Genomic DNA, 57671 nt, shown 5'->3' on the forward strand with positions numbered 1-57671 from the left:
CGTTTACACAATTAACATCATAAAAATATTTATTAACGTTAAAATAACGTTATGATAATTAAATATTATCAACCGATAAAATCAAAAGTCAATAATTTTCTCAAAAATTGAATCATTACAAAAAAAGCCCCTCATCATGGAGGCGCTTTTATATTTTCTATATAAAAATTATTGTTCTAAAAACATTTCGCGAAGCTCATTCCATTGTTGTTTCGCTTCACTCATCATTTGGTCAAACAGCTCCTGTACAGTCGGTATATCTTGAATAAATCCAGAAATTTGACCAGCGTTCACAAAGCCTTCGACAAAATCACCAGAAAGAGCTCCACGGCGGTGATAGTCCTCTGATGTGTAACGGTTAAATTCTTCAAGAGTAACTCCTGACTTTTCATAGTCAAGCAACTTTTCCGCATAGGCTGTGCGCATAATTCTCCGCACTCTGCCGACTGTACGACCAACGATAACAGTTTCATTTTCTCCAGCCTTTATTACAAGCTGCTTATAATCTTCATGGAAAGGAGCATCTTTGGTCGCTATCAATCTGGTCCCCAGTTGCACCCCTTTTGCTCCGAGAGCCAAAGCAGCGAGCAACCCCTTCCCATCGCCAATGCCTCCTGCTGCAATCACCGGCACACGAACCGCTCGGGCAATTTGCGGGATTAAAGTCATGGTCGTCAATTCGAGATGCGAATTAATTCCCGCTGCTTCATATCCTTCCGCAACCAGCACGTCTGCACCAGCAGCCTCAGCCTTTTGCGCTTGTCTTACCGATGCTGTCACCACGATCACCTTCACTCCACGTTCCTTCAGCATCGGAATAATAGGGGCTGGATTTCCCGCTGATAATGAAACCACCGGAATCTTGTGCTTAAACACTAACGAGAGCATTTCCTCTATATACGGAGTTACTTGAATGGGAATATTAACAGAAAAAGGACGATTGGTTCTCTGGCGTGTTTCCACAAGAATATTCTCCACCTCATCAGGTGTCATCGTTCCCACACCAATCGTTCCAAGGCCCCCCGCCTCGGAAACCGCGCTTGTCAGCTGAGCATTGCTAATATTCCCCATCCCCCCTTGAATAATGGGATAACGAATATGAAAAAAACGACAAATATCATTCATGAAATTCTCTCCCCGTTAAAAATATGTTATACTTATCATAACCTTATCACATTTGAGGAGAGATTGAAAATGCTTTATTCATATAACGGAAAAACCCCAGATGTTGACCAAACCGTCTTTATTGCTCCCGGAGCCCATATTATTGGCGATGTGAAAATCGGCAAAGAATCGACTATTTGGTTCAATGCGGTGCTTCGCGGGGATGAAGCGCCGATTACAATTGGAGAGCGGTGCAGCATTCAAGATAATTCCACATGCCACTTATATGCCGAATTTCCGCTTGTCATTGAAGATGAAGTAACCGTTGGTCATAATGTCATTTTACATGGATGCACGATTCGAAGACGCTCCATCATCGGCATGGGCTCAACCATTTTAGATGGAGCAGAAATTGGCGAAGAATGCATTATTGGCGCCAATACGCTTATTCCACCGGGCAAAAAAATTCCGCCACGGTCACTTGTGGTCGGCTCGCCTGGTAAGATCGTCCGCGAAATTAATGAAAAAGATTTAGAGCTTATTCAGTTGTCCATTGACACATATGTACAAAAAGGAAAAGAATATCGCGAACTGCTAAATCAATCCCGTTAATAGGTGCAGCTATAATAAAAAAAGCACAAGATCATCCTTGTGCCTCATATGGTAGACAAAGTCCATTTTGACTTTGTCTATTATTATTTTCCCCATTCCTTTCCATCGTTTCCGTCGCGGGCTGTCCTGAAAGCGCTTGGCAGACCAAGGGACGCAGCCAAACGGAGACGCGAGTGTGAACAAGCAAAGCAAATGGCATCGTACACGCCTGAGACACAAGGTCATTGTTGTGCTTTTTCTATGGACAATTCTCATAAGACCGGACCCCAAATCATCTTCTGAACATCGACGCTCCAAGACAAACCTGTGGCTTGGGCCCAATAGATTATTCCATCATCAGCTCATGAGTATAGACATCGTATTGTGTATCTTTTTTTATTAATTCATTTCCATTTGTGAACACTTCTTCAAAAAAGCGGCTTGCCGGTTTGGCCAGCTCTTTATAGTATTCACTAAACAGCGAAGCCGCATGACTGCCCATCCATTCTTTCGGCAATAGCTCTTCTGGCAGCCCCGGATCAATGAATAAAAACTTCCGATACTCGTGAACGAGCTTCGTCCGCTCTACGAAGCATTCCGCATCTGTCATTTCGCCCCGTTGGATTTTATTTTTATCAATGATGTATTTTTGACTGTACACCGAAATAAATTCTTCGTATTTCTGGTTGATCGCTTCTAAATCCCAACATTTTTCAACAAGCCGTGCATTCGTGTGCGGACCGTCATATTCGGAAATAAAAAAGTCGACATACGGCTCAATTTGATATTTATCAATGAGATCATATACTTGTTTCTCTAAATGGTTCGGAGAGATCCAGCAGCTGTTGGAAATCGTTCCAAATCCGCTCCATACCAACTCTTTTCGCAGTTCATCCCGCAGGGAGCGCTTTTCCTCAGGAATCGTGTAAACAAAAATGCGCCACTTTCCATCCCATTTTTCTGGACGGATTTTGTAAATCCGCTTCGCTGCCTCCTCCATCCGTTTTATGCCGCGCGGTGTCAGCGAATAATAGCTCTTGTTCCCTTTTTTTTCTGCTTGCACCCATCCTTGTTTACTCATGCGAGAAATCGCCGCACGCACTGCCTGGTCGTTATGGCCGAACTCTTTTAGCAGCCGAATCAGGCTACCAATCCAAATTTGGTTGCCATAATGGCGAATATAGTCTCCATAAATCGTAAAAATCATTGATCGTGTATTTATGCTCATATTTGACACCCTTTGTCCCTACCGTTTTCGCTTATTTCCTATTTAGCAAGGGGTTCCCTTCCGACACTTTCATGGTTCAGTATTTTAGCAAATTTTTATAACATTTACAATACGAATAGCATAAAAAGCATCTGATGATAAAACGGGAGCCTCATGCGATGGAGCTCCCGTTTGTTTTTTTCTTATTCACCAGTAAAATGGGGCTTGCGTTTTTCACTGAATGCTGCTAATGCCTCAAGACGATCCTTAGTCGGAATCGTCTGCTCATACGCCTTCGCCTCAATTGACAGCCCTGTTTGCAAGTCGACGTTCATCCCTTGCTGGATGGCAAATTTCGCTTGCCGCAATGCAATAGGACCGTTTTGCAGCATTTCATGCGCTAGCGCCTCGCAGCTTGGCAGCAGCTCTCCTTTTTCCACTACTTTTGTTAAAAGACCATATGCATACGCTTCGTCAGCTGTTATTTTGCGAGCAGTGAGAATCAACTCTTTTGCTTTTGCCTCGCCAATCAACCGCGGTAAACGCTGGGTTCCGCCGGCTCCCGGAATAATCGCCCAGCTTACCTCGGTAAGCCCCATCACCGCTTCCTTCACTGCAATTCGAAAATCGCATGAAAGCATTAGTTCAAATCCACCGCCAAAAGCATAGCCGTTTACCGCTGCAATCGTCGGCTGGGGCAAATGGGCCACCGCATCAAACACATCGCGGATTTTCTTGACATTGCGGCGCACCTCTGTCTCTGACAGCGTTTTGCGCTCTTTTAAATCCGCTCCTGCACTAAAAGCTTTATCGCCTGCTCCCGTAAAAATCACCACCCGGATGTCACGATCAAAATAAATTTGATCGACTACCTCGCCCAGTTGCACCAGTGTCGCATAGTCAAAACAGTTCATGACTTCCGGGCGATGAATCGTGACAAATCCGATATAATCACGTTTTTCTAATAAAATATTCGCCACGGCTCTTCCTCCTTTTACTAGACATCCAGGTTTTCAACAATGGTAGCGATTCCTTGTCCCACGCCAATACACATGGTTGCCAGACCGTATCGGACCTTTCTTTTTTTCATCTCATAAATTAAGGTTGTTAAAATGCGGGCACCACTAGCTCCAAGCGGATGACCAAACGCAATCGCTCCACCATTGACATTAACAATGTCTTTATTCAGTTCAAGCTGTTTGATGCACTCTAATGACTGGGAAGCAAACGCTTCGTTAAGTTCAACTAAACCAATATCGTTCACCGTTAAACCGGCGCGCTGCAACGCTTTTCTCGTCGCATAAATCGGACCGAGCCCCATCACGGCCGGTTCTAAGCCGGCGACCGCAGAAACCGTATATTTCACAAGCGGCTTCATGCCTAGCTTTTGGGCTTTTTCTGCACTCATGAGCAATAAGGCGGCTGCTCCGTCATTAACACCAGAAGCATTCCCTGCGGTGACTGTCCCATTTTCAAAAAGCGGACGCAATTTTGCTAGCTTTTCCATTGTTGTATCGGGACGCGGATGCTCATCTTTATCTACGACGATCTCTGCTCCCTTTCGATCGCGATACACAACGGGAACAAGCTCGTCGGCAAAACGGTGTGCTTCCATCGCTTTTTTGGCCTTCATTTGGCTTTCATAGGCAAACTCATCTTGCGCTTCACGAGAAATCCCATACCGCTTTGCGACATTTTCTGCCGTTTGCGGCATGCTGTCTGTACCGTACATTTCATGCAGTTTCGGATTAATAAAGCGCCAGCCGATCGTGGTATCGAACATTTCTAAATTGCCGCGCGGAAAATCTTGATCGGGCTTTGCCATAACAAACGGCGCGCGCGTCATACTTTCTGTTCCTCCGGCGATCACTATGTCAGCTTCACCAACCATAATCGCCCGGGCAGCATAATTGACAGCATCCAAACCAGAGCCGCACAAGCGATTGACCGTTGTGCCTGCTACTTCAATTGGCAATCCAGCTAATAGCGCCGACATGCGCGCAACATTCCGATTGTCCTCCCCTGCCTGATTGGCATTTCCAAGCACGACTTCTTCGATTTCCTCGACTGGAAGCCCCGGATTGCGTTCGACTAATGCTCGAATCACAATAGCCCCTAAATCGTCCGGACGAACTTCCTTTAACGCTCCTTTATATCTTCCAATCGGCGTCCGGACCGCATCAACAATGACGACTTCTCGCATCGCTTCTTCTCCTTCCTACTCCTTGTTCGTATAGTCGTAAACTCCTTTTCCTGTTTTTCTCCCAAGTCGTCCTGCCTTAACGTATTGCTCCAGTAACGGCGCCGGACGGTATTTTTCTCCTAGCTTTTCATGCAAGTATTTTAAATTGTTTAACCGAGTATCTAAGCCTACTAGATCAGCCAATTCAAATGGTCCCATTGGATAGTTAAGACCAAGCTTAATCGCTTTATCAATCTGGTCCGGTGTGCCGACACCTTCTTGCAGCATGTAAAATGCTTCATTGCCCACCAATGCGCTAATTCGGCTTGTCACAAAGCCCGGAAACTCATTCACAACCACCGTTTCTTTTCCCATTTGTTCAGCCACTTGCTGAATGACTTCGGCCGTTTCATCGCTTGTCTCCAATCCGCGAATAATCTCAACAAGCTTCATTTTATGGACCGGATTGAAAAAGTGCATGGCGATTACCTTTTCCGGACGTTTTGTAAACGAAGCAATCTCTGTCGGGCTCATCGTCGATGTATTTGTGGCAAAATAACATGCTTGTGGCGCATGCGCATCGATGGTTTCGAAAATTTGTTTTTTAATCTCTAATTTTTCCGGTACCGCTTCAATCACTAGATCGGCCGTTTGAACAGCCTCCGCTAAATTTGTTGAATACGACAAACGAGCTTGCGCTTCAAGTTTAGCGGCTTCCGATATCTTATTTAACGATACCGCTTTGTCAAAAATCGCATCGATTTCTTTTTTCGCACTTTGCAGCTGCTCTTCTTTTATATCAACCAACATGGTGACAAAGCCGCCAGCTGCGCTGACATAAGCAATGCCTCTTCCCATCACTCCTGAGCCGACGACGACAATACGGCGAACCATAGCAATCCTCTCCTTATTATTCATGTATTTATATATAGAAGTGAAAACGAGCACCCATCCGCAGATGGAAGTGCTCGAATTTGCGCATTACAAACCGAAAGGATTGAGCGGACGGCTTCCGTAGTATGACAAGATGCTTTTTGTCTCTGTATATAAGTCAAGCGTTTCAATGCAAAGCTCGCGTCCGAAGCCAGATTGTTTATAACCGCCAAACGGCGTTCCTGGGAATGCGGAGAACGGGCTATTGATCATGACGATGCCGGCTTGAATTTGCTTCGCCACCCGGATCGCTCGGCCATGGTCTTTTGTCCAAATCGCTGAGCCTAATCCGTATTCGCTATCGTTTGCCAGCTTGACAACCTCTTTTTCATCACTAAACTTCATCACAACAACCACTGGCCCGAAAATTTCTTCTTTGACTACTTTCATGCTGTGATTGACATTTGTAATAATAGTCGGCTCATACCAGTAACCGTTTTCAAATCCTTCAACCTTTGCTTCTTTCCCCCCTGTCACAACCGTTGCCCCTTCTTCAAGTGCCGAACGAACATATCCGTCAATGACTTCTAATTGTTCACGGCTAATGATCGCTCCGACATGTGTCCCTTGGTCAAATGGGTTGCCAAGCTTTAATTTCTTTGTTTTCTCCACAAATTTTTCCATAAATTGTTCATAAATGCTTTCATGTACATATAAACGAGAGCGCGCTTCGCATGATTGTCCCGTATTGTAGAAGATACCGAATAAAGCCCCGTCCACAGCCGCATCAAGGTCCGCATCCTCAAAAATGATGTTCGGCGATTTTCCACCAAGCTCCAATGTAACGCGTTTTAGCGTCTTCGATGCTTTTTCCATAATATCTTTGCCAACTGGGGTGGAACCGGTAAAGGCTACTTTATCGACAAGCGGATGCTCCACTAAATAATTGCCCACTTCGGAGCCCGAACCTGTTACAACGTTGACAACACCTTCCGGCACCCCTGCCTCATGGCAAATCTCCGCAAGCACAATGCATGTTAATGGTGTTAATGAAGCTGGCTTGACAACGACAGAGCAGCCGACAGCAATAGCCGGAGCAATTTTCCACGCTGCCATCATCAACGGATAATTCCACGGAATAATTTGTGCACATACACCGACTGGTTCTTTTTCTGTAAAGTTATGAAATGCTCCTGGCATGTTGTTGACCGTTCCGCGATGACCGACAATTGCACTTGCATAAAACTCAAAATCTTCGATCGCCTGCATGACTTGCCCTTGGGCAGCAGAAAGTGATTTCCCCGTATCTAAAATCTCCAACTCCACTAGCTCATTAAAGCGAGAGCGCATGATAGAAGCGATCTTGTTAAGGATACGCGCCCGTTTATTCACTGTAAAATGACGCCATTTCCCATAGTCGAATGCTTGACGCGCTGCTTGAATCGCCCGTTCTGCATCTTCCTTTGTTCCTTTGGCTACTTGCGCCACCGGTTCTCCTGTCGCTGGATTATAGGTTGTAAACGTTTCCCCTGAAGAACCTTCCACACGCTCACCATTAATAATGAGATGATATTTCTCACGCTTCATTTCAAGATTTTCCATTTTTTGTTCTTTTACTGTTGACATATCATACACGCTCCCTTTTCCTTATTTTCCTTTAAATACTGCCGGACGCTTTTCGAAAAATGCGCGTACGCCTTCGCGATGATCTTCTGTCAATCCAGCAATTCTCTGACCATACGCTTCTTTTTCCAAATATTCCACAAATGAACAACTCCCGCTTTCGCGCAAAAGACGTTTGATCAATCCAATCGCTTTTGTCGGCATTTGCGCGAGCTTTGCCGCAAATCGTTGCACTTCGGTTTCCCATTCTGATTCAGGAATCACAGCTGTCACGAGCCCAAGCTCATAGGCTGTTTGTGCGCTTACTTTTTCTCCTAAAACAGCAAGCTCAAGTGCTTTGGCATGGCCAATTAACCGCGGTAAATAGTAAAGGTTTCCGGCATCAGGAACCAAGCCAACATGAATAAATGCTTCAATAAAGCTTGCTTTTTCGGAAGCGAGCCGGAAATCGCAAGCCAATGCTAAGCTCATTCCCGCCCCCGCTGCCACGCCATTAACAGCGGCAATAACGGGTTTTTCAAAATGATGAAGCGCTTTCATCATTGGCGCATAGCGCGTCCGCAAAACCTCTCCGTGATCCAATTCCTCCGTGACGCCAGCGAGGTCTTCGCCTGAGCAGAAGGCTCTTCCTTCACCAGTGATGACAACACTGCGAACCATTTCGTCACCAGCGGCCTGCTTAAGCGCTGAGACAATCTCTTTATTCATTTGCTCCGTAAATGCATTTAGCTTATCCGGCCGCTGAAGGATCAGCCACGCCACATGCTCGCGGACTTCATAACGAATCGTTTCGTACAACGAACAGCCCTCCTTACTTTCCTTTAAAATTCGGCTTGCGTTTTTCCATAAATGCTTGCATGCCTTCTTTTTGATCTTCTGATGAGAAAAGAAGATAAAAGTTTTTCCGCTCAAACTGCATTCCTTCATATAAGGAATAATCGACCGCTTTATGAACGGCTTCTTTAATGAAACGAACCGACAAAGGAGGCTGTTGAGCAATTTTTTTGGCTAGCTTGATCGTTTCTTCCAAAAGCAGCTCTGGCGCCACAACGCGATTGACAATTCCAAGCTCGTAGGCTGTTTTTGCTGACATCCTTTCCCCTGTCCAAAGCCATTCGAGCGCTTTTGTTTTACCGATTAATTTTGTCAGACGCTGCGTGCCGCCAGCTCCGGGCATCACGCCAATATTGACTTCAGGAAACCCGAATTCAGCCGTCTCTGAAGCCAGCAGGAGATCGCAGCTCAGCGCTAATTCAAACCCTCCTCCTAATGCAAGGCCATGTACAGCGGCAATCATCGGTTTTTTTATCCATGCTAAACGATCCCACTCTGCGAATTGATTCAGCATTTCTAAGGTAATCGAATCGTCGTCCGCCATTTCATCAATATCAGCTCCAGCAGCAAATGCGCGCCCTTTTCCCGTTAAGACCATGACCCGCACATCATCATGACGGTCATACTCTTCCATTGCCTTTACAATTTCCGTCACCATTTGACGGTTTAGCGCATTCAGTACATGAGGACGATTCAATTCAATCACAGCAATCGAGCCCTCGATATACGTTTGAATATGCGCGTATTTACTCATTTCCGACTTCCTCGCCAATCATCATTGTCACAAGCTCGCCGGCAAATGACATCAAATCCTTTGCGGACGCTTTTGCTTCACTTGTTCTCATCGCTTCTTTTAACGCTTCATGACTGTCGTAATACATTTCGCATAGTAAATAATATTCGCTTTCTCCCCCCATTGGCGTGCCGACAATTTTGGTTACCTCCATTTTGCGCAGCCCCGGGATTTTCGCTGTAATCGGTGCGTGTGTTCCAAAATAATGCTCATCAAACGCATTTTTATCCTTTGGTTGCTTATAAAGCGCGATCATTTTTACCATTTGTCTCTTCTCCTTTTTTCGTTTTTTACATCCATATCGAAATTGGTTTTAGTGCTTCAAATGGGTTCTTGCATTGTTTACAATAAAAAATGCTGCGGCAGGCGGTCGGACCAAAGACATTTTCCATCATTGTATAAGTGGAGGTGCAATATGGACACTCAATTTGCCATTCGCCGTTGGGACCCATTTGTTTCGGCGGCGGAGCAATTCCAAACTCCTTCAATTTTTCACGACCCTCTTCTGTAATCCGTTCCGATGTCCATGGCGGATGGTTAATAAATTCAACGGTTACGCGCTTGATTCCTTCTAAACTGGAAAGAACTTGTTCGACACGCTGTCGAATAATATCAAGCGCCGGACAGCCAATAAAGGTCGGCAGCAATTGAACAACCACTTCCCCATTTGTAAACTGGACCTTTTCTACCATCCCTAAATCCAAAACGCTGACGGAATCAATTTCAGGATCTTTAACCGCATCCAACGCCGTTTTGATTTTCTCAATCATCCTATTAGCACCTCCCTTGTTTTTGGTAGTAGTGATCGATGAATTACCAAGCGGCAAGAGGATCCATTCGGTATACTTCAGATAAAGTGGCGATTGCCGATTCCAAATCTGGTGTATGTTCGCCGTTGCGGCCATTTCCGTGCTTCATCTGAAACGCGTTTGGCATTGTCAGATTGGCTTGTTCAAATACGGGGTTCATCGCTTGAATCCACCGCTCTGTTAGCACTTCCTCGCTGTCAATCAAACCGAATTCGACCATCTTGCTTCCTTTGTTCCCCAGGGACAAGACACCACCAAAATCGTCCATCACTTTCTCAATCGCTTGAATCATCCGTTCGCGTGCTTCGCCCTGTGCATTGACAAGCTGAACAAACCATGTTTTCCAGTGCATCAAATGATAGTAAAGCTCCATATTGATCTTGATCGCCACCTGCGCTAGCGGCTCATAGGAACAGTTTTTCAATGAATCAATGCGGACCTTCTTCGCTTGTGCGTAGAAGTAATTTCTTACAACGGTAAACGCCCAGTCATAACGAGGCTCCTGTAAATAATGCCCCGGTCCGTTCACTTCCTCTAGTAAAATCGCATTGCGTCTTTCCGATGCTTCACGCCCATGCGCTAGATCATCAGCGCGGCCCATGCCGATCTCTTCAAGCAACTGATAATACATCGCTGCATGCCCCATCGTATCTTGGCTGATCGACGAAAACGCGACATCTTCTTCAATATGAGGGGCAAGCCCCAGCCATTCAGAACCACGATACGCCAAAATAAAATCATCATCAGCCAGCTGAAATAATAGCTCCACAAGCGCTTCTTGATATTCAGGGTATTGCTTCAATTGTTCCGGTTTCGTGATTTTCATCGCTGAATCTCGCCCTTCCATGACAGAATTTCTTTCTCATCCAACATTTGCTGTTCATATTGCCGCCATTTCTTTTTCAAATATCCATATCCTTTTGTCGTACGGTAATCCTTATTATCCAGACGTTTTAGCGCTTCTTTTTCTTCCTCTGTCATCTGACGAATGTCAGAACGTTTTACAACCCAAATATCAGAGACAGGTTCACGACGCATGAAATTTTCTTGAGCCATTACTAGCGCGATTTCATGATTTGGCGCCAGCAGGCTAAATTGATGCTGCAGCGGCGCTGTATCGTTTTTTCTGCTGAAAACCTCAAATACTTGATAAAAGCCTTTTCCGTTATGATTCATAACGATCCCCCCATTACACGGCTGATGAACAGCTTAACGCTTCGCGAACCCAAGCGTTGTTCCGATATGACAATTCTCGGAGGCGAAGACGCTCTTTGGATTTCGGTCCATTATTGCGAATGATTTCTTTAAATTGGCTCCAATCCGGCTGACGATACACCCATTTTCCTTGCGCCTCATCATAGTGCATCGTTTCATCTGGAAGCTTAAGTCCAAGCGATAAAATGCGCGGTACATATTTCGTAAAGAAGTCTTGGCGCAGCTGCTCATTCGTTTTTGTGCGGATGCAATATTTAATGGTGATATCTTGCTTCGATGTCCCTGTTGTCGATGCATTGTCAGGCCCAAAGAACATAAGCAGGGCATCCCACCAGCGATTTAGCGCGCCTTGAATCATTTCCTTTTGCTCTTCCGTCCCTTCTGCAAGCGCTAAAATAATCGATTCTCCATGCTGGGCATGGAATACCTCTTCGGCACAAATCCGTTTTAAAGCGCGTGCATATGGACCGTAAGATGCATCAAGCATATTCGTTTGTGTAATAATCGCAGCTCCATCGACAAGCCAGCCAATTAAGCCAGCGTCTCCCCATGTTGGCGCAGGCATATGAAACACATTATGAAACTTTAAATCTCCTTTAAATAAATCTTGCATAATTTCTTCACGTGTTTTTCCAAGAGGTGCCATTAAATCCTCCGCAACACGAAGCAAAAGCTGACCGTGCCCCATTTCGTCTTGCACTTTCGCCATAATACCAAGCTTTCTTCGCAAAGACGGTGCCTTGGGTACCCATTCTTTTTCAGGGAGCGCGCCCATGATTTCGCTAATTCCATGCATAGAGATTAATTTAATTAATGTTAGACGGTATTCTTCCGGCATCCAATCATCTGCTTCAATCTTTTCACCAGCTTCAATTCGCTCCATAAATCGCTGATGCTTCTCTTCTTCTGACAAGCGTTCAAACGATGTAATGACAGTCATTGATATGGCCCTCCTAATTATATAACGTTATTTTAACGTAATTATAAAATAACGTTATAAATATTTCAATAATGAAAATTGTTATAATTGAGTATTTTTCATATTTTCGCCTTTTCTTTGCGGCGATCAATGATCCGAATCGCCTTTCCTTCCGAACGAGGAAGTGTCTTTGGCGTATGGATCTCTACGTTCATCGACACAAGACAGTAGTTTTTCAACAAATGCTGAATGTGTTTTTTCAGCAGCATCACGCGTTCATGCTTAATGTCCCCGCTGATTTCTCCAATAAACTCCTCATTGACCTCCACATGCAATTCAACAACATCGAGTGTTCCTTTGCGATCAAGATGAATTTGATAATACGGGGCTAATTCAGGAACGGTAAGCAAATAATGTTCAATTTCGGATGGGAATACATTCACTCCGCGAATAATTAGCATATCATCGACACGCCCTTTGACGCGCGACATTCTTGTCGTTGTTCTACCGCATTTACACCGTTCTCTTGTAATGGAAGCGATGTCACCGGTACGGTAGCGAAGCACAGGGAACGCTTCTTTTGTAAGACTTGTAAATACAAGCTCTCCTTCTTCTCCATCCGCGACTGGCTCAAGCGTTTTTGGATTTATGACTTCCACGTAGAAATGATCATCCGCAATATGCAGTCCATCCTGTGCTTCATGACATTCCATTGCTACGCCAGGTCCAATCACTTCACTTAATCCATAAATATCACAAGCTTTAATCGCAAAAGCTTCTTCAAGCGTTCTTCGCATTTCCTCGGACCAAGGCTCCGCCCCGAAAACGCCATATTTTAATGATGTTTGCCGCGGATCTTTCCCAAGCTCGCGCATGCGTTCCGCAATGTTTAATACATAAGAAGGAGTACCGCAAATGACTTCAGGACGAAAATCTTCAATTAATGTCACTTGTCTGTCTGTGTTTCCTCCTGATACAGGCACTGTCACCATCCCCAGCCGCTCGCTTCCGTAATGCAAGCCAAGCCCTCCGGTGAACAAACCGTAACCATATGCGTTATGCAGCACTTTACCCGGTTCTCCGCCAGCAGTAGCGATGGCGCGCGCGACAATGTCAGACCAATTTTCAATATCATGTTTTGTATAGGCCACCACCGTCGGTTTTCCGCTTGTACCGCTTGAAGCATGGATACGTACTGCTTCACGTAGATCGACAGCCAGCAATCCAAACGGATAATGGTCGCGCAAATCCTTTTTCGTTGTGAACGGAAGCTTGCGGATATCTTCAAGCGAGCGAATATGCTCTGGCTTGACATTCCGTTCATTCAGCTTGCCGCGATAAAACGGAACCTTCTCATACACCCTTTCAACCGTTTGCTGCAGTCTCTGTAGCTGCAGCTTTTCCATTTCATACTTCGAAAACGTCTCAACATCATGCAAAATCATTTTCCCATCCCCTTTAAAACGCTTTCATTTTTTATAAAAATTAAACACTTATTACGTTTAAATAACGTTATAAGTGTTTAACATCATATTTAAGTTAAAAATAGCGCTAACATTGCAAATTGTCAATTATTTTTTACTATTCCCGTTCATCTTAGGACCTTTCACCTACCGCATCGTTCTTAAAGATAAAGAATTTGAAAACTTCTTCTGATAGCTGCGATGCTAGTTTCAATATAACTCAACTATATGGATGTAACGGGACATCATAACATTTTCAGCAATGTGGAGTTTGGGACGTTTTTCAACCATCGGATAACCAACATTCAGCTATAAGTTCATTCCTTTCTTCTATATCGTATAGCGGTTATCCCGTCTCTCTATTTTGTCCGAGTTCTCTTCCTTATTTTCTCGTTGCTTGAACAATATCTTTCAAGAATTGTATCGCTTCTATCATTTCTTGTTCTGTCATGCTACCAAATCCTAACAAAATATAAGGCGGAGGAGATGTTTGGGAATCAAACCAATACTTTGCCACAGAATAAATGTGAATGCCTCTTCCTTTTGCTTCCTCGACTAGCCGATCGGCATCCATGACATGATGGAAGTGAACAAGCAAGTGCAATCCAGCCTTTTCGCCAATAATGGTGGCATGCTCACCAAAATGGTCATAAATCGCATGGATCAGCGTTTGACGTTTTTTTGCATATACAGTGCGCATTTTTCGAATATGACGCTCCAAATAGCCTTTTTCCATAAATAACGCCAGCGCTTTTTGCACCACCGTCGCCACGGGCTGATGATAGCTAGAAAACATCTGGTAAAACGAGGAAAGCAATTGTTTTGGCAATACCATATAACAAACACGAATGGCAGGCGTTAGCACTTTTGAAAACGTTCCAATATAGATCACGCGATCTTGCGTATCGAGCGCTTTTAGAGCAGGAATCGGTTTTCCTTCATATCGAAATTCGCTGTCGTAATCGTCTTCAATCAAAAACGCATTTCTCGTTTCTGCCCATTTTAATAGCTTTTGCCGTTTGCCAATCGGCAGTACCATTCCAAGTGGCAGCTGATGTGATGGGGTCACATAAGCAACGGTGGCATCACTCTGTTCCAATTCCGCAATATGTAAACCATCCTGTTCAAGTGAAATGGGGAGCACCTGATAACGATGGTTTATAAAGACGGCACGGATACCGTCATACGATGGATTTTCCATAGCGATTTTATTTTTTTCAGGTGAGAAAAGCTGACAAAGAAGTCCTGTTATTTGATGAATGCCAGCACCGATAATCACCTGTTCATCTGAACAATGAATGCCGCGCGCCTGAAACAAATACCGGGCAATTTGCTGACGCAGCTTCCTTTCTCCTTGACGTTCACCATACCAAAGCAATTCCTCCCGCGATGCGTCCATTGCCTCGTTCAGGCAAGCGCGCCACGCTCGCAGCGGAAAATGGGCCGTATCAATATGGCCATAGCGAAAATCGTACCGATACCTCGATACAGGTGACACGGATAACGGAATCACAAACGGCGGTTCTAACTTCATCCATACATCCTTATCAAATTCTTTGATGATAAATCCCTTCCGCGGCCGACTTTCAACATACCCTTCCGCTACAAGCTGTGCATAAGCGGCTTCCACCGTATTGCGGCTAATGCGCAAATGCTTGGCAAGAACGCGTATGGAAGGAAGCGCCTCACCTGTTTGGAGATGCCCTTTCACCATTTCGCCTTTGATATATTCGTAAAGCTGTTCATAAAGCGGAAGTCGCCGCTCGCTGTCTAAATGCGGGGTTAATTCAATCATGTTTCCTCCTCCTCTGTCCCCTAAAAAATATCCAAAACTGCCACTATGCATCCATACAGCAGCTTTTTACAATGATTATAACAAAGGAACAGGAGGAAAAAATATGGATGAAATGAGAAGACCGCTATTAGCCTGTAACGATCAAGACAAAATTTCTGCCTTTCTCTCGTCAGCAACCACCGGATATTTAGGATTAACTGACAACAGTGAACCATACGTTGTTCCTCTTAATTTCGTTTGGTGGAAAGGCGCCGTATACATTCACGGAGCTGAATCAGGAAGAAAAATGGAAATAATAAATCGAAACAAACGGATCTGTTTTACTGTCAGTGAAAATTTTGGAACAATGGTCAATCCGGTACCAGCCAAAACGGATACAAGTTATATGAGTGTTATGATTTTTGGGGAGATCGAAATCGTCGCCGATTTGTCTGAAGCAACCGCCGCGATGCAAAAGCTGCTTGATAAATATGTTCCTGGTTACTTTTCCACTCCTCTTTCCAAACATCACGTCGATTCGTACCGTTCTTCAATGGGAAGCCGTACAATCGTCATGAAAATCATTCCAAAGGTGATAACAGCTAAGGAAAAGCCTTTAAACGAACAGCGTTTATTTTACAAAGGAAGACACGTAGCCGATGATGCAGGGATGGTTTAAAGTGGTTAAAATCGAAAACTCGACTGCCCACTTCCTCTTTCTATGAAATAAAAGCAGGCACATCAAGTGTCTGCTTTATTCTTCTTTCACAGCTGATTAAGCGCCTGTTCCAAGTCACTCCAAATATCTTCCCACGCTTCAAGTCCCACCGATAAGCGAAGGAGAGAGTCGCTAATTCCCATTTCCATTCTTGCTTTCTCTGGAACGACAGCATGTGTCATAGTGGCTGGATGCTGAATCAACGTCTCCGTATCTCCTAAGCTGACCGCGATATGAATCAGCCGCAAGCCATTGAGCAAGCGTTGAGCCTCTTCTTTCGTCCCTTTCACTTCAAACGAAATTAAGCCGCCGCCGCGCTTCATTTGTTTTTTATAAATCGAATAGCTACAATGGTCCGGGGCGTTTGGGTAATATACATTCGCAACAGCTGGGTGCTGTTTAAGGCGTTCCACAATTTTTTCAGCATTGTCGCAATGGCGATCCATGCGCACTGCCAGCGTTTTCACTCCACGCAACAAAAGCCAGGCATCAAATGGTGAAAGAACCCCGCCAATATCTTTTTGCGTCGTTTTAGCGATTTCCGCCATCAATTCTTTCGTTCCTACCGCGATACCAGCAATGACATCACCGTGGCCGCCAATGTATTTCGTTGCGCTGTGGATGACAACGTCACAACCGAACAAAAGCGGCCGCTGCAAATACGGGGAACAAAATGTGTTATCTACAACAACCGTTATTCCGTGCTCTTTCGCGACTTTTACCACCATTTCCAAATCAATGAGCTTCATTGTTGGATTAATCGGCGTTTCTACGTAAATACACACGGTTTCAGGACGAATGAGCTGACGAATTTGCTCTTCTGTTTCCATCGGGCAAAAATCATGATCAATTTCGTATTTCTGCTTCATTAGCTGCAGCAAACCGAATGTACAGCCATATACTCCTTGCGAACATATCATGTGGTCATTCGCTTTTGTCAAAGCAACAAGCACAGCGGACACTGCCGCCATGCCTGAGCTAAACGCCAAGGCAGCCTCTCCCTCTTCTAAATAAGCCATTTTCTCTTCAAGTGCCCGGACTGTCGGATTAGCCAGCCGCGAATAAATGAATCCTTCCTCTTGCCCAGCAAAGCGTGCTTCTCCTTGCTCCGCCGTATCGAAAGTAAAGGTAGAGGTTTGAAAAATCGGAACGGCTAGACTTCCAAGATGCTCCTTCGTGCAATAGCCGTGATGAATCGCTGCTGTTTCAAATCGCTTCTCTGTATATTTCATGACCAATCCCCCTATGTGGTAATAACTCTTCATCTTTAGTATACGATATGCCAAAATCTTTTGTAAGCGCTTTCTAAAACTTGTTATCTATCTTATTACTACATTGGCTGAGGATGTCATTCATAGAGTCGAGTTGGCGAACCTTTGTCACACAATGTATGACGAAAAAGCAAATTACGAAACTCCTTCCACCGTTATTTTTTCACAGGCATGATTCGTTTCGTCTATTTCCTTTTCTTGCTGCTATACTAAGGATTTATTCTAACAAAATATGAAAATTTTCCCCACAAACGGCAGATAGTATCTTGACAAATCCGCCGTTCCGTAAGATAATTCTGAAAAACAGCGATACTGATAACGGTACGGGACTAGTAAATCAATGGAACGTGCAAGAGAGTGGAGCTCGTAGGCTGGAAGGTTCCTCACGGAAAGTTGATTGAACCTGCCCTAATATGGCCGCTTATGCAAACATAAGCCGTTATTCCCGCGTTACTGGGACGAAAGTGGGCGCTTACTTGCGCCAAAAAAGGTGGTACCGCGGAACGCTTTTCCGTCCTTTTCATAAGGAGGGGAAAAGCGTTTTTTTATGTGAAATTAAAGTGAGGAGGAAAAAAATGAAAAAACAACGAGTGATCGTAAAAATCGGCAGCAGCTCCCTTACCGATTCAAACGGAAAGCTTTCTGAACAAAAGCTGCTCGATCACGTGGAAGCCATCGCTTACTTGAAACAGCTCGGCCATGATGTGATTTTAATTTCCTCTGGCGCTGTTGCAGCGGGATTTTCTCAGCTCGGCTACCGCTTTCGGCCACAAACAGTAGCAGGCAAGCAAGCGGCGGCGGCGGTCGGCCAAGGACTGCTTATGCAAAGCTATATTTCTGCTTTTCGCTCGTTTGGTATTGTCATTGGGCAGCTGCTCTTAACACGCGAGGATTTTTACAGTCGGGAACGATTCCACAATTTATTTTCTGCCATCTCTGAATTGCTTGATCGTGGAGTTCTGCCGATTATTAATGAAAACGATTCGGTTTCTGTCGAAGAATTAACATTTGGCGACAACGATTTGTTGTCCGCTCTTGTCAGCGGTTTTTTACATGCCGATGCGTTAATTATTTTAACAGATATTAATGGACTATACGATGGAAATCCAAAAACAGACCGAACCGCAAAAAAGTATCATTTTTTACCGGAAATAACAGATGATTTAATCGAGCAGGCTGGCGGTATCGGCACCTCTCTGGGAACAGGAGGAATGAAATCAAAGCTGCTAGCGGCACAAAAAGCTCTTTCGTTTGGCGTCAGCGTTTTTGTCGGAACAGGAAGCGGAAAAAGAAAATTGTGTGATGTTTTAGAAGGAAAAGGAGACGGGACATATATTGGCACTCGGCAAGGGCATATGCAAATGCGCAAACAGTGGATTGCCTATCACTCCCAACCAGCGGGGAGGATCGAAATTGACGAAGGAGCAGAAATCGCCCTTTTACATAAAGGGAAAAGTTTATTGCCGGTTGGTGTAACCAATGTATGGGGAGCATTCAAAGCTCTCGATGTCGTGGAAGTGATTAATCAAAAGGGCGAAGTGATCGGAAGAGGACAGGTATACTACTCAGCTGAGGACTTAGTAAAAGTCAAGGGCTGGGCTAGCGAGGCCGCCAGACGCTATTCTATCCACCAGCGTCCAGAGGTCATTCATCGCAATCACTGGGTATGTTTAAAAAACCCGTCTGTTTCATTGCGTTAAATTAAGAAACGACATGCTTATGACAAAGGAGGCCACCGTAATGAATGAATTGTTGCTAAAAGCTATGCAGTTAAAGCAAGCGGCTAAGTCATTAGCTGTGTTATCGGCATCGGAAAAAAATGAAGCGCTCTCCATCATCGCTGAAGCATTAGTAGCAAAAAACCAATGGATTCTTGCAGAAAATAAAAAAGATATGTCCATTGGCCAAGCAAACGGAATGTCGCCCGCTTTGCTTGACCGTTTACAGTTAACAGAGGAACGAATCAAACAAATGGTCACTGGTATCCAACAAGTGATCGCTTTGCCTGATCCAGTTGGTGAAACGATTGAGGAGCAAACACGGCCCAATGGACTGCAAATCAAACATATCCGGGTTCCGCTTGGCGTGATTGGCATGGTATACGAAGCGCGGCCGAACGTCACCGTCGATGCCGCAACACTCTGCTTAAAAACAGGAAACGCCGTGCTGTTGCGGGGAAGTTCATCGGCCATCCATTCCAATCAGGCCCTCGTTTCCATCATGCAAGAGGCACTAAAACATTCTCCTATTCCCCCAGAAGCGGTTCAGCTGCTAGAAGATACGAGCCGCGAAACCGCTCGGAGCATGTTTCGCTTAAAAGAATATTTAGATGTTCTCATCCCGCGCGGCGGAGCCGGATTGATTCAATCGGTTGTCGAAAATGCTACCGTTCCTGTCTTAGAAACAGGTGTCGGCAATTGTCATATTTTTATCGATCAATCAGCCAAAAAACAAATGACAATGGATATTGTACTCAACGCAAAGCTGCAGCGTCCATCCGTATGCAATGCTGTCGAAACCGTCTTGATCCATAAAGATTGGCCGTACGTCGGCGAACTCATCGAAACATTGCACCATCAAGCCGTTGAATTGCGCGGCGATGCCGCCCTCGCTTCTGCTTATCCTTTTATTCAGCCGGCAACAGAGGAAGATTGGCGAACAGAATTTTTAGCACCGATTTTAGCCGTCAAGCTTGTTGAAGACGTAGAAGAAGCGATCCGCCATATTAGCCAATATGGGACAAAACATTCCGAAGCGATTATTTCTGAATGCGCCGCACACGTTCAACGCTTTTTTGAATCTGTTGATGCGGCAGTGCTCTATCATAATGCCTCGACGCGATTCACGGATGGCGAACAGTTTGGGTACGGAGCAGAAATCGGCATTAGCACCCAAAAGCTGCACGCCCGGGGTCCAATGGGTCTGCGCGCCATCACAACGACGAAAACGCTCGTCTATGGCGCAGGACAAGTGCGCGAATGATCGCTCCAATTAATCAGGGGCTGTCCCAAAAGCCAAGGTCACTACCTTTTGGAGCCCCTCTTTTTTCCTCTTTTGAAACGAATAAAGAACAGAGCAGCAGCAACTATCCGCGAATAAATCCACCTTCGGAATGAATCACTTGTCCAGTGATCCACGCGGCTTCATCACTCGCCAAAAAACGAATAAGGCGCGCGGCATCATGGAGTGTACCAATCCGTCCGAACGGAAAGTTAAGCAGAAGATGCTGTTTCAACTCCTCGTTCATTCCTCCAAAATCAGTCGAACCCTGCGTAATCCCTTTTTCCATTACTTCAACAACAAATGTTTTCACAAAGGCATCAAGCGCCTCTTTTGTCGCAGCATAAGCTGTCTCTCCGGACATGGGTCCTAAAGATTGTCCGGATGTCAACAAAATAATGCGCCCCTCCTTGTTGTTTAGAAAATATTTTGGCAAATTCAACGCTAAGCAATATCGGCGCCTTTACGCTTAAATTCTATTGAAAGTAAAGAAAAATACACCGCCGCCGATATCTCCAAACCTTCATGACCATTCATCACTCACGAATATAGTTTGCTTTAGCAAATGGGCAGCTGCTTGATGAAAAATTGAATCATCCATCAGAGATGGTTAGAACATTCAACAAAGCGCGGGATGTTCGTTCATTGACAATAAAATTTTTCCATCATGCAATCTATATGGTCAAAGAGGGCTATTTTTTCTCCATTTGAAAAATCGCAATACTTTCTAATAATTCGTTGGCCAGCGATGATAAAGACTGGGCTGCAGATGAAATTTCCTCCATTGCGGCGAGTTGTTGTTCGGTTGCTCCGGCAATCTCGCTGCTTGATAAAACATTTTTTTCAGAAATATCCTTAATATACTCCATGCTTTTTGCCATTTCTTCACCGACTTCAGACATGGAACGCACCGCTGCAGATACAAGATTCACTTTATTCACAGCAAGCTGCGCCGCTTCTTCTATATGAACAAAAACATTCTTTAATCTTTCTGTTGAATCCAGACCTAATTTCACTTTATCTGTACACATAGCTGCGGAACGGACCGCCTCTATTGTTTCTGTTTGAATCGAATCAATCAAGCTTGTAATCTGGTAAGCGGATTTTTTGGATTCCTCCGCTAGTTTTCTTACTTCAGCAGCGACAACAGAAAAGCCTTTCCCATGTTCTCCTGCTCTGGCGGCCTCAATAGCAGCATTTAAAGCCAACAGATTCGTTTGCTCAGCAATATCGGTAATGAAGGCGACAATCCGGCCGATTTGCTTCGATTTTTCGCCAAGCAGTTGCATGATGTTTGAAGTGTAGTCTACAGAAAGGCTGATTTCATTCATTTGTTGCATCACCAAATGAATAGAGCCCACTCCTTGAACAGCCGCTTCCATCGCATTTTGTGCGCTTCGCAGCATCTCTTCACTATTTTGTGCTACTTGTTGAAGTGCAGCTGACAGCGTATCAGCTGAATGAGCTGTTTTCCTTATATTTTTTAACTGTTCTTCTGTTCCAGCAGACATTTCTTGTGTAATACGAGCAATTTGTTCAGAAGCGATCGTCGATTGCTCAGCACTTGCTGTCAGCTGCTCAGCAGCGCTCGATACCTGCAGAGAATGAAGATTAACCTTTTTCATAATATGCCGCAAATTATGGACCATAAAGTTAAAATTAGCCGCCAGCATGCCTATCTCATCCTTTGAACGCACCGCTAGCTCTTCGATATTTAAATTTCCATTGGCAATGCTTGAGGATAAATCGGAAACCTTTAGCACCGGCTGAACGATTCTTCGAACAACAAAATAGGTTAAAACAATAGCTGTGAATAGAAAACCAATGATTAAATAGACGAAATTCAACGTCTCTTGCCATGCCTTTTTTTCAACCTTGGATACATCGAAATCTACTCCATACAACGCTAAAACATTTCCTCTATCATCTAATATGGGCGTAACTCCGCTTTTCCACTTTCCAAATTGATCGGTATATATGTCGGTCGTTTGCGCCGTTTTGGTTGTATAGGCTTTAACAACTGCGGTACGAAAGGTCGTTTCATCCGTTGGATATTCAGAGCCAAATGTAAAGCGATCAGAACGTAAGCTGCTGCTAAATACTGGCAGGTCAATACGGCCATTTTCATAAGTAACGAAATACAGATTAGCAACATAGGAATGGGTACTACGAATGGTTTCGTCCATTAATTCGCTGACTTTTAAAGTATCATGGTTTTTTTCGCTCGGTTGATGAATAACAGATTTCACTACCTTCTCATCTACATTTTTCGCCAAAATGGTGCCAAATCCGTTTAGCTCTTTTTCCATGTTGGCTAAATTGCTCTCTACAATAATTTTGTCAGCCAACCAGGCACTTGCGATTCCCATTAGAAAAATAATAGAACAAACAACGGAAAGCAGCTTCGTTGACAGCGATCGCCTTTTTCTTTTAAACAACGCCAGCACCTCTCTTTACAATGTAATAACACGTTATGGCGTGCATGAAAAAAGGTTCTAGTAAAAACGGCTATCTCTGTCATTTTTTATTTTTTTCTGATGCCAGAATGGGGACATCACTTAATATCGGCGAAGTTGCTTATGATTTGTTGCTTGCTCATAAATCGATCATTGACATTTCTATCTTTTATGATATTATAAATATTGTCCGTAGCTTTAATAACGGGGCATTAGTTCAGGGGGAGAACGCTTCGCTGGCAGCGAAGAGGTCATCGGTTCGAATCCGATATGCTCCATATTTAATGATCAAAAAAGCGGTTTATAGGCCGCTTTTTTATTTTTGTGAAACAGCTTTTCATGGTATCGCGAATTTGATCCGTCAGCCACTCCCGATCAAAAGAGAGAGCGAACGCCGACAACCATCCCGCTTACAGACAAATGGGATGGTTCGATCACTCAACCGTCAAAATTAAGTTCTCGATCTACCCATTGCCAACATCCCGACATACAAAAACACGAATCTACTTCATATCGCCAGATGATTGGGCCTTCGCTACATATTAACATTTCTGACGCAGAAAAGAAAATGGTCGTTTCATCATTAAACCTGCTACTTATGCTAACATTTGCTTCACTTTCTCCAAGCCAACAAAATCCCCTGTCCATTTCGCTTCTTCAAGACGCAAAGACAACGGAATCTCGCAATAGATGGTGGCCAGCTTGCGCGATAAATAAAGCATTTCTAAATTCTCGCTAATCTTTTTCTGCTGAGCTTTCGTCAACTGCTCAAGATTTTCGACTAATCCTTCAATAGAACCATATTGTTGGATTAATTTAAATGCCGTTTTTTCTCCGATGCCGCGCACTCCCGGATAATTGTCGCTTGAATCCCCCATAAGCGCTTTGACATCCACAAGCTGCTGCGGTAAAAGGCCTTTCTCTTCATAAAACCGGTCATCCGTATATACTTCATAATGACCGATGCCTTTAGCCAGCAAATAAACGGACACATTCGGAGAAAGAAGCTGAAATAAATCACGATCTCCAGTCAAAATCGAAATGTTCAGCAAACTCCCGTATTGTTTGACAATCGTGCCAATACAATCATCCGCTTCGGCTCCTAATACTCCGATGTTGGGAATTTCGAGCGCAGCGACGGCTTCTTTCGCCAAATCAAATTGCGGCACAAGCTCCGGCGGCGGGTCGCCACGATTCGCTTTATAATCGGGAAACCATTCAGTGCGAAAGGTGGTGCTCCCCATATCCCAGCAGCACACGACATGCGTTGGACGAATGGTTTGAAGCGCAGCTGATAAGTGCCTGATCAGCCCATGAACCGCATTTGTCGGCACACCGCGGCTGTTTCGCATCCACTGTCCACTCGGAGCGGTCGCATAAAAAGAGCGAAACAATAGAGCCATACCGTCGACTAATAATAGATGTGAATGAGTATTCGTCATGCTTTGCTTATTCCTCTCTATGCATCATTTACTTTTAATGAGCCCATCCATCACTTCATCTACCGGAGGAATCCTTCCTACTTCCTTTATCATGATTTTGCCATTATTCTTTCATACACGGCTTCACCATCATCAAACTGCTCTTTCCTTTTCTTCTCATCAAACAAGCCGTTGGCGCGGTACGTTTCCCTTTTGTACAAGTTCCTCTAAGATCAAAGCGACACCATCTTCATCGTTCGTAGCTGTGATCGAATCGCTTTGCTGCTTCACTGCCTCAGCAGCATTCCCCATCGCGACACGGTATCCCGCAACCGCAAACATCGGCAGATCATTAAGGCTATCACCGACGACCACCGTATCAGACAACTCCATTCCATAATAAGAAGCGAGCTTCTTGATCGCTTCTCCTTTTGTCGCCTGTTGATGATTGATTTCAATATTATTAGGATGCGAAGAAGTAACCGCCACATTCGGCAGCTTCGCAAATTGGAAAGAAGCCTCTTTTAATAAATGGATATTTAAGGAAAAAATAAGAATCTTATAGACTATTAATGAATCATCATGCCATACTTGGCTAATATCTTCTACATATGTCACACGCGCCTGTTGAAACTGCTTTTGAACAATGCGCTGCAAATCAGGATGCTCTTCCCTTACTTTATAAGCAAGTGCTTCTAGATGTTCGCGATTATGTAAGCCAACGTAGACAGCCGTATTAGTATAAAGTTCGCAATATAAATCCGGCTGTGTTCGCACCCATTCTAATGTGGGGATGAATGCGTGCCGATGCAACGGAACCTCGCTCATCACCGCACCGCTTTCCAACGTAATCATCGCACCATTTAAGCCAATGATCGGACAATGAAGACCAGCCCGTTCCAGCGGGAGGTACGCGTCTTTATACGCTCGTCCTGTGGCAATGGCCACAATATGTCCGGCATCTTGGGCTTTTTTGATCGCATCTTTATTTCTCGGACTAATGTATCCCTCTGAATGAAGCAGTGTTCCATCCATATCTAAAGCAATGAACATCGAGCCATTCCTCCATTTCTTTTTAGCTTCACCGCTTTAAAACTCTTTCTCAATTATAATACAAAATCCAAGAAAATGAGAGGAATTTACTCTTGATGAAGAATGAGTCTCGCCTTCCCGCACTGGTTTTCCATAAATCAAAAAAGAAACGGCTGGTTGTTCGGTTCTCAGCCACAATGGGGCATGACGAGACAAGTCACAAGCTCGTCTCCGACCGTCGAGACCATCAAATATAGAGCGCTTTCACCAATAGACAATCTCTTCAGCTGCTTAACAAAATTGGGGATACATCTAAAAATTTTGAAAGAGGATTTCTGTGCGTCCAATGATGGAGAGCAAAAAACAGTTGATTCAGCTTATGCGAAAAAAGCAAGCTACACCTCGAATTGAATCTCGCCCGCCTCTTCATTCCATCTTGCACAAACCGCTTTTTTCTCTTCCATAAATGTATAAGTTTTTTTGCCGATTCGAATGACGGTCCCTTCCCACACATGATCCATTTGAATCGTTTCTCCTTTAGGAACTGATAGGACGGTCTTAATTCCAGATGAAGAACCGACCTCTCTCACATAAACCCCCTTTTGTGCATAAACCTCGCCGCCTCTCAACACCCCATGAATGACCAGTTTTCCTCCTGCATAAATATTGCAGTTATAACATCCTTTTCCCGTTATTACCACATCGCCGCTTCCATGAATGACACTATTCAACGCATATGATAATTCAATCGAATCGGCAGAAAGCTGTTCATTTTGGCTAATCATCTCTTCTATGTCGCGAAGCAACTTAGCAAAGCTTTCGTATGCTTTTTTCACTAAAATGCATGTATGTAAACGCTCTCCTAGTTGTATCCAAGCTTCGCTTAATTGTTCTCTTTTCGTTTGGCAAACCTCTCGGTACTTTTTCACAGCCGCTTGCAGAGACTGAAATTTTGTTTCGATTAATTTTCCTATCACCCAATTCATGTTTTTACCTTCCACATTGGAGATCACGGTGATCTGCTGAACGGTGACAATCATTCTTTCAAGCTGTTGGCGAATCGTATTCAGTGACTCCATTAATTCTGTAACCGCCATTTTTTGCTCTCCTGAAATGACGGTTCCGCTTATAAGATTTTGATAGATAAAAATGGATTGCTGAGCCTGAATTTTTGCACGGTTGGCATTTTGAAAAATCACAACACTTCCTTCCGCCTCAACCTCCATACCATCTTGAACATTTCCAATAATTTCGATATCTCCCTTAAAGCGAACATTACCTGTTGAGAGATCGACATCCCCTTGATGGACAAGTTTTGGAATCATGGATACAATAGCCGTACGCCCCTTTTGCACTACTTGAGGCCTTCCAGACTCCACAGCCATTATCTTCACTCCATCTTCTGACATGGCGACCCCCTTTCCAAGTTGAACATGAACTGGAAAGGTATCGCGTACAGGAATCACTTCACCGGTTACTCTTTTTCCCGGAATGCCTGGTTGTGCTGGGTGAATGACTGCAATCACGTCACCCGCTTGAACGCTCGGAACTCCTTCGATTTCACGATAATCTACTGTACCATCCTGGCGCATCTTCGGTTTTTTCGGCTGGTTCGAGCCCGCTTTTACTTCAACCCAGCCGTCCTTTCCTTCCTGAGACGGCGTTCCTTGAGCAATCGCCACATGGATTTTCTCCGTTGCTTGGAGCGCTTCGTTGATGTTTTCTTCAAGAATTCCATGCACAATATGCAACTGCTCTAACCGTTGCTTGATTTCTTCATACGTAACAACCGGTTTTACTTCGGTAAGTATTTGGGCATTTAGTTGCGCATGCTTAGCCGGAGGAAAATCTAAAAGCACGTAGCGTTTGTGTAGTGTCGGCTCGATGAGTAAAGCGGCCTGCATTTTTTGGGAATCCACTGTAATATCCCATGTCCCCTCTATCACTTTTTCTTCCTCTGCATGAACTTCCAATACATCTCCTTGTTTAATGCTAACCACACGGTCTACCTCTTCCCCGTTGCGAAACAGCTTTACTCCTTCCCCAATCGTAATGCTTGGCCCTTCTGAAGAGGAGCGCTGATAAAACAACCTGCCATCTTCCATCCATACTTTAGCGTCTTGATCGTTTAATTCATCAACAGAAATTTTTGTTATTTTTACGATCGCTTGTTTTGTTGATAATCCAAATAAACGCTTTTTCTCGTGCTGAATGATTTCGATAGAAACCTGTTCGCGTGTGGCTTGCAGCTGTTCAAGCCCTAGACGGATCGCTTCATCCAATGTATTTCCTTTTGAAATAATACTTTCCACACCTGCTTCTCCTCCTTAGATGGATACATATTCCTTTATTCTTATAATATATGACATTTATCCTTACGTAGCAGTGCCAAAAGTCGGACAATTGATGATTCTCTCTATATTTTTGTTGTCATCTTTAAGCAAAACAGAAGGTGAGATTCCTCTGCTGAGAATTCCCACCTTTGCTTTAGTGATCTATTATTCCGTTTGTTAGATTTTCATAATTCCACCTGTACTTGCTGAGGTGACAAGCTTTGAATAGCGGGCGAGGTATCCCGTTTTCACCTTTGGCTCAAATCCTTTCCAGTTCGCTTTTCGCTTCTCCCATTCTTCTTCAGAAAGCTGAACATCAATCGTTCGCGCAACAATGTCGATCACAATATAATCACCATCTTCTACAAAAGCAAGCGGTCCCCCTTCTGCTGCTTCCGGCGATACGTGTCCAATGGATAACCCGCGAGAAGCTCCGGAAAAACGCCCGTCCGTCACAAGCGCCACTTTCGGTCCAAGCCCCATCCCAACAATTTGTGATGTCGGCGCAAGCATTTCCGGCATTCCAGGACCTCCCTTCGGTCCTTCATAGCGAATAATGACAACATGGCCTGGCTTCACTCGTCCTCCCGCAATCCCTTCAAGTGCTTCCTCTTGGGAGTTAAAAACGATGGCCGGGCCTTCATGACGCGTGATTCCTCCCTGAATGCCCCCTGTTTTTATAATCGCGCCATCTGGAGCAAGATTGCCAAATAAAACAGCCAGTCCACCCGTTTCTGAATGCGGCTGATGAATCGGGCGAATGACCTCATGGTTTGTTACTTCACAACCGGAAATATTTTCTCCTAATGTTCTTCCCGATACGGTCAGCGCATCAAGATGAAGCGTTCCTTCTTTTTTCGCTAGCTCGTGAAGCACTGCTGACACTCCGCCTGCTTCATGCAAATCCTCGATATGTATATCAGATGCTGGCGCTAATTTCGCTAAATGCGGCACACGAGCAGCCACTTCGTTGATGCGCTCCAACGGATAATCGATCCCTGCCTCGTTCGCAATCGCGAGTGTGTGTAATACGGTGTTGGTCGAGCCGCCAAGCGCCATATCGAGCGCAAATGCATTGTCAATCGCTTTTTCCGTCACAATATCTCGCGGCTTAATGTCATGCTCAATTAAATACATAAGTTGTTGAGCCGAGCGTTTTACGAACTCTTTGCGAGCCGGGTCAACAGCTAGAATCGTTCCGTTTCCTGGAAGCGCCAAACCGAGCGCTTCAGCCAAGCAATTCATGGAATTGGCTGTAAACATTCCTGAGCACGATCCACAGGTCGGACAGCCATATTGCTCTAGCTCTTGCAAGCCTTGTTCATCAATTTTTCCTGCTTGATACGCTCCAACCCCTTCAAATACTGAAGAAAGCGAAATTTTCCGGCCGTCACTCGTCACCCCCGCCTTCATTGGTCCACCGCTCACAAAGATGGTCGGAATATTTAAGCGCATCGCTGCCATCATCATTCCAGGAGTAATTTTGTCGCAGTTCGGAATGCACACCATCCCGTCAAACCAATGCGCCGATACCACCGTTTCAACGGAATCGGCAATGATTTCACGGCTTGGCAGTGAGTAACGCATGCCGATATGTCCCATTGCAATACCGTCATCAACACCGATCGTATTCATTTCAAACGGCACCCCGCCTGCTTCACGAATCGCTTCTTTTACAATTTTTCCAAACTCCTGTAAATGAACATGTCCTGGAATAATATCAATATAGGAGTTCACAACAGCGATAAATGGTTTGTCAAAATCCTCTTCTTTTACTCCGGCTGCCCTTAACAAACTTCGATGTGGAGCACGGTCAAATCCCTTTTTAATCATATTGCTTCTCAATTGCTTCAACTTCAATCCCTCCATATACACCCTTTATATTTTAAGTATTGTATCACTTTTTAGAATAGATTGACAATTATTTGTTTTTCTCATTCAACAACATCATGCTACTGTCAGGCGTTTGGATGAGCCAATAAAAGCCCATACATAGTACTAGATTCCTCGCTTTTCTGCTGGGGTTTAGGATGCCATTCTGTTTTTAAGTAAAACAGTGCGCTACGATATAGAAATCAGAGTCTGTTGAAAAAATAAAGCGGCTTCTTTTCCATTGAGTAATAAGATAAGCAACATAATTTGCACTCACCTCGCCCATAATGAAAATAGCAAGAATGGACAAGGCGAGGAGGCGCGAACATCATGAAGATTACAGAATTGACATTGGAATTGATCGTCGGATTTATCTTGTTATTTCTTGTCGTAAAAGTGGCTGGAAAAAAGCTGATTCATCAAATTACACCGTTTACCTTTATTTCCGTCATTGTATTAGGAGAATTGCTTGGAAATGCGCTCTATGCTGACCATGTGCATATTTGGTACATTATTTATTCAATCACCTTATGGGGAGCCCTCCTTCTGTTCGTAGAATATATCAACCAAAAATGGCTGGCGTTTCGCCTCATCGCTGAGGGAAAGCCAACCGCATTAATTCGCAATGGAATCATCGACTATGAGGCATTGAAAAAAGCGCGCTTGACCCTTAATCAATTACAAAGCCTGCTGCGCCAAAATGAAACATTTTCGATCAGGGAAGTTGCTTTTTGTTACTTAGAAGCTGATGGATCGCTCAGTATATTAAAAAAATCGTCTTACCAAAAGCCGAAAAAAGAGGATTTTCACTTCCCGCCACAGCCTGTCCACATTCCAACTACAATTATCCGAGACGGACAGCTATTAATGGACGAGCTACGCGAACTAGAAAAAAGCGAAGAATGGCTATTAGAGGAGCTTCGTTCCCGTGAAATAACAGATTACAAACATGTACTGATCGCTGAGTGGCTAGAAGGAGACGGATTATTTGTGCAGACATACCAATGATGCAGCATTGCTTGATCTGTTCATAAACGAACCCCTGATTTTTCTCGCAAAGAGCCAATATCGTTGCCACATATAGTGAACCAGCTGCTTGGCGACCCTTTCTGATGCTTGGTACAATAAATATGTGACGGGTGGGGTAGAAACATCTCCTTCGCCAAACTTTTATAGAGGAGTAAGTGTCCCTATGATTGATGCCCATATCCATCTTGATCAGTACGATCAAATTGACGAGCGAATAAAAACATGGCAAGAAGCTGGCATCTCAGGAGTTGTTGCAGTCTCGACAGATTTGCCGTCGAGCTACCGGACATTGGAGCTGAAGCAGCGATTTCCAGCGTTCGTATACGCCGCGATTGGCTTTCATCCAGAACAGCCACTTCCTCATCCACAGGACTGGGAAGAATGGGTTCATCTAGTACAAAAAGAACGCCCACAGCTGGGAGCGATCGGGGAAGTCGGGCTCCCTCATTACTCGGCAGACGCGACCACACGTTATCAAAACCATTGCGAGCGTTTCGAGCAAATCGTGCAAATCGCTTCCTCCCTTTCTTTGCCATTGGCTCTTCATGCGGTATATGAAGGCGCCCAAACCGCTCTTTCTATTTTGCAAAAATATGCCGTAAAATACGCTCATTTTCATTGGCTAAAAGCAGAAGTTTCTATTATCAAGCAAATCGTCCGATGCGGCTACTATATTTCCGTCACTCCAGAAGTTTGCTATCGTGAACGCGACCGAAAACTGTTATCCTTTGTACCGATCGAACAGCTGCTTTTAGAAACGGATGGACCTTGGCCATTTGCCGGCCCGTTCAGCGGTATGGAAACATCTCCTTTATTGTTAAAGCATTCGCTGCAAACAGTAGCCGCGTTATACAAGCAAGATGTCGAGACTGTAAAAACCACCATCGTTTCCAACACCAAACGCATTTATCGTTAAATTTCACCGCACAGACCAAGCGGGGTGCTCCCTGCTTATAACAACTCCAGCCATTTATTTGCGGTATACAAAATACAAACGAAAAATAGACCATTCCGCAACATGCGAAATGGTCCGCGATTTTATGATGATAGTTTCCTTTTTTCTCCATCAAGAGAACTCTTTGTTATATTTTCACGCTTTTCAATAGAACTTATGAAACAACGGTCTCATCGCTGATCGTGGAATGTGTCCATTTATTGCTTCGCTAACATAGCCGCTTCTGTCTTAACAGCCGCTATCAACGGATGCCCAAGCTCTAATCCTGCGTAGCGGGACAACGCCCCTTCGATGCCCATTTGTCGAATCGTCTCTTGCAACTCCATCGCTTCGGTATCTTCTTGATAATCAAATTGCAAGAGAGCGGCGATTCCTTTGACGAGCCCTGATGGGATCTCATGAAACAAGTCATAATATTGTTTGGCAGGGCTGATGAGACGATCGTTCGGACCAAGCTTGCGAATCGGCGAGCGCCCTACTCTCGTCACCTCATCCGTAATCGCAGAGTTTGTGAATCTTTGAACAATTTTTTTGATATATATTTGATGTTCATCAGCATTCCATCCATACTTTTGAATGAGTACTCGTCCAGATTCATTGAGCGCCTTCACCACATCAGCATAAATCTCTTCGTCCTTCATTGCCTCATGAATCGTGAAAAACTTTTTGTAATAGCCTAAATAAGCGACAAGGGCATGCCCTGTATTCACGGTAAACAATTTTCTTTCAATATAAGGAGGCAATTCATCGACGATGCGTACTCCTTCAATTGGCGGAATGGTTCCGATCATTTGCTTCGTTTCAATGACCCACTCAAAAAATGGCTCCACCGTAACAGAAAGCAAGTCCTCATTTTTTTGATTTGGAACGATGCGGTCAACGGCACAGTTCGGGAAACTGCAATATTGGCTGGCCATTGTTTGCTCTTCTTCGGATAATTTTTTCCATACATGCTCTTTTAAAAAGCTGCTGCCGCCAATCATATTTTCACAAGCAATGATATGAACAGGAGTTCGATTCACCTCTAAGCGCTTGCGAATCCCTTCAGCGATCACAGGAGCAATCAGAGGCAATACATTCGGCCCGACAGCTGTCGTAACGAAATCTGCTCTCGCGATGTGCTGAAGCACAGCTTCGTGATCCTTCACACTGTGCAGTGCTGTCACATGGTAAACGTGTTGCTCTTCAATTTGTTCGCCGGCAATAATGACCCGATAGTGCCGCTTTTCTTGCAGCTTTTGAACAATTTCCTCGTTAACATCCACAAATACGACTTCATAGCCCGATTGCGAAAGTAGTTGGCCAATAAAACCTCTGCCGATATTTCCAGCACCAAAATGAACGGCTAACACGTTAATTCACCCCGTTTAAAAGCTGAAGAATCTCTTCCTTCTCTGTCGCATGAATCATCTTTTCCACATTTTCTTCTTCTGAGCAAACAATGGCGATTTTCGATAAAATCTCTAAATGCTCATTTTCTTTGCCGGCAATGCCAATTAATAGCTTGACAATGTTTCCTTCTCCAAAATCAACACCATTTGGAACTTGAACAATCGAAAGACCAGGTTGCTTCACTAATTGCTTCGCTTCTTCTGTTCCGTGCGGAATCGCCACAAAATTCCCCATATATGTCGATGTCAGCGCTTCTCTTTCAAACATTTTCTCAATATATACCTCGTCCACATAGCCTTGCTCTACTAAAATCGTTCCGGCTAAACGGATCGCTTCTGTTTTATTTGCTACTTCTGCATTAAGAACAATGTTTTCTTTTTTTAAAATAGTCAATGTCATTCACTCCTTGCGATTTTGAAGATGCTGATAAAAAAAGATTTCTAAATGCTTTCCTAAAAAAGAATGAAGCTGCTCGGCCGTTCCTTTTGAAAACAAACGCACACTTTCTTCATCTTTAATAATGAGAGAGCTGATTTGACTCAATACCGATAATGCTTCTTCTGGAGCATCGCTCGGCGCTAAAAGCAGCAAAAGCCGCTCTACATCCATTGGTTGATGATGCATTCCCATCACGGTTTGCGGATGGGCAAGCTCATACATTGTAAATGAAGGGACAGAGATAGCCAGACTGCGTGTGTGATAAAGCGCTAACGGCGTCCCAGGAATGCCTAATCCGCCCATTTCTTCTCTTCGCATTAATTCTGTTAGAACCTGCTCCGCCTCTTGGATGATTCCTTTCTCTTGCAGGCGGCCACACGCTCTCTCCAACACTTCGTGAACCGAGCGCGCTTGTACAAGCTGTAACGTAAACCCCTGAAGAAGCTGGACAATCGTTTCGCTCATCGTTTGAATGGCGTTCATTTTTTGAATCGTGTTTTTGGAAACGTCCACCTGTTTTTGACGGCTGACCGCTTTCTTGTTTTTTAAAAATTGCCGAATGGCAGCAGCTTCTTCCTCCTGAAGCATAGGACTGACAAGAAAATACGGTTCACTCAATCCCGAAATCGGAATGGTCGACACAATCAAATCGTATTTGCTCATATCAATACGATTTAGCTCAAAAAATGATCGTTGTTCAATCGCTGAAATATCGGATATTTCTTTTTTCAGGCGCGTCGCTAGTATTTTCGCCGTTCCTAACCCGCTTGAGCAAACGACTAAAGCATTCAGACCTTTCTTTTCCCTGAGCAACGCAGACGCAAAATGAAGAACCACATAACCAATTTCCTCTTCAGGAATTTCCATGTCGAGAAAAATGACATGCATTCCTTTTTTAACAATTTCAAAAAGCTCGAAATAATCTTGACGAATTCTCTCAAGCAATGGGTTCGTAATTCCCATATTATGCTGGATGCGGTATAAAGCCGGCTTTAAATGAATGATCAAATCCTCATATAAAGGATAATCGCCCGTCAAATCGACACCGATCTCTCGGCCGACAAAACGAATAAGCTCTTGCACTTTTCTGCCGATTTCTAAGCTTCCTTCTTCCAGCATATATCCACGGCGATCGCGAAATTTCGCACCCATTAAATGCATCGTAATATAGCCAATTTCCTGTTCAGGAATCACAAGCTGAAAGGCCGATTCTAAAGATTTGGCAATTTTTTCTGCCATTTCATATTCTTTTGTTGTCCGGATCGTTTCTAGATACTGTGCTTCAAAATTGATTTCTTCTCCTTGCATGATCCGTTCAATCGCTAGTGCAAGATGGATCACTAACGCTACATAGGAACTATCCGCGATCGTAAAAGGAAGATCGTCCTTCATCATTTCAATTTGCTTTTCAATGGTAAACAGCTTTTTCTTATCAACAAGACCAAGCAGCTTTTCCGTAATGGCGCTTAATGTATCATTTGCTGCGTCTGCCATGGATTCCTTCATAATCGTCAAAAATTCAGATTCATCCAAATGATGCAGCAATAATCGGCTGATCATTTTTCGTTTCGCTGATTCCGATCCGACGATTTCCACGCCATATCCTCGTTTACGGATGAGCGAAAGGCCATCTTTTTCAAGCATTCCTTCGATTTTATCCAAATCATTGCTGATCGTGGCAACGGTGACATTTAAATCATGTGCAAGAGATAAAAGTTTGACAGGTTCAGCATTTTCTAATAAGGCAATTAAAATCATCGTTTGCCGCTCTTCCGGTGTGTATTCAGCATGCGATAAACCAAAAAGGTGTGCCTGCAGTTCTTTTTTGACATGCTCTTCCCCTATAATTTGGATGCCTACTCCCGCCTTTTTCACCAAGCGCAGCCCGCTTTCAGTTAAAATTTGTTCAACCCCCTTTAAATCTCGATGAATGGTACGGTTGCTGACATCCAACTGTTCCGCAAGCTCGCCTACTGTGATTCCCTTGTCATTAGATAATAAAATATCCAATATTTTTCTTTCTCTTGCTGATATATACACGATAGCCACCTCCCATCTTCAGCAACTATTGGAGTATAGAACGCACCAAAAAAATTGTAGACCTTGTTTAAAGAAGCAACAACAAATTGAAAAACTATTTTCGTCCTTGCACTTGTTGCCATTTTTAAAAAACGTGGCAAAAAGATAAGCCTTCCGCTTATCTTTTTGCCCAGTCACTATTTACTTTCTTTTAACATTTGAACAAGCTCATCATATTTCGGGCTGCCAAGGAAATTATCAACAGAAACATGATAGGCATTCGGCAATTTTTCTTTTGCGCGGCTCGTTAAGTTTTGATGTGTAATCACAACATCCGCATCTGATGGAAGCTGGTTGATCGATGTATTCGTCACTTCAATATCGAGTCCCGCTTTTTGCACTTTATTTTTCATAATGGAAGCTCCCATCGCGCTTGAGCCCATTCCTGCGTCGCAAGCAAATACAATTTTTTTCACGTCGCCTAAAGTGGCCGGTTTCGGCTGTGTTTGCAATGCAGCCGCCACTTCACTTTTCTTTCCTTTTAATTGTTGCATTTTTTCAGTCGCTTCATGCAAATCTTCCTGTTCTGCTTTCGCAGACTTTAAGAAAAAGGATGCGACGATGAACGAAACCGCTGTAGCCACTAATACACCAGCTAACACACCGAAATAATTTCCGCGCGGCGTCATGGCAAGTAAGGCAACAATACTACCTGGTGAAGGAACCGCGATCAAGCCCGCATGGAAGATCGTGAAGGTGAGCACCCCGCTCACTCCACCGGCAATGGCTGCTAAAATCAACACCGGACGCATTAAAATATATGGGAAGTAAATTTCATGAATTCCGCCAAGAAAATGGATAATAGCGGCACCAGGCGCCGATTGTTTCGCTGTCCCTTTTCCGAATAACCAGTACGCTAACAAAATGCCAAACCCTGGACCCGGATTCGTTTCAAGCAAGAATAAAATCGACTTTCCATCCTTTGCTGCTTGTTCGATACCAAGCGGACTTAAAATTCCGTGATTGATAGCGTTGTTTAAAAATAATACCTTCGCAGGCTCAATAAAGATATTAGCAAGCGGCAACAGCTTCATATTAATAATAACTTCTACTCCAGCCGCTAATGTTTTGTTTAGTCCTAAAACAATCGGTCCTACTCCTTTAAATGCTAGTAGCGTTAAAGCGCCGCCGATAATCCCGGCTGAAAAGTTGTTGACCAGCATTTCAAAGCCTTGCTTGACTTTTCCTTGAACAAGACCGTCAAATTTCTTAATTAAATAGCCACCAAGCGGTCCCATAATCATCGCGCCAAGAAACATTGGGATGTCCGCTCCGACGATAACCCCCATGGTCGCTGTCGCACCAACTACTCCGCCGCGAACATCATAAACCATTTTTCCGCCTGTATAACCGATTAATAATGGCAGTAAATACGTAATCATTGGGCTTACGAGTTTCGCTAATGATTCATTTGGAAGCCATCCTGACGGAATAAATAAAGCGGTAATAATTCCCCATGCGATAAATGCGCCGATATTCGGCATAATCATTCCGCTTAAATAGCTACCGAACCGCTGTATTTTGACGCGGAAATTCGCTTGCTGTTCCATACGTTTTTCCTCCTTACTTAAGTTGTATGACTATAGCTCTATGTTAAAGCGCTTACACCTCATATTCAATGTAAAGTAAATATCATTTTGTCTGACACATTCTTGTCAATATTTAAAAACCGCATCCTTCATGGCGTTTGTCCCGCTTTCATATGTTCCAACTACATCTATCGAACCTTCCTCCCGCTTTTCATTTTATTTTCGCCATTCCCCTTTATATCATTAGGCAATAAACGAAAAAGACAAGCCTAAAAGCAGCTAAGGGAGAAATCTGGCGCTGTTCATTGGTTTTTATTAGATAACCAACACGCCTGCTCTATCTTTTTAAATGAAATAACGACGAGACCCGTGTTAGTACGTATAAGTAAAATGCGGGGAGCGATGTTTTACACAAACGCGGCGCTAGCAAAACTTCGATAAAAGTACACCAATCATCAATAAAACTTGGGGCAAGGCCATAGGGAGAAGAAAAAAAGGGAGCGAAGTCGCCACCTCGATCTCCAATTACAAAGAGGGCATCGTTCTTTTTGGTCCTTCCGCTTCGTCAAACAGGAAAAACAGCTTATGTGTTTCACTACGAAAAAGCATATATTGTCTTCCGCCCCTGGCCTATTGCTAGATGTAGCTAAACATGAACAAAGAATACAAAAAGGTTATACGCCTTTCGTCGCTGTCGCAGGAGATTCGCTCTTTCCAAAACAAAAGCGATGACAAACGCATACACTATTCTGGTTATAGCCTAAAAGTGCATGTTTGAAGAATCAGAAACCAGTCACTTGCTTTTTTCACGCGAGCGCATAAAAAAACCGAACAACACCGCTTTCAGACTCCTTCCTATGAAGCGGTTCGTTGTTCGGACACCGATCGTTAAAGATCCACCTAATGAACCTCCCGTCTCCACTCCGTTTAGAGGGGGAGATTTCTCGGTAAATATGTTAAATTACAGCCCACGAACAAAGAGCTTACATAGCACAAAGTGATCTCCTGCCCGTTGTTCGCCGCTTCACTGCTTCATTGATACTCCCCTAAATTAAGGAAGCTCGCGGCCCCTTGAGCTGACATAGAGAGCATACCATTCCTCTCTTGTCAATGTCGTATTGAGGGCCTCCGCGCATGCCCGAATACGGACTGGATTTGCCGTACCAATCACAGGCTGGATTCCTGCCGGATGAGCCATCAGCCACGCTAGCACGATCGCTTCCGGTGTTGTTTGTTTCTGCTTTGCCATTTCTTGAACGAGTTCTGCCGTCTGTTTCAGCGACTGAGGTTGTCCTTCTAATGATCGTCCCGAAAATACACCTTGTGCAAGTGATCCCCATGCTTGAATCTGAATATTTTCCAATCGGCAGTATTCAAGGGTGCCTTCAGGAAATACACTTTCTTTCGCAGCTTCTTGATTAACATGAACACCTGTTTCCAGCCAGCCGATTTTCGCCAAACTCATTTCCAGCTGGTTAATGATCAACGGCATATCACAATACGATTGCAGCAAGCGGATCTGTCCAGCGCTCATGTTCGATACGCCAAACCAACGGACTTTTCCAGACGCTTTTAATTCCTTAAACACTTGGGCTACCTCTTCCGGATCCATAAGCGGATCAGGGCGGTGAAGCAGAAGAATGTCGAGGTACTCCACTCCAAGCCTTGTTAAAATGCCGTCCACACTACGGCGAATATGCTCCTCTGAGAAATCATACCGTTTCGGAGCACTTGGACTTTCTTTAAAACGAATTCCACATTTGGATTGAATGAATATTTTTTCTCTTAGCTCGGGCTGCTCTTTGAGTACTTCACCAAATACTTTTTCAGCTTTACCTAAGGCATAAATATCAGCATGATCGAACATGTTGATGCCCACCGAAAGGGCCGACTCGATCGCTTCGTGCGCTTGCTTCACATCCTCTTTTGTAATCGGGTGCTCATTCCACCCACCGCCAAGCCCCATGCAGCCTAATACAAGCCGGCTAGCGGAAAGACCATACTGATGCAACGGTAATGGTTTCATTTTTGTTCCCCCCATCTTCACCATACATTCCATTTCATACGTCGCCGAATCCGTTCTTCATAGACGTGCGAACATCCTAATATATAAATGATATATGTAAATAACATTCTCAGCCTACTTATTCTCGCTTTTTTCTGCTGCTATCAACAAAACAAGATACCCTGATTGTCCCTTTACTCTGCATGCCAAAAAGCAGAGAGCATTGATAACAGCGACTGTCATCAATCAATCACTTCACGGGAAGTCAAGTACCTTCTGCATGCGAAAAGGGCCCCGCGCCAAGAATTATCACATATCAGGCATCACAACGCAAAGATGTTCCAGCGGAAAGCCCCATCAACAAAGTGACAAATAGAGCCGACCAGACCATGAAACGCCATTGAGATTTTAGGTATGTTGAATCGCAGCCAATCGAACGAGTTTGTCTAGGGAACGTACGAAATCGATTTCAGCTATGCTAGCTTATATCATAGCGGAAAATCTATATTTTTTCTATGTAAAAAGAGCAAAACGGCCGGAAAAAGATCCGTTTTTCTTTCTAACTGCTACAGAGAGCGTATACATGTCCACAGACTCGCCTCCGGCCGTTAGGAGAATCTGTATTTTTCTTTTTCATTCACCGCGCGCCTTTCTAGGAATCGAGCACTCTATGATGTTAAAGACTTTTGCGCAGTAAACGATCCGTATTTCTTCTCGTAATGGCTCAACGCCAAAAGCGGAAAAACATAACGATAACTGTGATAATGAATATAAAATCCCCCTGCCATTCCTTGACCAGTCGGATAAGAGACCGTCCAATCTTTGCTATTGAGCGATTGTTGCAAAAAACGAAGCGCCGCTTCCATTTCAGGAATAGGCTGATCGAATACGGCAACCAACGCATCAAGAGCCCATGCTGTATGAACCGCCGTGCTAGTCCTTAGCGGTATATACGCTTTAGCGCTGTCACTTTTACAAGATTCTCCCCAACCGCCATCACTGTTCTGAATACTTAACAGCCACTTAATCGCTTTTTGCATCGACGAGTGCGTGGAAGGAACCCCGACAGCAGCCATTCCTGTTATCGCCGCCCATGTGCCGTACAAATAACAAATTCCCCATCGCCCATACCAAGAACCATTTTTTTCTTGATGATCCATTAACCATTCTACTGCATAAGCAACAGTTGGATGATCTTTTGTTAAACGTGCAAATGTACCAAGAAACTCCAAAGTTCTTCCCGTTAAATCGGCCGTTGATGGATCTGACAGCAAAAACTCCGCCCCATCGATTGGCAAATAACGCCATAGACGACGATCTACATTTTTTTCAAAAGCAGCAAAACCGCCATCATCATTTTGCATAGAGAACAACCAACTGATCCCTCTGTCCCACGCTTGACGAAACGCTCCTTCTTCTGATGCCATTCGGTAAATCGCTCGTAAAGAAGCGGTCGTATCATCAAGATCTGGATTGATCGTATTGATATCAGAAAATCCCCATCCTCCCGGTGGACTGTATGGGTTATGTATCGCCCAATCGCCATATCGATAGTGCTGACGAGAAAGCAGATAGTGATTCGCTTTTTGAATGGCATCATCTGTAAGCGGCACTCCTGCTTCCTGCAATGCATAGCTGGCTAATGCTGTATTCCATACATGTGCCGTCGTATATTGTATGTGCGTCTGTCCATCAATGGTGCAGCGAAAATTTTTTAATCCCTCAATGGCTTGAGCAATCACAGGATGGTCTTTGGAATATCCTTCTGAAAGAAGCGCAAAAATCATTAAAAAAGTGGCGCTGAAATAACTATAAAAAGTTCCATCTGTCTCTAAATGTTTCAACATATACTGAATCGCGCGCTGCTTCGCTGCCGCGCGAATATGCGCAGGCCATCCAAGAATCGATTGTTTCACATAGGAAAGAAACCCGCGGTCTGTACGCATCTCTCGCCAGTCCTCTCCCTCCCCGCGCATTCCCAATAACTCCGAAAGATTGGGGCTTTTGCTCGTTTTCCGGCTGTATTTGTTATCCAACAAAACTAAGAGTGGCGTGAGATTAGCCCGCCCGTATACCGAAATATCAAAAAAGTGCAGCGGAAATGAAGGTGGTAAAAGCAAAAATTCTAATGGAAGCGGAAAAAACGGTGGCCAGCGATACTGTCCCGTCAAAGCTAGCATAAATTTCGTAAACATATGAGCATTTTCGATCCCCCCCATTTCTAAAATCCGTCTTCTCGCTGCTCGCAAACGAGGATCGCTTTTTCGCCGGTAACCAGAATAAAGTAACGCATAATAAGCCTCGACTGTTGCGCTTACATTTCCGTCTCCCTCATCATAAAATAGCTTCCACGCCCCATTATTTTCCTGCCTGCTTTCAATTCGTTCCACCAGCGATTGGATAAGTTGTTCATCATTTATTTCTAAAGAACGTAATAAGATGATCATATAAGCATCTGTCGAAATACCTGTTTCAAACGGATGGCGCCATGATCCGTCAGAAGCTTGCGCCCGTTTTAACAAAGCGACCAATCGGTTCCGTTCATCCGGCATTGCCTATCTCCATCCTTTTCCTGTAATCTCACCGCTTTCTCTTTCATACTTATTCGTATAGAAGCCAAATGATTCACAGAAGGAGTGATTCGCATGTGCTGGTTCAAGAAGAAAGCTCCTTCCCTTTCTCCCTTTCTCGCCGCTATTCAAATGGAGTTGAAAAAGAAAAAACGAAGAGGCAATCGCATAACCGAACAAGATTTATCCGCGGAAGAAAGGAGTTTACTACGACAAATTCGCGTCCGCACACAAATAAGCAATGTGAACAATATTACAAGAACCGCTGCCTATCTTGATTTTTATCAGAAGCATCGCGAAATTCATTGGGCATTTTTAGGACATATGGTTTCACGAAACGGTGGCTGGAATATGACTGACTTAAAAGGAGAATGGCTGCTTGCTTTGTTGACAGAAGAGGAGCAGCAAGCTTTTTTTTCTTTTTTAGAAAGAGGCAACTGGTTGATTTTTCAAGATATTTATCCGCAATTTTTGCTGTATGAAGAAAGTAAAAAACGAGGAATCCCTTTATTTTATCTTTTACCATGTTTTCATGTGTCATTATTTATGGAAACGATTTGGAATCATTTTTGGCACTACAACGATCCCTATATCCTTGCCATCGCCCTCGTCATTAATGAGCAAAACTATTTAGAAAAACGGGTCATTCAGCATCCTGTCTTTCAAAAAAAAGTCTTTGAAGCACTTGAATTTAAAATCCAGGACTTTTTCAGCCTGAATCACATTTTATTTCCGTATGAGGATGAACAAGGTCAGACGGTGCTAATGGGTGAAACGATTCATCACTTTCAGTCGCTACATGAGCGAATCATGCTCGGCAAACGGCTATATGCTCTATTATTCCAAGACAACGATACATTGGAGAGAGCCGTGCGTTGGGCATCGCGCCACCCACACACAGGAACGAGAAAAGACTACTGGCCACATCTATTTAATGATGTCCGTGAATCGCTGCCTGGCCAGCCATACCGCCGCAGAATAAAAGATTGCCAGATTGCAGAAGGAGAGCCGCGCATTTATAGCCCGCCGCTTTTGTATGTTTGGAAAAATGTCGAGCATCAAGAAGCGGAACGAGGAGATTGGTTCACAGACCCAAGCGTTGTCCATTATTTAGCGAAAAACAGTGAATGGTTGAATGGAGAGATAACAAATGCCTATTGTAAAACGCTCGAAAAATTGGAGCTGGCAGCAACCGCCAAAAGCCACTTATTCTAGTTTTTTTAGAACCAAAACGAAGCGGGCCTATATCGCTTCTGCCCTTCTTTCATCTTGGCTTGGAACATATTTGGATTTATACTTCACAGGAAAAGGATGGTATACTTTCCCTCAACGTCCGCTGGCTGCGATTTTTCCTATTCATATTCTCTTTACAACACTAGGACTTTCCGCCTTTTCTCTGCTTTTTCTTTTCATTATGACGAAGCTGCAGCCTTGGCAACGAAGTTTATTTGTGGTCGCTCTAAGCTTTTGGATGGCTCTTTTGGAGGCAGGGGCAGAGGCTGCAGGCTGGTTGATTCATACCTCTCAATGGAGCCATACCTATTCTTTTATAGGATATTGGCTATTTATCAACATCGTTTGGCGTTTTTTCCGCTGGATGTGTTTTTAGCTATAGGAAATAACTGGGATTCATGATGTATTCTAACCAACACGAAAAACAGCAGTTTTAAAATTGAAGGAATTTTACGAACGTTGCTTTTTTATGCTCGAACCATGGACAGACAACACCGGCTTAGCGCTTCCTGCGAATAACATGGAGGAGGTAAAACATCTGAGCAATGATAAAGGAAAGCAAAAGCACGATGATCGTCCCAAAAATATAAACAGCCCCTTCTGCCGGGTCTCCTCCATTATCCAACAAACTCCCAAACAACATAAACAAAATGAAGCTCGCACCTACAACAAGAAAAAAAATGCTAATATATTTTGCCATCGTTCTCCCCCGTATTGTTTATTTTTTCAAACTGAAAAGGCTGCTGATCGGTTTGAAGAGAGATACAACAAAGTATTTTCACCCTCATAACGCTCAAGAAACGGCTCCACATCTTGCTTCAATGCCGCTAAATCTTGATGCTTGCGCCATTCGCTCATCTCTTCCACCTCCACTTTGTGATGAGACAGGAAACTTTTCGATCGATATGTTAAACAATAAAACGAATCAAGAGGGCTCCATTGACGATGTTTGCCAAACAGTGAGGCTTATTCACAACTTAACTTGATGATTGAAAAATTCCGCATCTATGCAACTGTTCATACGATACGTTACATCTATTATATATAATTTGGATAAAACAAACGACCGATTGATGGCTGAAAAGAGAAAGCGCTGGCTTCTGCTTTCCAATGACCGCGAAAGGCAAGCAAAGGATAGAAACGATGATTCTTCTTTTATTGGTTCGTTTTCAACCGGCAGCTTTCATTCCTTCAACGAAATAAACGCATCCATAAATGTTCATCATTTTATCTATAAAAGCTCTTGACTATGCCAACTATTCCCACTTATGATGAAACTATTAAGCTATGACAGCCAGAATAACCGATCCTTCGCGACGATAAACAACCATCTTTTTATCATAAATGGCATCTGAAGATAACATAAGGAATCTGTGGAGAACGGACGGCTGAATCAACTCGGCAAACGTGCCATCCTTGCGCATTTGAGCGACAAAGACTGAAGAAAGGGCCCAAACTTCATATCAATACAAAATCAAAATGTTAAGCTACATCTGTAGTAGTCAAGATAGACCGAACAAAATGATATAAAGGCAGATTGAACGACTGACCGTCAGCCATCGAATGAAGGTTGGACAAACAATCTGTATTTATATAAATAAAGAAATACCAAAACTTAATAGAGGGGGAATATGGGGATGTTTATGAACTGGTTAAGACAGCAGGCCAGCGCAGCCTTCATTCTACTGTTGATACGGCTCTATCTTGGCTATACTTGGCTGACAGCAGGATGGGAAAAGCAAACCGGAGAGTTTGATGCAACCGGCTTTTTAAAAGGAGCGATCGCTAACTCCTCAGGTGAGCATCCAGCCGTCCAAGGATGGTGGGCAGCGTTTTTAAAGCATGTCGCTTTGCCAAATGTCGAATTTTTTAATGTGCTAGTAGTATGGGGAGAAATTCTGGTTGGTGCCGCATTGATCCTCGGCATATTTACAACTTTCTCAGCGCTTATGGGAGCCGTGATGAACTTTGCCTTTATGTTTTCCGGCACAACCAGCACCAATCCGCAGATGGTACTGCTTACCTTCTTTTTGCTCGTTGCCGGCTTTAATGCAGGAAAATGGGGGGTGGATTATTGGGTAATTCCCTATCTTCGTCAGCGTTTCCGCCGCAACCCTTCATACCCAAGCCAAACCACGAGACATCTATAGCTCTTTCAAGCGAGCAGCCACAATCGTTTAACAGGCTGTTTTGATGGCCGGACGCCCAAACACCGTTGTTGATCGTCCATTCATCGATCTATCAAGCGGTCGGTCGTTCGGTTTTTTATGTTTATCGTACAAAGACGCTGCAAACTTTTCTGATCGTTGAGACACTCGCCTTTTGATACTGTTCACTCCTCTTGCGGAAGCTATAAAAAGCGCCCACTGCTATTAAGCAGCAAGCGCTTTTTATATTTGCCGTTATGAATTTCTACCTCATGCTTTATAAGCACAAATGAGCCGCAATTTTCGCCGCCAGTACGGCATTGTTTTTCACTAAGGCGATGTTCGCTTCCAAACTTTTTCCTCCGGTTAATGCTTTAACTTTGTCAAGCAAGAAAGGCGTGGCGGCTTTTCCGGTAATTTGTTTTTCTTCCGCTTCCCTCAATGCGGCGGCAATCATTGAATTAATATATGCTTCTTCCAATTCCGCTTCTTTTGGAATCGGGTTCGCAATCACAAGTCCGCCATTTAAACCAAGTTCCCATTTTGTCTGAATAAACGCAGCGATTTCCTCTGGAGCATCAAGGCGATAATCGACCTTGAACGGACTTGTCCGCGAGTAGAAAGCTGGCAACGTTTCCGTGCCATAACCGATGACCGGTACACCATGCGTTTCTAAATATTCCAGCGTCAATCCCAAATCTAAAATCGATTTCGCTCCAGCGCACACAACCGCTACATTCGTTTGCGCCAATTCCTGCAAATCGGCGGAAATATCCATCGTTTGCTCAGCGCCGCGATGGACGCCGCCAATGCCGCCTGTCGCAAACACTTGAATTCCCGCCATATGCGCGCAAATCATAGTCGCTGCTACTGTCGTCGCTCCGTGCTTTTTCATCGCAATGACGTATGGCAAATCGCGGCGGCTTACTTTTTCAATTTCTTTGCTTGTTCCCAAAAACTCCAATTCTTCATCATTCAAGCCAATTTTAATTTTTCCGTCCAAGATAGCGATCGTTGCTGGCACAGCACCATTTTCCCGAATGAGCTGTTCCACTTCCTTCGCTGTCTGGACATTTTGCGGATATGGCATTCCATGGGAGATAATGGTCGACTCTAAAGCGACAATCGGTCGCTTTTCTTCTATTGCTTTTGCTACTTCTTTTGATAGTACAAGTACATCTTTTCCATTCATTTGTTTGGCCTCCTATGAAAAATAGTGTTGGCATGTTTGGTTCAATGCATGTTCATTCAGTCTTGAACAAACCGTTTCCTTCGTCTGCAGCGCGATGATGGAGCTGCTCATGCCAAGCTGGCATGCATCGGTAAACGATTTTCCTTGATTCATTCCGTATAAAAATCCGGAAACGAACGCATCGCCCGCTCCTGTTACATCGACAACGTCGATCGACGGCGCAGCGATCGTCCCGCTCTCTCCGCTCTGTGTTTTGTACGTAATCCCTTTGGCGCCGCAAGTGATAACGACATGCTCGACGCCAAGAGAAAGAATGTAATCATCTGCCGCTTCTGTTCTTTCTCCTTCCATTCCTGCGAGGGTGAGCGCTTCATCTCGGTTAGCAATCAACCATGTCACACCGCGGAGGTCGCTAGGCAGCTTTTTCATCTTGGGAGCCGACACAGGCGCGACACACAACGGAATCCCTTCCTCGCGACAGCGCTCAATCACAAATGTTAACACCTCGCTCGGAAAATTCGTATCCAATAGCACAATAGAAGCGGAAGAAATATACGGCCATCTTTTTTGAATAAAATCAGTGGTAATCGTGTCATAAATCGCCATATCAGCTAGGGCAATGACCATTTCTCCTTTTTCATCTAAAACAGCCGTGTAGGTGCCAGTATGAGCATTGGTTTGCTTTGCAATCTGGCTCATATCGACATAGGCACCTGTCGTCGCCAGCAGCCACTCTCCTTCCTGGTCATCGCCAACAACGGTTAAAAGAGAAACCGATTCGCCCAGCCTTCCTAAATTTTCAGCAATATTTCGCGCGACTCCACCGCAGCTTTGCGTAACAGTGACTGGATTGGAGGTACCAAACCGAACGGTTGAGAGCGACTGCGCTTTGCGATCGACATTCGCCCCCCCAATGCATACAATCCGCGATGGTTCTGGAAGCACATAGGCCCTGCCAACGATTTTCCCTTGCTTGGTTAACGAAGAGATGTAGCCTGCCACAGCCGAGCGCGAAAGCTCAAGCTGTTCAGCTAATTCTTGTTGTGTAATAAATGGATTTTTGCGAATGAGTGTTAAAATTCGTTGCTCTTTTTCATTCATCTGAATGCACCTCAGCATTCTCAAACATTTGTTTAAATTATAAACAAATGTTTATAATCTTGTCAATCATAAACGTCTCATCCACACTCGTAAATTAGAAAATCTTTTCTGTAAATCGGCACTTCGGATAATGGCTGCAGCCTTTGAACATGCTCTCATTTTCTTTTTCAAAAATAAGCTGTATGCCTAATCATACTATTTCAAAAAAAGAAGCGTAAATTCGCTTCATCTGTCATTAAATGGTTTTGTTGAAACAGCTTTCACAATCATATAATAAGCTGCACATCAAAATATTTTTGACATGCATCAATTGTTGAGCTACTTTTCTGTGGATATTCATTTATCTGTATCCTAACAAAAATCACTAGCCACGCCATCATGTATTCACCCTATCTTTCTTCGATTTTGTCTCAACTATTGATACGTTTCTTTATAAGAATTTTTGATTCTTTCAACCAAGTCTTCATACTCATGAAAACTAGTAAAAGATTGCAGGGAATAATACAATTTTTCGGGGACTGCTTCTTGAACATCCTTTAAAAAGGTCTGGTGGCAAATAATTAAATCTGCGTGTTTCGGAATATCTTGCAGTGAAGCGTTATTGACTTCAATATCAAGCTGCGCCATTTTGAGCTTTTTCCGCAGCATCGCCGCTCCTACGGCGCTAGATCCCATTCCGGCTTCACAAACAAATACAATACTGTGAATCGGTTGATAAAATTCTTTTGCTTCTATATTTTTCTCTGGAACTTTCATAGAGGTTTGTGGGGTAGCTAGTTTTTGTATTTTTGAGAATTTGTCAAGATCCTGCAATGTTTTTATAGTTTCTAACTGCTTTTGATATTCTTGTTCCGGTGCATCACTGGAAGAACTATCGAGCAAAATAAAAGCAAGAAACAACGAAACAAACACTGAGCCAAGAACTCCTAATAAAACAAATAGAATATCATCTGGAGGACTCATTCCAATAATTGTAACCATACTTCCAGGAGAAGGTAATGAAGACAAACCAGCATCGAATAGCTGAAAAATGATATTTCCAGCTATTCCTCCCCCGATAACCGCAAATATCAACTTCCAATTTCGTAAGACATACGGAAAATAAATTTCATGTATCCCCCCTAGAAAATGAATCAGTATCGATAATTGTACCGCTCTTCGTTTTTCTTTTTTTGTCTTGAGCCAATAGGCCAATAAAATCCCAAGACCTGGACCAGGATTCGATTCCAGCAAGAAAAAGATCGATTTTCCGATCTCTTTCGCCTGCTGGATTCCTAAAGGACCTAAAATCCCATAGTTGATCACATTATTAAAAAACAACACTTTTCCCGGTTCAATCAAAACGGCTGAAAGCGGAAGCCATCCTGAGCTAATTACAGCTTGCATCAAATCATTTACCGATTTAATAACAGCTGATAAAGCTTGACCGACATATAAAAAACAAATAATAGTTAAAACAATTCCTAACATGGCAGTTAAAGTATTTAAAATGAGCAATTCATATCCGATCGGAATTTTATGCTTTATGTTCCTTTCGATTCGATCAATCATCCATCCCACCAATGGTCCAATCAGCATAGCTCCAATAATAATGGGAACAGAGCTTGCTAAGGTAAATCCATAAGTTACGATCGACGCTACAACCGCCCCACGCTGCCCTCCAAGCAATCGTCCACCTGTATATGCTAATAAAATAGGCAAAAGTGTTTGATAAATCGGGTTTACAAGCAGTAAAATTCGATCATTATAAAAATACCCGTATATGCCAAATATTTCACGAATAATCCCAACAGCAATGATGACAGAAATATTTTGGTAAATCATAGCACTTAATAACTGCCCAAGCTTCCTCATTGAACGCCAGGCTCCTCTACCATTGCTTTGACTTTGAGAACATAAGCTTGAGATAAGAGATTTTCCATTTGCTCTTTTACTTTTTTCTCTGTTCCATTGATCAAGACTTCCAAAAAACATTCTTCAATTAGATTGGAGCTGACTTCACTGATCATCTCAATATGCTCTTTCGCAGCTTCTTTCGGAGCAGCTAACAATAAAAAGGTAGATACATCCTGTCCGTCCCATTTGATCGGACCGTTTAAGCGAAATAAAACCACTCCTAATTCTTTAATCCCGTCCGATTTTGTATGAATCATTGCCAATCCATTCAGTACAAAGCTCCCTTTTTTCTCCCGCCTTTCAATGGCTTGCAGCAATTGTATTTCATCATGAACGAACGGCAAATCTTTAATATAGTCCACAAGCGTTGGCAAGATCGGATTCAACACTGTTATAGGATGAATAATAATCGTATTGCGTAATATTTGAGTCATTGCTTCTCCATATTTTGCTGCCGATACAGCCGATATAGAGGAGAAATGAGAATTTATTTCCTCATCTTCTTTTTTCTTTTTGAACGACCCGCTTAATTTCTGTTGAATCAACTTTCGCTCTCCCTCATATAAAAACGGACTTACTATTACATATTGATGAGAATCTACAAATGGAAGAGCAACCGTGGAAATGATCAGATCCACCGCTTTATTTTGTTGCATCCATTGCTTTAGCTCTGTTACCGACAACACTTTTTCTATTTTTAAATTAGGGATTTCCTTCGCAATTTTTGATGATAAGAATGTAGATGTTCCCATACCGCTAGCACAGACAATGATCGCCTTATGAATATACTTTGTCTTTTCATTTATTCGTATCATAGACGCTCCTATATGAATAGCCAAGTAACCGATTTCGTCTTCAGGAATATCCTTGCCAATTTTATCTGATAAAACACGGGCAGCTTTTTGACAAGCAGAAAATACTTGTGGATAGCGTGCCCGAATCTCTTCAAGCATAGGATTATGAATTTGCAATCCTAGCGTCAAACGACTAATTGCTGGTACTAAATGTGATAACAAACCATCCAATAAGATCAAGTCTTCTCTCAATGAAGTGGAAAGATGCTTTTCTACAGTTCTGATAAAGCTTTTTACTAAATCAACCCATTCAATATCAGTAGCATATATATGATAATCTGATAAAGAATAGCCGTTAGAACGTGAACCTAACAGGTGCAACGTAATATAGCTAACTTCTATTTCTGGAATTGAAATGTTCATCTTTTCTTCCAATTTGTGTACAATTTGCTTAGCGATCGTATATTCTGGAACGCTTTCAATATTAGGAAGAAAATCATGGACTTCTATATTCACTTCTTTGCATTTGATTCGTTCGACCGCTAATAACAAATGAACAACAAGATTAACATAGTTACGATCAGATAAATGGATCATTTTTTGCGACTCGATAACTTCTTGAACCACCTGTTCAACGATTAAAATATGAGGGGTGTGTATAAACTTTTGCAAGCGCTTACGAACGGTATTTTCTAATTGCCACTTATCCGTTGAATATTCCTCTTGTTGCGAAAGCTGGAATAATTCAAACCATTCCTCAAACGTTATATCTTTATGAAGAAGCCTAGATATAGCCATTCTTTTTTTGTGCTCAGGCCCTTCGATCCAAACTCCTGTTCCTGGCTTCCTCACCATTTTTAATCCAAAAGCTTCACACCATGGTTCTAATTTCTCTAAATCGTTGCTAATCGTTGTTTCCGCTACCCCATATTTATCACTAAAGAAAAAATATTTCACAGGCTCCTTTGCCATTAATAAATCATAAAGAATACCATCTTGCCTTTCTTCAGGGGAAAAAACAGAAAACGTCTTTGTTTCCATTAAATCATGTTCCAACTTTTTCTTTTCTTCGATCGTACCATCAATAAAAATTCCTGAGCCGATTTTTTTGACAACCTCCAAATGATAGTTCTTTAAAATGGACTTTAAAGAAACGATCTCGCGACGGATCGTTCTTGGACTTAGCTTAAACAGCTCTGACAGCTGCTGATAAGAAATTGGCTTAGACGCAAATAAAAGCGCACGCAACAATTCCTTCTGTCTTGAGCTTAATACTGAAGCCTTCACGATGCCCTCTCCCCCCTTCTTGTTGTTTATATCCCTTGCCAGTTAATAGTTAAGGCAAAAAGGATCTCTTTTATGTGATTAGACTAAAAAATAGAAGCATGCTTTTTGGGATTCAAGCACCAACTCGACCAATAAAGCAGGGTTAGCCTACAAGCGAAGTGGCTTGTCGATTAAGCATGATTAGTCCATCTCCCTAGCGAACATAGGGCGTAATCCTTTATATAACAAAGGCAAGTCTTTGACTTGCCCTCGTAAAACGATAACCTAATATATTAATCTTTTACACTGCCTGCTATATCAAATTAGCCATCTCATTAATCGTTTTTTGTACGATCTCTTCCGACATATACATTATATTTCGTGTAAATGTAAAAAAGATCCTGCTTTGTTTTGAATATTTGTTCATCCAATTACTTACCATGTTGGATAGACAAGCACTTTACAATCTTCTGGTTTTTTCGGTTGTGACATATATTCTACAAACTCCTCCAGATTCACTTTCTTTGTCACTAACGATTCTACATGCACACGTTTTCGTTCGATCATAAAAAGTGCTTGATAGAAATTAAATTTTAGGGCCATTGTCCCTAAATAGCTCCAATCCTTATGATAGACTTCAAAAGGATTAATCGTAATTTTCCCATCGTTCGGCGCAACGCCAAATTGCAAGATCCTTGCACCTGGACCAGCAAATCGAAACATTCCTTCAATGACAGCAGGAATACCTGTTGCATCCACCACTATATCAAACCCGTTTGGATATTGTGTCCTGCCAATGAACTGATCTAAATGTGCATCGTTTTTAAATGCAGCAGTTGCCCCAAAGGCTTTGGACAATTCTAATTTTTGATCTGCAATATCTACCAATACCACTTCTGAGGCGCCACTTACCGACATTGCTTGAACGAGCATCATTCCCATTGGCCCTCCACCAAAAATCACTACTTTATCACCAAACTTGACATTCGTTCTCTCAAGAGCATATGCTACGCACGACATCGGTTCTACGAGAGCTCCTTCTTCAAATGTCATCGTATCCTGCATTTTATATAGGTTTTTAGCTGGTACTTTTACATATTGAGCAAAAGCTCCATTGATCGTCACCCCAATGGCATTCCAATTTTTGCAATGATTAAATTGTTTATTACGGCAATGATAGCATTTCCCGCAATAAATAGATGGATCGATGGAGACACGCGCACCAATCTCCCACCCCTCAACTCCCTCTCCTATTTCAAATATCGTACCTGAAAATTCATGCCCGCCGACTAAAGGAAATGGTGAAATAAAGTCTCCCTCTAGGATATGATAGTCTGTACCACAAATTCCGCAGCACTGAACTTGAATCGTTACTTCTCCATATCCCGGCTGAGGGTATGGCAATTCCTGAATCTCTAAATGATGAGGACCTTTATATACGGCGGCTTTCATTGTTTTCACTTTGCTCTTTACAGACATTTCCCTCTCCCCTTGGTTATTCTTCAATGATCCCATTAGGATATACAACTACCTTCAAGCTTTCCCGCTTATTCGTTCGTGCCCGTTCCATAGCCTCTTTTGTTTGTTCTAGAGGATAGCGATCAGTAATCAAACTTTTGAAGTCATATTGACCTGACCGTAAAAACTGTATGCCTTGTGGATACGTATTGGCGTAGCGAAAGATTCCATATATGTCAATCTCCTGATCCGCAATAAGAGGCACATTAAGCGCAATTTCATCTTGCGCTGGAAGACCGATAATCGCTAGCTTTCCACCACGTTTCACTGCCTTGAGTGCTGTTTGCAAAGCTTTAGGATTGCCTGCTGTTTCAAATGCGACATCAACCCCTTTTCCATCCGTTACGCGTTGAATCTCGCCAATCGGATCTTTTTCTAAAATATTAATCGTATAAGTCGCCCCTAACCGCTTAGCAGCCTCTAAACGATTGGACTCCAAATCGGTTACAATGATCGTCGAGGCACCAAAAGCTCTCACTGCCGCAATAGCTGTAAGCCCAACTGGCCCCATACCCATGATGGCTACTGTCGATCCCGGCTGAAGCTGGACACGTTTGGCAGCATGAATCCCAACAGAAAATGGTTCATTGAGTGCTGCTTCCTCAAATGACAACTCATCAGGAATAGGAAATAAAAAGTCTTCACGATGCTTAATATACTGAACAAAAGCCCCATTGACAGGAGGAGTGGCCAAAAATTCGACGTCTGGACATAGATTATAGCGCCCCTGCTTGCAATATTCACACTGCCCACATGTGACACCCGGCTCAATAGCAACACGGGTCCCTACCTTTAGTTTGGTTACATCCTCACCAACAGCGACAACAATCCCGGAACATTCATGTCCTAAAATAATCGGTTTCTCTACGATGTACCGCCCGATTTTCCCATGCTCATAGTAGTGAAGATCAGAACCGCAAATCCCTACTGCCATGACCTTTACTAATACCTCATTCCCCTTCACCTCGGGAACCGGGATTTCTTTTATTTCAATATCAAAAGGCTGATTCATAACCGCTGCCTTCATCGTCCTAGGAAGTTCGATTGGATCATATATCCATTCAGTATGTTCCATGCTCATTTCACTCTCTCCTTTTTATTAAAAATTTTGTTTATTTAACAGCTCCCATCGATAATCCCTGTACTAAATATTTTCTGACAGCAAGACCCGCAATGACCATCGGTGTAATAATGACCGTCCCCGTCGCCATCGCTTGCCCCCATGCCACTCCTGTTTGTGTTATTAATAAAGATGCGGCAACCGGGATGGTTTGTGTGTCATGTCCTGAAAAAACGGAAGCAAACATAAAGTCATTCCAAGAAAACATTAAACATAAAATTCCTGTCGCAACTAATCCTGGAGCAGCTGGGGGAAGTGCGATTCTCCAAAATGCTTGAAAACGACTACAACCATCGATCATCGCCGCTTCTTCTAGTGCAGCTGGCACTTCTTTAAAAAACACCATCATCATCCATAGTGCAAAGGGAAGATTAAAAGTAGTGTAAGCAAAAATAAGCCCCGACATCTTACCGATCAGACCAAACTGAGCAAACATTAAATAAAGCGGCAAAATAACAGCTGGTACAGGTGCCATTCTCGTACTAATAATCCAAAAGGAGATCCCTTTTTTATTTTTAAAGTTTCCCCTTGCTAAAGCATACCCCCCTAATGTCCCCAATATAAGAGAAATAGCTGTAGAAGCAATAGAGGCTATTAAACTGTTCGCCAAGTAGTGAACAAAATTCCCTTTTTCAGAAAACATAAACTTAAAGGTTCCAAAGTCCGGCTTAAAAAAGAATTTAGGAGGCATCGAAAACATGCCCGCTTCCGTTTTAACAGAAGACATCACCATCCATATAATAGGGAGAAGAGCCCAAATTAACGCTAAAATCATCACGGTGTATAAGCTAGTGTACTTAATCAACTGTGAACGTTGCACATGCTTGGAACGCATCATGATTACTCCCCTCCTTTTTCTATTAATTTAACAAAGTTCTTCCCAAGAAAAATAGTTACAAATAACATCGTCAAACCAAGAGCAGCAGCAGCTCCAAAGTCTTGGAACTTAAAGGCCACCTCCATTAAATAGTATCCAATTACTTTAGTAGAATCGGCCGGTCCTCCTTCTGTTGTAATCTTAATTGTGTCAACAAAACGTAGAATATCCATCGAACGAACAAGTAATGCAACGATGATCGTTCGCAACAAAAGGGGCAGGATTACATAAATCAATCTTTGCCAATAACTAGCTCCATCGACTTGCGCAGCTTCTAACGGTTCTGCAGGCAATGACTGCAAGCCAGCTAGAACAATTAAGGTAATGAGCGGCGTCCATTCCCAAACATCCATTAAAATAATGGCTGGCATTGCCGTGTGCACATCCCCCAAAATCTCAATATCGATTCCAATATGATGGAGCAACCAAGCATATAATCCATAGGTGGAATTTAAAAGAAATCGCCCTAATAGACCAGAAACGACCGGAGCAACAAATAGCGGCAGCATCCACAACGTAATGATTACATTTCTCCCCTTCGGCAATTCGTAAATCAATAGCGCCATTCCCACCCCTACTACCAATTCAATACATAGACCAGCAATACCGTATAGGGCCGTCCGTCCCCAAGAATACCAAAAAGTTTCATTCAATAAGATTTTTTTCCAGTTTGTTATTCCATTAAAATCGGGATGATCAATAGACAGCATAAAATCCATGAAACTAGCATAAAGCGAATAAATAAACGGAAAGATACTAATAATCGCCAATAACGCTAAAGAAGGAAACAGCATCCAATGTTCCGTTTTAAAGCGTCTAGTAAAAAAAGAGATAAATCCTTTTGTTTTAGACATTGTTTTTTGTTCATAAACCTTCGAATACTCTGTATTCACATCCTCACTCCTTTCTTTATAGCTAGGAAAGGAGATAGATGCTCTCCCCTCCTGTTTCTTAGCATCAATTTCCAGTTGCTTCATCACTTTGTTTGGCTATTCGTTTTACTGCTTCTCTCGGGCTTTGTTTGCCGGCTAACATTTTGGATAGTTCTGTAAAGATGAATGTATCAATTTGCGGCCATTGAGGAATTTTCGGACGCATATATACGTTTTCGTTTTTCCACGCCTCTAAAGTTGCTGCCATCGGCAATAAATTTGGCATTTGTTTTGATTCCTCTGTTCCCGGCTGCATTCCCTTTTGTACATCCGGCAATTCGTACACAGAGTGTCTCGTTGGAGTCGATCCCCCTAAATCCGATTTGAGAATCATATATTGTGCTTGAGGTGAAGTGGCCCAAACAAGAAACAACCATGCTGCTTTTTTCTCTTTGTCACTGGCATATTTGTTAATGCCGATGCCCGTTCCACCAAAAATATTCGCACTTCTGACCTTTCCTTTTGGTAAAACAGCCCACCCTACTTTTCCTACAACCTTTGATTTTTCCGGATTTTCAAAAGTAGAAGAAAATTCATGAAATTCCGGTGCCATCGCGATATCGCCCGCTGCAAAAGCTTCTGCTAAACCTGACCAATCCCACGATCTGCTTCCTGGAGCGGCTACTTTTAAAAGCTTATTGTAAAACTGAGCAGATTCGATCGCCTCATCAGAAGTCATCGCTGATTTTCCAGGATTTGATTTTCCAATGCTTCCAAGGTTGGTTTCTTTAAAATAATCTCCTCCATTTGCAGCAAGAATATTACTGAAATCACACATTAAAGAATCATATTGCTTCGCTTGATGGCCCGTTCCGTATTTTACTTCTTTAATTACTCCCTCTTTTGCCTTTTCAGTAATCCATTTTGCTGCCTCGTAATACTGCTCCCACGTTAAATTGGGACCAGGCGTCCAATCAAACCCTTTTTCAGCCATAAACTGATTTTTGTATTTTTCAATGATATCTTTTCGATACGCTAATACCATCGTTGGAGCATCGTAAGGAAGAGCATATAGTGCTTTCTTATTTCCCATATAACCGTCAACTTCAAGCTGACTCTCAATAAAATCGTCAAGCCCACCTGGAATCGGAGGAAGAGTCGAATCGTTAATAAAATCATATAGATTAACAAAGTTTTGCGATTGTTTGGCTAAAATTTGATATGGATCTGCATAAATAATGTGATATTTCGCTGATTTAGCGTTAAAATCAAGACTTACCTTTTCTACAACTGTCCCTAAATCGCTTTGCTCGATATTTACTTTAATTCCTGTTACCTTTTCAAATTGATCGATATTGGCAGCCAACGCTGAAGAAGGAGGGGTGTTCTCCGAGATGACATTTAGTTCAACCCCCTGAAACTGCTTCCAGTCAAAACCTTTAGGAGCGGTGATTTTCGGCAGTCCTTCAACAGCTCCTGCAAAAGGCGCCTCCACCTGTACCTTAGGATCGACCTTCTGTTCCGCTGTATTTGTCGATTGCTGTGTGCTATTGGAAGAGCAGGCTGTTAATAGCATTACTGTAGTTGTTCCGACAACCGCCATAATCCTCCATTTTTTGTATTTAATCATTTTTTAAGAATCCCCCCTCTAAATTTTCTGAATATTTAAAGCAATTTCATTATAACCGCAACCGCTTTCTCCACTAAAGTCAAAGATGTCACAAGTTTGTCACTTTTACAAAGTGACAAACTTGTGACATCGTGAAATATTGCTTATCATACCATTGACTTTTAATATGTGGACATAGCTTTTAGATATGGATTTCCCTAAAGAGATTCGTTCCAGCTTCAAGCTGCTTTGGCACGACTTGAAGAAAAACGGACCATAAAGCCCGGTCATTCTGCATTTTTTCTCCTTTCAATTTCTAGCCTTTGGATCAATCGATGCAGCTTCTGCTGATCCCTTTGATGCAGATCAACAAATTCTATTCCATAGATTACATGGTTTATCAGCTCTTCCTTCCGCACAATCCTCCCTTTCAGAGAGAAAGGCTCACCATCAATAACAAAATAAATCTGTAAAAAAATTTGTTTTCGGACAGGCAAATCTAACGTACAACTTATTTGTAAACCCGTACGGCTTATATCATTAATTTGTCCTGTTCCCT

General features: G+C 43.2%; 48 protein-coding genes, 1 tRNA gene and 1 pseudogene (1 of these 50 running past the window's edge). 10 read left to right on the plus strand and 40 right to left on the minus strand.

Going from position 1 to position 57671, the window contains the following annotated elements; all coding sequences use genetic code 11:
- Positions 1–168: 168 nt before the first annotated feature.
- A complete protein-coding gene (locus B6A27_RS15110) occupies positions 169–1125 on the minus strand; it encodes an NAD(P)H-dependent flavin oxidoreductase (RefSeq protein ID WP_080862531.1) in 957 nt (318 codons plus the stop codon).
- A gap of 69 nt (positions 1126–1194) precedes the next feature.
- Here B6A27_RS15110 and B6A27_RS15115 point away from each other — a divergent pair, with 69 nt between their 5' ends.
- Positions 1195–1716 carry a gamma carbonic anhydrase family protein gene (locus tag B6A27_RS15115; protein ID WP_080862591.1) on the plus strand — a complete coding sequence of 174 codons (522 nt, stop codon included), beginning with the start codon at positions 1195–1197 and terminating at the stop codon, positions 1714–1716.
- 325 nt (positions 1717–2041) lie between these two features.
- Here the strand turns inward: B6A27_RS15115 and paaX are convergent, their stop codons facing one another.
- The 14 genes from paaX to pdxR all read right to left on the minus strand — a co-directional run bounded on the left by paaX (position 2042) and on the right by pdxR (position 15408).
- The gene (gene paaX, locus B6A27_RS15120) at positions 2042–2917 is read right to left on the minus strand and encodes a phenylacetic acid degradation operon negative regulatory protein PaaX (RefSeq protein WP_183186979.1); all 876 of its coding nucleotides are present in this window, start codon (positions 2915–2917) and stop codon (positions 2042–2044) included.
- Between the two features lie 188 nt (positions 2918–3105).
- Positions 3106–3882, minus strand: a complete 777-nt coding sequence (locus B6A27_RS15125) for an enoyl-CoA hydratase-related protein (RefSeq protein ID WP_066148577.1) — start codon at positions 3880–3882, stop codon at positions 3106–3108.
- A 17-nt stretch (positions 3883–3899) separates the two neighbouring features.
- Positions 3900–5105 carry a thiolase family protein gene (locus tag B6A27_RS15130; RefSeq protein ID WP_044746413.1) on the minus strand — a complete coding sequence of 402 codons (1206 nt, stop codon included), beginning with the start codon at positions 5103–5105 and terminating at the stop codon, positions 3900–3902.
- Positions 5106–5120: 15 nt separating this feature from the next.
- Positions 5121–5978 carry a 3-hydroxyacyl-CoA dehydrogenase gene (locus B6A27_RS15135; protein WP_066148576.1) on the minus strand — a complete coding sequence of 286 codons (858 nt, stop codon included), beginning with the start codon at positions 5976–5978 and terminating at the stop codon, positions 5121–5123.
- An 87-nt stretch (positions 5979–6065) separates the two neighbouring features.
- A complete protein-coding gene (locus tag B6A27_RS15140) occupies positions 6066–7583 on the minus strand; it encodes an aldehyde dehydrogenase family protein (protein ID WP_080862532.1) in 1518 nt (505 codons plus the stop codon).
- 21 nt (positions 7584–7604) lie between these two features.
- Complete coding sequence (locus tag B6A27_RS15145; RefSeq protein ID WP_080862533.1) at positions 7605–8378, minus strand: enoyl-CoA hydratase-related protein; 774 nt, start codon at positions 8376–8378, stop codon at positions 7605–7607.
- Positions 8379–8391: 13 nt separating this feature from the next.
- A complete protein-coding gene (locus tag B6A27_RS15150; RefSeq protein WP_080862534.1) occupies positions 8392–9168 on the minus strand; it encodes an enoyl-CoA hydratase/isomerase family protein in 777 nt (258 codons plus the stop codon).
- Positions 9161–9472, minus strand: a complete 312-nt coding sequence (locus tag B6A27_RS15155) for an EthD family reductase (protein ID WP_044746408.1) — start codon at positions 9470–9472, stop codon at positions 9161–9163. Before B6A27_RS15155 ends, B6A27_RS15150 begins: the two co-directional genes overlap by 8 nt.
- Before the next feature lie 25 nt (positions 9473–9497).
- Positions 9498–9977 carry a 1,2-phenylacetyl-CoA epoxidase subunit PaaD gene (paaD, locus tag B6A27_RS15160; protein ID WP_044746407.1) on the minus strand — a complete coding sequence of 160 codons (480 nt, stop codon included), beginning with the start codon at positions 9975–9977 and terminating at the stop codon, positions 9498–9500.
- A gap of 43 nt (positions 9978–10020) precedes the next feature.
- A complete protein-coding gene (gene paaC, locus B6A27_RS15165; protein ID WP_080862535.1) occupies positions 10021–10863 on the minus strand; it encodes a 1,2-phenylacetyl-CoA epoxidase subunit PaaC in 843 nt (280 codons plus the stop codon).
- On the minus strand, positions 10839–11192 hold the full coding sequence (gene paaB, locus B6A27_RS15170; protein ID WP_044746405.1) for a 1,2-phenylacetyl-CoA epoxidase subunit PaaB: 354 nt from the start codon (positions 11190–11192) through the stop codon (positions 10839–10841). The genes paaC and paaB overlap by 25 nt, the downstream gene beginning before the upstream one ends.
- 13 nt (positions 11193–11205) lie before the next feature.
- The gene (gene paaA, locus B6A27_RS15175) at positions 11206–12171 is read right to left on the minus strand and encodes a 1,2-phenylacetyl-CoA epoxidase subunit PaaA (protein ID WP_080862536.1); all 966 of its coding nucleotides are present in this window, start codon (positions 12169–12171) and stop codon (positions 11206–11208) included.
- Positions 12172–12269: 98 nt separating this feature from the next.
- Positions 12270–13595 (minus strand): phenylacetate--CoA ligase PaaK, encoded by a 1326-nt coding sequence (paaK, locus tag B6A27_RS15180; RefSeq protein ID WP_066148567.1) that lies wholly within the window; start codon positions 13593–13595, stop codon positions 12270–12272.
- 400 nt (positions 13596–13995) lie between these two features.
- Complete coding sequence (gene pdxR / locus B6A27_RS15185) at positions 13996–15408, minus strand: MocR-like pyridoxine biosynthesis transcription factor PdxR (protein WP_236631855.1); 1413 nt, start codon at positions 15406–15408, stop codon at positions 13996–13998.
- A 112-nt stretch (positions 15409–15520) separates the two neighbouring features.
- Here pdxR and B6A27_RS15190 point away from each other — a divergent pair, with 112 nt between their 5' ends.
- Positions 15521–16066 carry a pyridoxamine 5'-phosphate oxidase family protein gene (locus B6A27_RS15190; RefSeq protein WP_080862593.1) on the plus strand — a complete coding sequence of 182 codons (546 nt, stop codon included), beginning with the start codon at positions 15521–15523 and terminating at the stop codon, positions 16064–16066.
- A gap of 86 nt (positions 16067–16152) precedes the next feature.
- Here B6A27_RS15190 and megL read toward each other — a convergent pair whose 3' ends face one another.
- Positions 16153–17337 (minus strand): methionine gamma-lyase, encoded by a 1185-nt coding sequence (gene megL / locus B6A27_RS15195; RefSeq protein WP_080862537.1) that lies wholly within the window; start codon positions 17335–17337, stop codon positions 16153–16155.
- 614 nt (positions 17338–17951) lie between these two features.
- Between megL and proB the strand changes: the two genes are divergently transcribed.
- Together proB and B6A27_RS15205 are read left to right on the plus strand one after the other, a co-directional pair.
- Positions 17952–19076, plus strand: a complete 1125-nt coding sequence (proB, locus tag B6A27_RS15200; RefSeq protein ID WP_183186942.1) for a glutamate 5-kinase — start codon at positions 17952–17954, stop codon at positions 19074–19076.
- 40 nt (positions 19077–19116) lie between these two features.
- Complete coding sequence (locus B6A27_RS15205; RefSeq protein ID WP_080862539.1) at positions 19117–20358, plus strand: glutamate-5-semialdehyde dehydrogenase; 1242 nt, start codon at positions 19117–19119, stop codon at positions 20356–20358.
- 103 nt (positions 20359–20461) lie between these two features.
- On the opposite strand, the pseudogene B6A27_RS15210 reads toward B6A27_RS15205, so the two are convergent.
- Positions 20462–20849: pseudogene (locus tag B6A27_RS15210) on the minus strand (SDR family oxidoreductase); the annotation flags it as partial.
- 219 nt (positions 20850–21068) lie between these two features.
- Positions 21069–22814, minus strand: a complete 1746-nt coding sequence (locus B6A27_RS15215; RefSeq protein WP_080862540.1) for a methyl-accepting chemotaxis protein — start codon at positions 22812–22814, stop codon at positions 21069–21071.
- A gap of 224 nt (positions 22815–23038) precedes the next feature.
- On the opposite strand from B6A27_RS15215, the gene B6A27_RS15220 reads away from it, so the two are divergent.
- A tRNA-Ala gene (locus tag B6A27_RS15220) sits at positions 23039–23110 on the plus strand.
- A gap of 318 nt (positions 23111–23428) precedes the next feature.
- On the opposite strand, the gene B6A27_RS15225 is transcribed toward B6A27_RS15220, so the two are convergent.
- The 4 genes from B6A27_RS15225 to ilvD all read right to left on the minus strand — a co-directional run bounded on the left by B6A27_RS15225 (position 23429) and on the right by ilvD (position 29472).
- On the minus strand, positions 23429–24274 hold the full coding sequence (locus tag B6A27_RS15225) for a 5'-3' exonuclease (RefSeq protein ID WP_066148554.1): 846 nt from the start codon (positions 24272–24274) through the stop codon (positions 23429–23431).
- A gap of 159 nt (positions 24275–24433) precedes the next feature.
- Complete coding sequence (locus tag B6A27_RS15230; protein ID WP_080862541.1) at positions 24434–25306, minus strand: Cof-type HAD-IIB family hydrolase; 873 nt, start codon at positions 25304–25306, stop codon at positions 24434–24436.
- A 374-nt stretch (positions 25307–25680) separates the two neighbouring features.
- Complete coding sequence (locus B6A27_RS15235; protein WP_080862542.1) at positions 25681–27597, minus strand: FapA family protein; 1917 nt, start codon at positions 27595–27597, stop codon at positions 25681–25683.
- A 198-nt stretch (positions 27598–27795) separates the two neighbouring features.
- The gene (ilvD, locus tag B6A27_RS15240) at positions 27796–29472 is read right to left on the minus strand and encodes a dihydroxy-acid dehydratase (RefSeq protein ID WP_044746396.1); all 1677 of its coding nucleotides are present in this window, start codon (positions 29470–29472) and stop codon (positions 27796–27798) included.
- Between the two features lie 348 nt (positions 29473–29820).
- On the opposite strand from ilvD, the gene B6A27_RS15245 reads away from it, so the two are divergent.
- Together B6A27_RS15245 and B6A27_RS15250 are read left to right on the plus strand one after the other, a co-directional pair.
- On the plus strand, positions 29821–30498 hold the full coding sequence (locus B6A27_RS15245; protein WP_080862543.1) for a DUF421 domain-containing protein: 678 nt from the start codon (positions 29821–29823) through the stop codon (positions 30496–30498).
- Between the two features lie 184 nt (positions 30499–30682).
- A complete protein-coding gene (locus B6A27_RS15250; RefSeq protein ID WP_080862544.1) occupies positions 30683–31435 on the plus strand; it encodes a TatD family hydrolase in 753 nt (250 codons plus the stop codon).
- A gap of 236 nt (positions 31436–31671) precedes the next feature.
- Here B6A27_RS15250 and B6A27_RS15255 read toward each other — a convergent pair whose 3' ends face one another.
- From B6A27_RS15255 to shc, 6 genes are all read right to left on the minus strand, one after another.
- The gene (locus B6A27_RS15255; protein ID WP_080862545.1) at positions 31672–32826 is read right to left on the minus strand and encodes a mannitol-1-phosphate 5-dehydrogenase; all 1155 of its coding nucleotides are present in this window, start codon (positions 32824–32826) and stop codon (positions 31672–31674) included.
- Between the two features lies 1 nt (position 32827).
- Positions 32828–33265: a PTS mannitol transporter subunit IIA gene (locus tag B6A27_RS15260; RefSeq protein ID WP_080862546.1), complete on the minus strand. Its 438-nt coding sequence runs from the start codon at positions 33263–33265 to the stop codon at positions 32828–32830.
- Positions 33266–35344 (minus strand): BglG family transcription antiterminator, encoded by a 2079-nt coding sequence (locus B6A27_RS15265; RefSeq protein WP_080862547.1) that lies wholly within the window; start codon positions 35342–35344, stop codon positions 33266–33268.
- Between the two features lie 176 nt (positions 35345–35520).
- Positions 35521–36933 carry a PTS mannitol transporter subunit IIBC gene (locus B6A27_RS15270; protein WP_080862548.1) on the minus strand — a complete coding sequence of 471 codons (1413 nt, stop codon included), beginning with the start codon at positions 36931–36933 and terminating at the stop codon, positions 35521–35523.
- Positions 36934–37963: 1030 nt separating this feature from the next.
- On the minus strand, positions 37964–38938 hold the full coding sequence (locus tag B6A27_RS15275) for an aldo/keto reductase (RefSeq protein ID WP_139788140.1): 975 nt from the start codon (positions 38936–38938) through the stop codon (positions 37964–37966).
- 647 nt (positions 38939–39585) lie between these two features.
- Positions 39586–41469 carry a squalene--hopene cyclase gene (shc, locus tag B6A27_RS15280; RefSeq protein ID WP_080862549.1) on the minus strand — a complete coding sequence of 628 codons (1884 nt, stop codon included), beginning with the start codon at positions 41467–41469 and terminating at the stop codon, positions 39586–39588.
- A gap of 93 nt (positions 41470–41562) precedes the next feature.
- Between shc and B6A27_RS15285 the strand changes: the two genes are divergently transcribed.
- Together B6A27_RS15285 and B6A27_RS15290 are read left to right on the plus strand one after the other, a co-directional pair.
- Positions 41563–42702, plus strand: coding sequence for a DUF2515 domain-containing protein (locus B6A27_RS15285; RefSeq protein ID WP_080862550.1), 1140 nt, complete (start codon positions 41563–41565; stop codon positions 42700–42702).
- Complete coding sequence (locus B6A27_RS15290) at positions 42638–43096, plus strand: CBO0543 family protein (protein ID WP_201722572.1); 459 nt, start codon at positions 42638–42640, stop codon at positions 43094–43096. The genes B6A27_RS15285 and B6A27_RS15290 overlap by 65 nt, the downstream gene beginning before the upstream one ends.
- Before the next feature lie 123 nt (positions 43097–43219).
- Here the strand turns inward: B6A27_RS15290 and B6A27_RS15295 are convergent, their stop codons facing one another.
- Together B6A27_RS15295 and B6A27_RS19260 are read right to left on the minus strand one after the other, a co-directional pair.
- Complete coding sequence (locus B6A27_RS15295; protein WP_044746386.1) at positions 43220–43420, minus strand: hypothetical protein; 201 nt, start codon at positions 43418–43420, stop codon at positions 43220–43222.
- A gap of 26 nt (positions 43421–43446) precedes the next feature.
- Positions 43447–43578: a hypothetical protein gene (locus tag B6A27_RS19260; RefSeq protein ID WP_255375096.1), complete on the minus strand. Its 132-nt coding sequence runs from the start codon at positions 43576–43578 to the stop codon at positions 43447–43449.
- A 779-nt stretch (positions 43579–44357) separates the two neighbouring features.
- Between B6A27_RS19260 and B6A27_RS15300 the strand changes: the two genes are divergently transcribed.
- Entirely contained in the window at positions 44358–44870 is a 513-nt protein-coding gene (locus tag B6A27_RS15300) for a DoxX family protein (protein ID WP_080862551.1), read from the plus strand.
- Positions 44871–45144: 274 nt separating this feature from the next.
- Here the strand turns inward: B6A27_RS15300 and B6A27_RS15305 are convergent, their stop codons facing one another.
- The 10 genes from B6A27_RS15305 to B6A27_RS15355 all read right to left on the minus strand — a co-directional run.
- Complete coding sequence (locus B6A27_RS15305) at positions 45145–46059, minus strand: pseudouridine-5'-phosphate glycosidase (RefSeq protein WP_044746384.1); 915 nt, start codon at positions 46057–46059, stop codon at positions 45145–45147.
- A 12-nt stretch (positions 46060–46071) separates the two neighbouring features.
- Positions 46072–47160, minus strand: coding sequence for a carbohydrate kinase (locus B6A27_RS15310; protein WP_080862552.1), 1089 nt, complete (start codon positions 47158–47160; stop codon positions 46072–46074).
- A gap of 414 nt (positions 47161–47574) precedes the next feature.
- On the minus strand, positions 47575–49014 hold the full coding sequence (locus B6A27_RS15320) for a PTS transporter subunit EIIC (protein ID WP_161491049.1): 1440 nt from the start codon (positions 49012–49014) through the stop codon (positions 47575–47577).
- The gene (locus B6A27_RS15325) at positions 49011–51137 is read right to left on the minus strand and encodes a BglG family transcription antiterminator (RefSeq protein ID WP_080862554.1); all 2127 of its coding nucleotides are present in this window, start codon (positions 51135–51137) and stop codon (positions 49011–49013) included. Before B6A27_RS15325 ends, B6A27_RS15320 begins: the two co-directional genes overlap by 4 nt.
- A gap of 414 nt (positions 51138–51551) precedes the next feature.
- Positions 51552–52595: a zinc-dependent alcohol dehydrogenase family protein gene (locus B6A27_RS15330; RefSeq protein WP_201722573.1), complete on the minus strand. Its 1044-nt coding sequence runs from the start codon at positions 52593–52595 to the stop codon at positions 51552–51554.
- A 16-nt stretch (positions 52596–52611) separates the two neighbouring features.
- Positions 52612–53715 (minus strand): NAD(P)-dependent alcohol dehydrogenase, encoded by a 1104-nt coding sequence (locus tag B6A27_RS15335; RefSeq protein WP_080862555.1) that lies wholly within the window; start codon positions 53713–53715, stop codon positions 52612–52614.
- A gap of 31 nt (positions 53716–53746) precedes the next feature.
- Complete coding sequence (locus B6A27_RS15340) at positions 53747–54592, minus strand: carbohydrate ABC transporter permease (RefSeq protein ID WP_236631856.1); 846 nt, start codon at positions 54590–54592, stop codon at positions 53747–53749.
- A 2-nt stretch (positions 54593–54594) separates the two neighbouring features.
- A complete protein-coding gene (locus tag B6A27_RS15345) occupies positions 54595–55524 on the minus strand; it encodes a carbohydrate ABC transporter permease (protein ID WP_236631857.1) in 930 nt (309 codons plus the stop codon).
- Between the two features lie 64 nt (positions 55525–55588).
- Positions 55589–57133, minus strand: a complete 1545-nt coding sequence (locus B6A27_RS15350) for an extracellular solute-binding protein (RefSeq protein WP_080862556.1) — start codon at positions 57131–57133, stop codon at positions 55589–55591.
- A 266-nt stretch (positions 57134–57399) separates the two neighbouring features.
- Positions 57400–57671, minus strand: partial view of a PilZ domain-containing protein gene (locus tag B6A27_RS15355; RefSeq protein WP_236631858.1) — the 3' portion only. It continues 262 nt past the right edge of the window; 272 of the gene's 534 nt are visible here — the last part of the coding sequence; its start codon lies off the right edge, out of view — the gene reads right to left on this strand; it ends in the stop codon at positions 57400–57402.

The organism is Anoxybacillus sp. UARK-01 (assembly GCF_002075365.1).
In the GTDB taxonomy this organism is placed as follows: domain Bacteria; phylum Bacillota; class Bacilli; order Bacillales; family Anoxybacillaceae; genus Anoxybacteroides; species Anoxybacteroides rupiense.

Excerpts from the sequence above, each read along its gene's own strand:
- B6A27_RS15110 (WP_080862531.1), bottom strand. The coding sequence starts at position 1,125 with ATGAATGATATTTGTCGTTTTTTTCATATTCGTTATCCCATTATTCAA.
- B6A27_RS15115 (WP_080862591.1), top strand. The coding sequence starts at position 1,195 with ATGCTTTATTCATATAACGGAAAAACCCCAGATGTTGACCAAACCGTC.
- B6A27_RS15130 (WP_044746413.1), bottom strand. The coding sequence starts at position 5,105 with ATGCGAGAAGTCGTCATTGTTGATGCGGTCCGGACGCCGATTGGAAGA.
- B6A27_RS15135 (WP_066148576.1), bottom strand. The coding sequence starts at position 5,978 with ATGGTTCGCCGTATTGTCGTCGTCGGCTCAGGAGTGATGGGAAGAGGC.
- B6A27_RS15140 (WP_080862532.1), bottom strand. The coding sequence starts at position 7,583 with ATGTCAACAGTAAAAGAACAAAAAATGGAAAATCTTGAAATGAAGCGT.
- B6A27_RS15150 (WP_080862534.1), bottom strand. The coding sequence starts at position 9,168 with ATGAGTAAATACGCGCATATTCAAACGTATATCGAGGGCTCGATTGCT.
- B6A27_RS15155 (WP_044746408.1), bottom strand. The coding sequence starts at position 9,472 with ATGGTAAAAATGATCGCGCTTTATAAGCAACCAAAGGATAAAAATGCG.
- paaD (WP_044746407.1), bottom strand. The coding sequence starts at position 9,977 with ATGATTGAGAAAATCAAAACGGCGTTGGATGCGGTTAAAGATCCTGAA.
- paaC (WP_080862535.1), bottom strand. The coding sequence starts at position 10,863 with ATGGAAGGGCGAGATTCAGCGATGAAAATCACGAAACCGGAACAATTG.
- paaB (WP_044746405.1), bottom strand. The coding sequence starts at position 11,192 with ATGAATCATAACGGAAAAGGCTTTTATCAAGTATTTGAGGTTTTCAGC.
- paaA (WP_080862536.1), bottom strand. The coding sequence starts at position 12,171 with ATGACTGTCATTACATCGTTTGAACGCTTGTCAGAAGAAGAGAAGCAT.
- paaK (WP_066148567.1), bottom strand. The coding sequence starts at position 13,595 with ATGATTTTGCATGATGTTGAGACGTTTTCGAAGTATGAAATGGAAAAG.
- pdxR (WP_236631855.1), bottom strand. The coding sequence starts at position 15,408 with ATGATTGAATTAACCCCGCATTTAGACAGCGAGCGGCGACTTCCGCTT.
- B6A27_RS15190 (WP_080862593.1), top strand. The coding sequence starts at position 15,521 with ATGAGAAGACCGCTATTAGCCTGTAACGATCAAGACAAAATTTCTGCC.
- megL (WP_080862537.1), bottom strand. The coding sequence starts at position 17,337 with ATGAAATATACAGAGAAGCGATTTGAAACAGCAGCGATTCATCACGGC.
- proB (WP_183186942.1), top strand. The coding sequence starts at position 17,952 with ATGAAAAAACAACGAGTGATCGTAAAAATCGGCAGCAGCTCCCTTACC.
- B6A27_RS15205 (WP_080862539.1), top strand. The coding sequence starts at position 19,117 with ATGAATGAATTGTTGCTAAAAGCTATGCAGTTAAAGCAAGCGGCTAAG.
- B6A27_RS15225 (WP_066148554.1), bottom strand. The coding sequence starts at position 24,274 with ATGACGAATACTCATTCACATCTATTATTAGTCGACGGTATGGCTCTA.
- B6A27_RS15230 (WP_080862541.1), bottom strand. The coding sequence starts at position 25,306 with ATGTTCATTGCTTTAGATATGGATGGAACACTGCTTCATTCAGAGGGA.
- B6A27_RS15245 (WP_080862543.1), top strand. The coding sequence starts at position 29,821 with ATGAAGATTACAGAATTGACATTGGAATTGATCGTCGGATTTATCTTG.
- B6A27_RS15250 (WP_080862544.1), top strand. The coding sequence starts at position 30,683 with ATGATTGATGCCCATATCCATCTTGATCAGTACGATCAAATTGACGAG.
- B6A27_RS15260 (WP_080862546.1), bottom strand. The coding sequence starts at position 33,265 with ATGACATTGACTATTTTAAAAAAAGAAAACATTGTTCTTAATGCAGAA.
- B6A27_RS15270 (WP_080862548.1), bottom strand. The coding sequence starts at position 36,933 with ATGGAACAGCAAGCGAATTTCCGCGTCAAAATACAGCGGTTCGGTAGC.
- B6A27_RS15275 (WP_139788140.1), bottom strand. The coding sequence starts at position 38,938 with ATGAAACCATTACCGTTGCATCAGTATGGTCTTTCCGCTAGCCGGCTT.
- shc (WP_080862549.1), bottom strand. The coding sequence starts at position 41,469 with ATGCCGGATGAACGGAACCGATTGGTCGCTTTGTTAAAACGGGCGCAA.
- B6A27_RS15285 (WP_080862550.1), top strand. The coding sequence starts at position 41,563 with ATGTGCTGGTTCAAGAAGAAAGCTCCTTCCCTTTCTCCCTTTCTCGCC.
- B6A27_RS15290 (WP_201722572.1), top strand. The coding sequence starts at position 42,638 with ATGCCTATTGTAAAACGCTCGAAAAATTGGAGCTGGCAGCAACCGCCA.
- B6A27_RS15295 (WP_044746386.1), bottom strand. The coding sequence starts at position 43,420 with ATGGCAAAATATATTAGCATTTTTTTTCTTGTTGTAGGTGCGAGCTTC.
- B6A27_RS19260 (WP_255375096.1), bottom strand. The coding sequence starts at position 43,578 with ATGAGCGAATGGCGCAAGCATCAAGATTTAGCGGCATTGAAGCAAGAT.
- B6A27_RS15300 (WP_080862551.1), top strand. The coding sequence starts at position 44,358 with ATGTTTATGAACTGGTTAAGACAGCAGGCCAGCGCAGCCTTCATTCTA.
- B6A27_RS15305 (WP_044746384.1), bottom strand. The coding sequence starts at position 46,059 with ATGAATGGAAAAGATGTACTTGTACTATCAAAAGAAGTAGCAAAAGCA.
- B6A27_RS15310 (WP_080862552.1), bottom strand. The coding sequence starts at position 47,160 with ATGAATGAAAAAGAGCAACGAATTTTAACACTCATTCGCAAAAATCCA.
- B6A27_RS15320 (WP_161491049.1), bottom strand. The coding sequence starts at position 49,014 with ATGAGGAAGCTTGGGCAGTTATTAAGTGCTATGATTTACCAAAATATT.
- B6A27_RS15330 (WP_201722573.1), bottom strand. The coding sequence starts at position 52,595 with ATGTCTGTAAAGAGCAAAGTGAAAACAATGAAAGCCGCCGTATATAAA.
- B6A27_RS15335 (WP_080862555.1), bottom strand. The coding sequence starts at position 53,715 with ATGAGCATGGAACATACTGAATGGATATATGATCCAATCGAACTTCCT.
- B6A27_RS15340 (WP_236631856.1), bottom strand. The coding sequence starts at position 54,592 with ATGATGCGTTCCAAGCATGTGCAACGTTCACAGTTGATTAAGTACACT.
- B6A27_RS15350 (WP_080862556.1), bottom strand. The coding sequence starts at position 57,133 with ATGATTAAATACAAAAAATGGAGGATTATGGCGGTTGTCGGAACAACT.